Source organism: Mycoplasmopsis citelli, from assembly GCF_900660645.1.
In the GTDB taxonomy this organism is placed as follows: Bacteria; Bacillota_I; Bacilli_A; order Mycoplasmatales; family Metamycoplasmataceae; genus Mycoplasmopsis; species Mycoplasmopsis citelli.
The window spans coordinates 57,672-115,342 of record NZ_LR215036.1 but is presented as its reverse complement, the minus strand read 5'-3'; the positions used below and the strand labels follow the sequence as shown (position 1 = coordinate 115,342).

The 57,671-nt window shown below is 28.4% G+C and carries 46 protein-coding genes, 3 tRNA genes, 2 rRNA genes and 1 pseudogene (3 of these 52 running past the window's edge); 16 read left to right on the top strand and 36 right to left on the bottom strand.

What is annotated here, in order from left to right; all coding sequences use genetic code 4:
* Positions 1-325 carry the 5' end (the start) of a hypothetical protein gene (locus tag EXC58_RS00460; protein WP_129725104.1) on the bottom strand. 8,177 nt of this gene lie to the left of the window's left edge, so only the first 325 of its 8,502 coding nucleotides appear in the window; its start codon is at positions 323-325; the stop codon falls past the left edge of the window.
* Positions 326-963: 638 nt separating this feature from the next.
* Between EXC58_RS00460 and EXC58_RS00455 the strand changes: the two genes are divergently transcribed.
* From EXC58_RS00455 to EXC58_RS00450, 3 genes are all read left to right on the top strand, one after another.
* A complete protein-coding gene (locus EXC58_RS00455; protein WP_129725103.1) occupies positions 964-4,062 on the top strand; it encodes a coiled-coil domain-containing protein in 3,099 nt (1,032 codons plus the stop codon).
* A 181-nt stretch (positions 4,063-4,243) separates the two neighbouring features.
* Entirely contained in the window at positions 4,244-4,390 is a 147-nt protein-coding gene (locus tag EXC58_RS04660) for a hypothetical protein (protein WP_165177501.1), read from the top strand.
* Between the two features lie 60 nt (positions 4,391-4,450).
* Positions 4,451-5,116 carry a hypothetical protein gene (locus EXC58_RS00450; protein ID WP_129725102.1) on the top strand — a complete coding sequence of 222 codons (666 nt, stop codon included), beginning with the start codon at positions 4,451-4,453 and terminating at the stop codon, positions 5,114-5,116.
* A gap of 42 nt (positions 5,117-5,158) precedes the next feature.
* Here the strand turns inward: EXC58_RS00450 and EXC58_RS00445 are convergent, their stop codons facing one another.
* The 9 genes from EXC58_RS00445 to EXC58_RS00405 form a co-directional block, all read right to left on the bottom strand.
* Entirely contained in the window at positions 5,159-5,914 is a 756-nt protein-coding gene (locus tag EXC58_RS00445; protein WP_129725101.1) for a CYTH domain-containing protein, read from the bottom strand.
* Positions 5,915-6,056: 142 nt separating this feature from the next.
* The gene (locus EXC58_RS00440; RefSeq protein ID WP_129725100.1) at positions 6,057-7,061 is read right to left on the bottom strand and encodes an MAG0770 family lipoprotein; all 1,005 of its coding nucleotides are present in this window, start codon (positions 7,059-7,061) and stop codon (positions 6,057-6,059) included.
* Complete coding sequence (locus tag EXC58_RS00435) at positions 7,051-7,776, bottom strand: pseudouridine synthase (RefSeq protein ID WP_129725099.1); 726 nt, start codon at positions 7,774-7,776, stop codon at positions 7,051-7,053. Before EXC58_RS00435 ends, EXC58_RS00440 begins: the two co-directional genes overlap by 11 nt.
* Before the next feature lies 1 nt (position 7,777).
* Positions 7,778-8,872 carry a nicotinate-nucleotide adenylyltransferase gene (locus EXC58_RS00430; protein WP_129725098.1) on the bottom strand — a complete coding sequence of 365 codons (1,095 nt, stop codon included), beginning with the start codon at positions 8,870-8,872 and terminating at the stop codon, positions 7,778-7,780.
* 12 nt (positions 8,873-8,884) lie between these two features.
* A complete protein-coding gene (locus EXC58_RS00425; RefSeq protein ID WP_129725097.1) occupies positions 8,885-10,126 on the bottom strand; it encodes a Y-family DNA polymerase in 1,242 nt (413 codons plus the stop codon).
* Positions 10,126-10,542 carry an iron-sulfur cluster assembly scaffold protein gene (locus EXC58_RS00420; RefSeq protein WP_129725096.1) on the bottom strand — a complete coding sequence of 139 codons (417 nt, stop codon included), beginning with the start codon at positions 10,540-10,542 and terminating at the stop codon, positions 10,126-10,128. Before EXC58_RS00420 ends, EXC58_RS00425 begins: the two co-directional genes overlap by 1 nt.
* A complete protein-coding gene (locus tag EXC58_RS00415; protein WP_129725095.1) occupies positions 10,532-11,677 on the bottom strand; it encodes an aminotransferase class V-fold PLP-dependent enzyme in 1,146 nt (381 codons plus the stop codon). Before EXC58_RS00415 ends, EXC58_RS00420 begins: the two co-directional genes overlap by 11 nt.
* A gap of 15 nt (positions 11,678-11,692) precedes the next feature.
* Positions 11,693-12,052 (bottom strand): hypothetical protein, encoded by a 360-nt coding sequence (locus EXC58_RS00410; RefSeq protein ID WP_129725094.1) that lies wholly within the window; start codon positions 12,050-12,052, stop codon positions 11,693-11,695.
* A gap of 103 nt (positions 12,053-12,155) precedes the next feature.
* Positions 12,156-12,629 carry a transcription antitermination factor NusB gene (locus tag EXC58_RS00405; RefSeq protein WP_129725093.1) on the bottom strand — a complete coding sequence of 158 codons (474 nt, stop codon included), beginning with the start codon at positions 12,627-12,629 and terminating at the stop codon, positions 12,156-12,158.
* Positions 12,630-12,915: 286 nt separating this feature from the next.
* Here EXC58_RS00405 and rpsD point away from each other — a divergent pair, with 286 nt between their 5' ends.
* From rpsD to EXC58_RS04880, 3 genes and pseudogenes are all read left to right on the top strand, one after another.
* Positions 12,916-13,515, top strand: coding sequence for a 30S ribosomal protein S4 (gene rpsD / locus EXC58_RS00400; RefSeq protein ID WP_129725092.1), 600 nt, complete (start codon positions 12,916-12,918; stop codon positions 13,513-13,515).
* 18 nt (positions 13,516-13,533) lie between these two features.
* Entirely contained in the window at positions 13,534-13,743 is a 210-nt protein-coding gene (gene rpmE / locus EXC58_RS00395; protein ID WP_129725091.1) for a 50S ribosomal protein L31, read from the top strand.
* Positions 13,744-14,098: 355 nt separating this feature from the next.
* Positions 14,099-15,664: pseudogene (locus tag EXC58_RS04880) on the top strand (nucleotidyl transferase AbiEii/AbiGii toxin family protein).
* A 171-nt stretch (positions 15,665-15,835) separates the two neighbouring features.
* Here EXC58_RS04880 and der read toward each other — a convergent pair.
* The 4 genes from der to EXC58_RS00365 form a co-directional block, all read right to left on the bottom strand.
* Entirely contained in the window at positions 15,836-17,143 is a 1,308-nt protein-coding gene (der, locus tag EXC58_RS00380; RefSeq protein WP_129725090.1) for a ribosome biogenesis GTPase Der, read from the bottom strand.
* A complete protein-coding gene (gene cmk / locus EXC58_RS00375; RefSeq protein ID WP_129725089.1) occupies positions 17,136-17,810 on the bottom strand; it encodes a (d)CMP kinase in 675 nt (224 codons plus the stop codon). Before cmk ends, der begins: the two co-directional genes overlap by 8 nt.
* A 14-nt stretch (positions 17,811-17,824) precedes the next feature.
* Complete coding sequence (locus EXC58_RS00370; protein ID WP_129725088.1) at positions 17,825-18,241, bottom strand: hypothetical protein; 417 nt, start codon at positions 18,239-18,241, stop codon at positions 17,825-17,827.
* 82 nt (positions 18,242-18,323) lie between these two features.
* Positions 18,324-19,313 carry a hypothetical protein gene (locus EXC58_RS00365; protein ID WP_129725087.1) on the bottom strand — a complete coding sequence of 330 codons (990 nt, stop codon included), beginning with the start codon at positions 19,311-19,313 and terminating at the stop codon, positions 18,324-18,326.
* Between the two features lie 217 nt (positions 19,314-19,530).
* Here EXC58_RS00365 and EXC58_RS00360 point away from each other — a divergent pair, with 217 nt between their 5' ends.
* Positions 19,531-21,426 carry a ribonuclease J gene (locus tag EXC58_RS00360; protein ID WP_129725086.1) on the top strand — a complete coding sequence of 632 codons (1,896 nt, stop codon included), beginning with the start codon at positions 19,531-19,533 and terminating at the stop codon, positions 21,424-21,426.
* Positions 21,427-21,446: 20 nt separating this feature from the next.
* On the opposite strand, the gene EXC58_RS00355 is transcribed toward EXC58_RS00360, so the two are convergent.
* Positions 21,447-24,185 carry a coiled-coil domain-containing protein gene (locus EXC58_RS00355; protein ID WP_129725085.1) on the bottom strand — a complete coding sequence of 913 codons (2,739 nt, stop codon included), beginning with the start codon at positions 24,183-24,185 and terminating at the stop codon, positions 21,447-21,449.
* 128 nt (positions 24,186-24,313) lie between these two features.
* On the opposite strand from EXC58_RS00355, the gene EXC58_RS00350 reads away from it, so the two are divergent.
* Positions 24,314-25,153 (top strand): DegV family protein, encoded by an 840-nt coding sequence (locus EXC58_RS00350; protein WP_129725084.1) that lies wholly within the window; start codon positions 24,314-24,316, stop codon positions 25,151-25,153.
* A gap of 2 nt (positions 25,154-25,155) precedes the next feature.
* Positions 25,156-25,623: a PTS sugar transporter subunit IIA gene (locus EXC58_RS00345; RefSeq protein WP_129725083.1), complete on the top strand. Its 468-nt coding sequence runs from the start codon at positions 25,156-25,158 to the stop codon at positions 25,621-25,623.
* A 16-nt stretch (positions 25,624-25,639) separates the two neighbouring features.
* On the opposite strand, the gene EXC58_RS04845 is transcribed toward EXC58_RS00345, so the two are convergent.
* From EXC58_RS04845 to EXC58_RS00305, 9 genes are all read right to left on the bottom strand, one after another.
* On the bottom strand, positions 25,640-25,846 hold the full coding sequence (locus tag EXC58_RS04845; protein WP_165177498.1) for an IS3 family transposase: 207 nt from the start codon (positions 25,844-25,846) through the stop codon (positions 25,640-25,642).
* Positions 25,847-26,026: 180 nt separating this feature from the next.
* The gene (locus EXC58_RS00335; RefSeq protein WP_129725082.1) at positions 26,027-27,400 is read right to left on the bottom strand and encodes a hypothetical protein; all 1,374 of its coding nucleotides are present in this window, start codon (positions 27,398-27,400) and stop codon (positions 26,027-26,029) included.
* Entirely contained in the window at positions 27,384-27,548 is a 165-nt protein-coding gene (locus EXC58_RS04655) for a hypothetical protein (RefSeq protein ID WP_165177495.1), read from the bottom strand. The genes EXC58_RS00335 and EXC58_RS04655 overlap by 17 nt, the downstream gene beginning before the upstream one ends.
* Positions 27,549-27,650: 102 nt before the next feature.
* A complete protein-coding gene (locus EXC58_RS00330; protein WP_129725081.1) occupies positions 27,651-28,418 on the bottom strand; it encodes a phosphoheptose isomerase family protein in 768 nt (255 codons plus the stop codon).
* 87 nt (positions 28,419-28,505) lie between these two features.
* Entirely contained in the window at positions 28,506-30,887 is a 2,382-nt protein-coding gene (locus EXC58_RS00325; protein WP_129725080.1) for a phosphoketolase family protein, read from the bottom strand.
* Between the two features lie 149 nt (positions 30,888-31,036).
* Positions 31,037-31,816 carry a Nif3-like dinuclear metal center hexameric protein gene (locus EXC58_RS00320; protein ID WP_129725079.1) on the bottom strand — a complete coding sequence of 260 codons (780 nt, stop codon included), beginning with the start codon at positions 31,814-31,816 and terminating at the stop codon, positions 31,037-31,039.
* Positions 31,817-31,820: 4 nt separating this feature from the next.
* Complete coding sequence (locus tag EXC58_RS00315) at positions 31,821-33,341, bottom strand: RNA polymerase sigma factor (RefSeq protein ID WP_129725078.1); 1,521 nt, start codon at positions 33,339-33,341, stop codon at positions 31,821-31,823.
* Positions 33,342-33,352: 11 nt separating this feature from the next.
* Complete coding sequence (gene dnaG, locus EXC58_RS00310) at positions 33,353-35,257, bottom strand: DNA primase (RefSeq protein WP_129725077.1); 1,905 nt, start codon at positions 35,255-35,257, stop codon at positions 33,353-33,355.
* An 18-nt stretch (positions 35,258-35,275) separates the two neighbouring features.
* Positions 35,276-36,613, bottom strand: a complete 1,338-nt coding sequence (locus EXC58_RS00305) for a glycine--tRNA ligase (protein WP_129725928.1) — start codon at positions 36,611-36,613, stop codon at positions 35,276-35,278.
* A gap of 135 nt (positions 36,614-36,748) precedes the next feature.
* Between EXC58_RS00305 and EXC58_RS00300 the strand changes: the two genes are divergently transcribed.
* Positions 36,749-38,100, top strand: a protein-coding gene (locus EXC58_RS00300) for an IS3 family transposase (protein ID WP_129725076.1) whose coding sequence is annotated in 2 segments (ribosomal slippage) — positions 36,749-37,190 and positions 37,190-38,100 — 1,353 coding nt in all. Because the reading frame shifts where the segments join, the coding sequence is not laid out codon by codon here.
* A 51-nt stretch (positions 38,101-38,151) separates the two neighbouring features.
* On the opposite strand, the gene EXC58_RS00295 is transcribed toward EXC58_RS00300, so the two are convergent.
* Positions 38,152-39,510, bottom strand: a complete 1,359-nt coding sequence (locus tag EXC58_RS00295; protein WP_129725075.1) for an MAG3090 family protein — start codon at positions 39,508-39,510, stop codon at positions 38,152-38,154.
* A gap of 218 nt (positions 39,511-39,728) precedes the next feature.
* On the opposite strand from EXC58_RS00295, the gene EXC58_RS00290 reads away from it, so the two are divergent.
* Together EXC58_RS00290 and EXC58_RS00285 are read left to right on the top strand one after the other, a co-directional pair.
* Positions 39,729-40,067, top strand: a complete 339-nt coding sequence (locus EXC58_RS00290) for a hypothetical protein (RefSeq protein WP_129725074.1) — start codon at positions 39,729-39,731, stop codon at positions 40,065-40,067.
* Positions 40,054-41,313: a hypothetical protein gene (locus tag EXC58_RS00285; RefSeq protein WP_129725073.1), complete on the top strand. Its 1,260-nt coding sequence runs from the start codon at positions 40,054-40,056 to the stop codon at positions 41,311-41,313. Before EXC58_RS00290 ends, EXC58_RS00285 begins: the two co-directional genes overlap by 14 nt.
* Positions 41,314-41,413: 100 nt before the next feature.
* On the opposite strand, the gene EXC58_RS00280 is transcribed toward EXC58_RS00285, so the two are convergent.
* The 4 genes from EXC58_RS00280 to EXC58_RS00265 all read right to left on the bottom strand — a co-directional run bounded on the left by EXC58_RS00280 (position 41,414) and on the right by EXC58_RS00265 (position 49,045).
* Positions 41,414-41,998 (bottom strand): hypothetical protein, encoded by a 585-nt coding sequence (locus EXC58_RS00280; protein ID WP_129725072.1) that lies wholly within the window; start codon positions 41,996-41,998, stop codon positions 41,414-41,416.
* A gap of 160 nt (positions 41,999-42,158) precedes the next feature.
* Positions 42,159-43,997, bottom strand: a complete 1,839-nt coding sequence (locus tag EXC58_RS00275) for a midas domain-containing protein (protein ID WP_129725071.1) — start codon at positions 43,995-43,997, stop codon at positions 42,159-42,161.
* 354 nt (positions 43,998-44,351) lie between these two features.
* A 23S ribosomal RNA gene (locus tag EXC58_RS00270) occupies positions 44,352-47,242 on the bottom strand.
* A 296-nt stretch (positions 47,243-47,538) separates the two neighbouring features.
* A 16S ribosomal RNA gene (locus tag EXC58_RS00265) occupies positions 47,539-49,045 on the bottom strand.
* Together the 16S and 23S rRNA genes form the textbook arrangement of a ribosomal RNA operon.
* A gap of 204 nt (positions 49,046-49,249) precedes the next feature.
* Here EXC58_RS00265 and EXC58_RS00260 point away from each other — a divergent pair.
* From EXC58_RS00260 to EXC58_RS00250, 3 genes are all read left to right on the top strand, one after another.
* Positions 49,250-49,334 (top strand) — tRNA-Leu (locus EXC58_RS00260).
* 65 nt (positions 49,335-49,399) lie between these two features.
* Positions 49,400-49,744, top strand: coding sequence for a hypothetical protein (locus tag EXC58_RS00255; RefSeq protein ID WP_129725070.1), 345 nt, complete (start codon positions 49,400-49,402; stop codon positions 49,742-49,744).
* 3 nt (positions 49,745-49,747) lie between these two features.
* On the top strand, positions 49,748-50,275 hold the full coding sequence (locus tag EXC58_RS00250) for an MAGa3780 family membrane protein (protein WP_129725069.1): 528 nt from the start codon (positions 49,748-49,750) through the stop codon (positions 50,273-50,275).
* 62 nt (positions 50,276-50,337) lie between these two features.
* Here the strand turns inward: EXC58_RS00250 and EXC58_RS00245 are convergent.
* The 3 genes from EXC58_RS00245 to EXC58_RS00235 all read right to left on the bottom strand — a co-directional run bounded on the left by EXC58_RS00245 (position 50,338) and on the right by EXC58_RS00235 (position 52,924).
* A tRNA-Arg gene (locus tag EXC58_RS00245) sits at positions 50,338-50,414 on the bottom strand.
* A 7-nt stretch (positions 50,415-50,421) separates the two neighbouring features.
* Positions 50,422-50,496, bottom strand: a tRNA-Cys gene (locus EXC58_RS00240).
* A gap of 121 nt (positions 50,497-50,617) precedes the next feature.
* Positions 50,618-52,924, bottom strand: coding sequence for a hypothetical protein (locus tag EXC58_RS00235; protein WP_129725068.1), 2,307 nt, complete (start codon positions 52,922-52,924; stop codon positions 50,618-50,620).
* A gap of 1,849 nt (positions 52,925-54,773) precedes the next feature.
* On the opposite strand from EXC58_RS00235, the gene EXC58_RS00230 reads away from it, so the two are divergent.
* On the top strand, positions 54,774-55,637 hold the full coding sequence (locus tag EXC58_RS00230; RefSeq protein WP_129725067.1) for a hypothetical protein: 864 nt from the start codon (positions 54,774-54,776) through the stop codon (positions 55,635-55,637).
* 122 nt (positions 55,638-55,759) lie between these two features.
* Here EXC58_RS00230 and EXC58_RS00225 read toward each other — a convergent pair whose 3' ends face one another.
* Positions 55,760-56,431 carry a hypothetical protein gene (locus tag EXC58_RS00225; protein ID WP_165177489.1) on the bottom strand — a complete coding sequence of 224 codons (672 nt, stop codon included), beginning with the start codon at positions 56,429-56,431 and terminating at the stop codon, positions 55,760-55,762.
* A gap of 8 nt (positions 56,432-56,439) precedes the next feature.
* On the bottom strand, positions 56,440-56,586 hold the full coding sequence (locus tag EXC58_RS04650) for a hypothetical protein (RefSeq protein ID WP_165177486.1): 147 nt from the start codon (positions 56,584-56,586) through the stop codon (positions 56,440-56,442).
* Between the two features lie 62 nt (positions 56,587-56,648).
* Positions 56,649-57,671, bottom strand: the 3' portion of a protein-coding gene (locus tag EXC58_RS00220) for a nucleotidyl transferase AbiEii/AbiGii toxin family protein (RefSeq protein WP_129725065.1). It continues 12 nt past the right edge of the window; 1,023 of the gene's 1,035 nt are visible here — the last part of the coding sequence; its start codon lies off the right edge, out of view; it ends in the stop codon at positions 56,649-56,651.
* Positions 57,670-57,671: a 2-nt sliver of a DUF6088 family protein gene (locus EXC58_RS00215; RefSeq protein WP_129725064.1), read on the bottom strand. Its footprint extends 610 nt past the window's final position; a 2-nt sliver of its 612-nt coding sequence is all that appears in the window; its start codon lies beyond the right edge, outside the window; the stop codon is cut by the window's right edge — 2 of its three bases fall inside, at positions 57,670-57,671. The genes EXC58_RS00220 and EXC58_RS00215 overlap by 14 nt, the downstream gene beginning before the upstream one ends.

Here is a 57,671-nt window from a genome sequence, read left to right as displayed (position 1 = left end):
GCTTTAGTTTGTTTCTTTGCTCTAACATCAATGCAACGCTTGAATTTTCGTTTGAAAGAAGTTGATTGGCGTGATCAATTTCACTAAAAAGGTTTTTGATTTCGTTGGTATTATTTTTTGAATTTTCAGAAATAGAAAATGATTTTAGTTGTTCTTGAGTTTTTTGAACTTCATTTTTTAATTCTAAAAAGAAATAAGTTTGATTATGTGGAACTTTATAATTGCTATGAAGTGATAATGCTAGTCCAGCCGATACTAAAGCAGAAGCAGCAGTCACTCCAGCAGTAATTCCTAAACCAATGATTGCTTTCCTTTGGTTTTTCATGTTAATCTCCCAAAATTTAATTTTTATTTACTATATTTGTTATTAAAATATACACTATATATATATATATATATATATAGAAAAACATAAAAAATTTCCCCAATAAAAATTTCTTTATAACTTTTCTATATCTATTAGTGAAAATTACTTTCTTTATTTTTTCTAATATCCACATTTATAGTATGTATATGGATTTTCTAAAATTTTAAAAATTAAATGATTATTTTAAGAAAAACTGGAAAAATTTCCACAAATTTATTATTCTTGGATTTTAAAAATTAATTTTTAAAGGTCAATAAATTTAAAATTCCTAATTAAGTAATAAGTAATTTTTACTATTAATTATTAATATATGTAAATTTTTAATTTATATTAAATAATTTTACAACTTTCTGAATAATCCCAAATTAATAAGCTCTTTATAAAAATTAATAAATTTAAACTTATATAAATTTACGTTCTATAAACTGTTTTAATTGAGATTTTTATAGTAATTTTCTTTTTTATTATATTTTTAAGATTTTGATTATTAAATAAGTAGACAAAACTTATGAGAAAAATAATTTTTGCTTTTTAATTTTTATATTTTACCCTTTCAGCAAAGATTGTTAAAACTCAAATTATCAAAAGGAATATATATGAATAAAAGAAAATTAACATTAACTTTATCTACAGCACTTCCTATAACTTTTGTATTAGGGGTTGCTCTTGGAGCTATTCCAACTGGAGTTGTACTTCAAAAACAAAATAACGCCTTAAAAGCACAAAATAATTCGTTACTTGTGCAAATTAAGCAACTTCGTGAGCAAAATAAATTAGATCAAGATAATCAAAAATCTTTAAATGCTCAAAATCAAAGATTGCAAATTATGATTAAAGATTTGCAAGAAACTAACTTATCTAATAAGGATTTTTCAGCTTCTTTGGATGCTCTTGCAAATGAATTAAACAGCGGAAAAAATACTGAAGAAATTATTAAAAATGTTGGATATAAGCAACTTAAAACACCACTATTGAGTTTTAAAAATTCATTAAAAGAAAAAATCAATATGCTCAGCGATTCGCTTAATGATCAATTGCAAAACAATAATGTTTTAAAACAAGATACTAAAAACATTATCAAAGATTCAATCAACAAAGGAAAAGATCTACTAAAATCAATAAATGAAAACACTTTTAGCGATATTGAAAGCACTAAAGAATCTCTGGAAAAAATTATTAAATCACAAAATATTTTCCTTATACAAATTACTAATGCTTTAGAATTAATGAGTTCTCAATTAAATAAAAATTTAGAGCAAGTCAAAGAAAATACTCAAAACATCAAAACTCGTAACAAACAAATTCGTTCATTAATTGAGCAAGGAAATTCAACTCTTAATTTCTATTTAGAAAAAATCGTTGAACTTAAAAATGCTCTAATTAACTTTAAAAATTCAAATTTTGATAACTTACAAAATCTCCCGAGTATTAAATCAATTAAAGATTCAATAGCCCAAGTTTCTAGTTTCTTTGATACTAAACAAGTAATTATTTCTGAGCTACTAAAAACTTCACAAAATAAACTTGCTTCAATAAATTTAGAAAATGATTTTGAGTCTCCTTTATCGACATACAATCTTGAAAATGTTAATCAAATCTTTGAGCAAATTTTGTCTAAATACGAACAAATTAGAAATAATATTATTAAGCTTTATAATGATGAAAACACTAAACAATCAAATGAATTATTTACTCAAAATCAGTTAGTAAAAAACCTTCAATCTCAAAAACAACAAACCGATGAGCAAATTGCTACTTTATCACAAAGTAAAAGTGAGCTTGAAGCTAATATTGCCGCAATTAAAAATGATTTAATGACTAATTTAGGAACAATGTTAGATAACCAAATTAGCTCACTAAGTGGAATTGAAGACACCATTAGAAGCTCTAGTGTAAATGAAGCAGAAAGTTTAGCAAATCGCTTAAAAACTCGAATTAATGCTCTGATGGATTTAAAAAATAAATACACTGCTGAAAACTACACGCAAACTTTTGCTCCAACAGTACAACAAGCACTTTCTTCGGCTCAAGAAGTAATCGAAGAGTACAAAAAGAATATTTTAGACCCGCTTAAAGCCGAATATCAAAAAACTTTAGCTAATTTAAATTCTACTAAAGAGCAACTTTCTTCAACTCAATTTCAACTTAATGTAAAGCATCAAGAACTTGCTACTGTTCAAAGTAATTTAACAAGCATTCAAAACGAATTATCGCAAAGTAAAAATTTTTTAGAAACTACTAAAGCAAGCTTAAAAAGTGCTCAATCTGAACTTAAACAAATTAATTCTGAAGTTTCTAATAATAAAAATCAAGTTAAAAGTGCTTATGATGCTATTAAATCAGTTTTAGATAACCTTAAAACAAAAGCACGAACTTTCTTAGCTGAAGTAGATCAAAATCTTGATGTTTCACTTCTTAATAATGCTCTTAGAGAAGAAGTACCAGCTTTTAACTCCAAAAATTCACTTGGACAAATGCAACTAAGTGTTAAAAAAGTAATTGATCTTTCAGAAAAATTAAATAATGCTTTTGTTTTAGCTGTTGAGCAAAATTATGTCTTAAAAGCACAAAATCAGCAACAAAACATCAATTCATTACAAAAATCTAAAGATCAATTAGAAAATAATATCAAAACACTAAACCAAACAAAATACTTATTTACTAATAATTTAAGTACTGATGTTGCTTCTGTAAGCAGAGAATATCAATTAAGAAAAACTGCCGCAATTAAAATTAAAGATAGTGCTCAAGCTAAAGGCTTAAATGTAGCAAATATGAATACTTTATTATCTTTAAATGAACTATCAAATCCTGGGAGTAATTTTGAAAAACAAATTGATTTTGTTAAAAAATATAGTCAAAGAATAGCTGATTTAACCAATGAAAGTGTTAAGTTACAAAATTTAATTATTGATAAGAGCAAAACTGAACTTAATTTTTCAAGTGAAAACTTAAAGCAAAAAAATAGAAAAATTGAGCAATTAAAACAACAAATTAAAAATGATGTTTCAAAAGATTTAATTAAATCCTTAGAAAAGCAAAAAAATCAATATTTAAAACAATATCAAGAAGAAGCTCAAAAACTAAAAGATTTAACAACTAAATATACTAAATTTAAAAATATAATTTTAAATTCTAATATCTATAAAAACGCTAGAAAAAAAGTTAGTGACTCTGAAGGTGAACATTTTGGTTCAAATACTCCAGCAACAGGATACACGGATTTTGTAAATGACAAAGAAGAATACGGAAAATACTTTAACCAATTTAATTCAGGTGAAGTACCTCAACGAGTTTTTGTTATTAATAAAATTAATGTTTTACCAGTTAATAAATATGGCTTTGAATTTAAATTTAAAATTTATTATATCGACGATAAAGAACAAGATGAATTTGAAAAAGTCAAAGAAAAAGAAATTACAATTTCTGCAGATGATTTTAAATTCAAAAAAGAGCGTGTGTTTAAATTGTCTAATCGAGTTAACCAAGTTGAAGGTGGTTCACAAGTTTCTGAGGAACTTGTTGTTATAAAGCGTATTGATAACGGAAAATTTGAATTCACCAATGTTTTAGGAACTTCATTTAGATCGCATTCTCAGGGATTAGAGACTTTTGATCCATATTCTTCAAAAGCCTTCTATAATATACCTGTGTATGCACAAAATCCAATGATTAATGTTCAAGAAGTTAAATAAAAGTAAAAATAAATATTTTCTTATTGCATAAAACTAATCTGGTAGCAAATTAATTTATGCTTTATTCAAAAAACAATATTAATATAAAATCTTTCTAAAAATGTTTAAAATTTTAAAAAATTTAAACATTAAATAAATGTATAATTTTAATACAATCAAGCTGGTAAAGGGGTAGTTTTAAATGAGACAAAAAAAGAAAATCGAAAAACTTCCGAAATTAACTTATAAAATGTTTATGGAAAACGTCAAACGACAAGATGCAGCCTTTGAAAAACATCCAGCCAAAGAAGTTTACGCTAAAGTATTAAATGAATTAGCTAAAATGTAGACAGAATTCTTAAGCAAAGTATAATCTTTGCTTTTTTCTTAAAATTAGGATAAAAGTAATATGAACATAAGATGAAAAAATTTAGTTATTTGTTTAGATGAAAAGGCTTTAAAAAAGCAAAAGAGTTTCTATTTAAATGGCCAATTTGAAACAAGAAAAATAAAATTATATGATGCAAGTAATTTTAAAACTTTATATTTTGTCTTAAACGAAAAAGCTATAATTCAAATGAGTTTTGCATACATTGAGACAGAAATTATAAAAACACTTATTAAAAAGGTTGTTGAAAAATCTTTTAAATTTGCTGAAAAATTATCTACCGAAGAAATTGATGAAAGAAGAATAGAGGAATTTAACGCAAAAATAAATTTATTATTTGAAAATTACATTAAGTACAAAGAAGAACCCGAAAATCAAAATACAATTGATTTACTAGTACATATAGTCTCTCGCTTAGTTGGACAGCATATTTTATTAAACGGTAATAAAAGAGCTATTTTTTCATTTATGGTTATTTTCTTGAGATATTTTTGTGGGCTTTATTTAAAATGAAGTGATGAAAAATATTTATATAGCTACGGATACGAAATTCAAAAATTTAACTGAAATCAATATACAAAAACATTTGAAGATTGAGTAATAAATGCTAAAGAAAAAGATATTGAAGAAAAAATTAAAAAATTTATCTTAGAAAATAGCATAATTTCTATTAACGAAGAAGTTTAAAAAACACCATGATTTAGATATCATGGTGTTTTTTGAGTTTTTTTAATTACCTAAAAGATAATTTAATAGTAAAGTAAATATATCTAATCTTTTGCTTAAGAAAAATATTAAAGCTGTTTTAATTTTTGTTAAATATTTTTTTAATGTTATTAGTGAAAAACTAGGTGTTTTTAGACCTTTTAAAAAAGATAATTTATCAAAAATTTTCTGAAGTGGTGAGCGTCTAAAAAATTCATTAACAGTATATGTTTTGGTATTTTTTTGACGAATAGTTTGAGAATTTTTACCTTTAGAATTTGGTTTATCAACTGTTAAATTAATAGTAACTTTTAAATTATCATCATAATTTTTTGAATCAACATAATTTAAGATATTAGCTATTTCTTTGATAAATTCTTCTTTAGATCCTCTTCCTTTTTTTGGTTTGTTAACTTGATCTAAATAAAGATTTAATACAAGATGATTATCACTTTCTTCCTTAATATTTTGGCTTTTGATAAAATCATGCTTTTCTTTTTCAGAATTTAATGTTTCTTTATTTAAAAAATCATTAAGTTCCTTTTCTTCATCTTCTAATTGTTTTGGTGGAATATTTGGATTATTTAAAAGAGGTGGATTGGTAATAGTATTTTTATTTAAAATTCCTGAATCTTGTGATGATTGTTGAGATTCTGGTAATTTTTGTTTTTTAGCATCAGCTGCTGGTTTATAGTAATTAAAATAGTAAAAAATACCAGCTCCTCCACCAATTACAGGCACTACTGTTAGCAATGATCCTACTAATCATTTCCTTTTCATAAAAATTTCCTTTCTATTTTTACTTCAAAAAATAGAAAAGGAAATGTTAATTTTAAATGTAAAAATAAAATGTTATATAAATTAATTTTAAAGTAATTTTTTATTTTGTAAAGTAAAAAGTTCAAAAAGTTAAGAAATTTGCTTAACTTTTTAAGTTAGTATATAGTTCATTGGTTTTTTCTCAAATATTAAATAATTTTTGAAAATTTGAATTTTCATCAAAAAATCCTACTAATTTGCTTGATGGATAAGAATCAGCAAATTGATTAGTTATTTGATGTGAAGCGTTTTTATACTGTTCAAAAGTTCCATTAATTATTTTTAAAATATTTGATATTTGTAAGTTATTAATTTCTTTTTCGTGAACATTTAAATAAGCAATTAAATTACTAATTTGTTGTAATGCAGTTGAATTTTTAACATCTCCAACAATCACACTTCATTCTTTAACAACATTACCAATTGCGTGAGTGTGTTCAACAACTGATTTTCCATCAACTTGAATTTTTTTACCAAGTTGAGCATAATTAATAGTTTTGAAATTTGGGTTATACCATTTGTTTTTATACTCTTCTTGAGCTTCTGATAGTTTATTTTTCGAAAATCATTCATCATAAAGTGGTGAATTTTTAGGATCAGCAGCAAAAAAACCTAAGTATTTCTTAAAGTTCAAAAAAATATTAGTTTCAACATTAAAAACTCTATCTAAAGCAAGTAAATTCAACTCTTCATTAATAGCATTAAATCTAAAAAAGGCATCATTATAAGATTTGATTTCATTTTCTTGAAGGTTTAACTGTTTAAAAAACTGTTCTGAAATTTCTTTTTTAAGCTTAAAATTAACGTTTTGGTTTTTTATTAAATTATTAAATTCACTTAGAGCATTGACAAATTGTTGAGCTTTAGCTTGAATATTTTTATAATAAAAGGCAAAATTTTCGCTTTCTTGAGGATTTTTATTTTCAAAAAAGTTATTAATAGCATCAAAATAGCGATTATATTCTTGCAAATTACCTTGAGCTTGAATCTTAATATTGGCTAAATTATCATTACTTGCATTATCAAAATCACTAGTGCATGCAATATTAAAAGATACAGAACCAACAATAATTGTGGGAATTAGTCAAAATTTAAACTTATTTTTCATTTTGTTCTCCTTTGATACGAACTAGGTTTTTTAAATTCTTAATTTCTTTTAAAGTTAATTTACGATAATGTCCAACTGGTAGTTTTTCAACGGTAATTCCTGCATATTCAACTCTTTTTAAATTAATAACAAGTTTATTGACACTTTCAAAAATTTTCTTAACATGATGATAAGTTCCAGCATGCAAAATAACAAAATAACTTTTAGTATCAGCTTGAATAATTTGTTGTTTAGAAAGAGTTTTATTAATCATTAAAGGTCGATTGAGTCTTTTGAATTCCTCTTTACTAAGCGGTTCATTTAGTCTTGCTCGATAAACTCGCAAAATTTCAAAACTAGGATGAGTTAATTTATTAGATAAATCTCCATCATTTGTAAGTAAAAGAACTCCAGTAGTGTCATAATCTAATCTTCCAACAGGAAATATTTTATAAGGAGTATCAATTAAATCAGTCACAATGGTGCGATTAAAATTATCTTTAAGAGTACATACTGTTTTTGGAGGCTTATTTAAAACAAAATAAACATGTTCTTCAGGAGCAATTGGTTTTTTATCAACTAAAATTTCATCTTTAAAAGTTGCTTTATCTCCAAGTTGAGCCACTTTTCCATTAATTGTCACTCTTCCTGCTTTGATAAAACTTTCAGCTTCTCGACGAGAAGCTATTCCTGCTTGAGAAAGTAATTTTTGAATTCTTTGTAAATTTACTGACATTTTATTTAAGGTACTTTCTGTATATTTCCTGTTGTCTTTGAGAAAATTTTACTCCTTTTTGAATGTTATATTCATAAACATACTGAATAACTTTTTCAAATGTTGCATCCAAATCTTCAAAAGCAAGTTGACGAAGTTTTTGAATTCCTGGAAAGCGTCTTCCTGGAGAAATTTTATCGCTAATAAAAATAATTTTATCTAAATTACTTATTTTACGTTCATTAGTTCCATCATCTAAAGTTGTATGCACTAAAATTGCATGTAAAATGTCATGATCTTTTAATTTATAAGCATGCTTAACTCAAGTATATCCACACACTTGATGCAATTCATGTTTTAAAACATTTGCATATTGTGGTTCGTATTGAGCTAAAAAAGCTCGTGATTGATCTTCGTCTCATTCTTTAGCAATGTCATGTAAAATTCCGGCTACATATGCTTTTTTTGCACTAATGTTAAATTTTTTAGCCATTTCAGCTGCAAAGTTCCCAGTACTAATGCAGTGTTTTGCACGTAAAGCACTCAACATTGAATGAATAATTTTTTCTAAATAAAGTCCGTTTTCTTGAATATAATCCATAATCACATCTTCAACACTATCTAAGTATCCTTTTTTAAATTCTGTGGATGAAAAATCTCACAATGGATTTTTCAAAATAATGGCTTGATATTTTTTAGCATTAATTTTATTAATGTTTTTGCTTCTGCGTAAAACCACAATTTTAGATAGCTGAGCAATTTTTTGAATATCTTTTCATTTATCTAATTTAGGTAAATGATCACTTCCGATAATTAAAAATAACTGGTCTTGAGGAAATTTTTTAGCAAAATATTTAACCGTGTCAATAGTATAACTAGTTCCTCCTCGCTTAATTTCAAAATCACTCACAAACATTTTTTCTTCAGTTACTAGCCTTAACATATTAACACGATGTAAAGCATTATTATTTTTTGATTTTGTTTTAAAAGGGGAATTATTTGCCGGTACAAAATAAAGTTCATCTAATTGAAGTTCTTCGATGACATATCTAGCAGCTGCAATATGACCTTTATGAATCGGGTCAAAACTACCACCATAAATTGCGATTTTTTTCATTTTCGGTTCTCCTTATCTTTTTTTGAATGTAAATCCTTCTAAATCAAATTTATTAGTTTTATTTTCTAAACTCTTAAGTTCATTATACTCTTTCATAGTATATAAAATTGGTTTATTTAATTTTCGATTAACTTGAGAAATAAGTTGATTTAACTTAGTAAAATTTTTATTGCTAGCAATTTCGAATAAATTAAAGTTTTTTTCTTGCTCAAATTCAAAGATTAAATTATTAATCCTAATTCCAATTCCAATAATTTTTGTCTCTGAAAAATGTGCTAAATATAATTCTTTAGCTTTAGTAAAAATAAAATTAAAATCATTGGTAAATTGAGAAAGTTTTTGTTGCTTATTTTGTCATTTTTTATTTTGATGGCGCACCACTAAAGTTAGTACATTTCCAACTAACATTTGTCGCTTGCAGCGTAAAATCACCAGTGAAACAACTTTTTGTAAATTTTCTAAAATTTGTTCATAATCTAAATTTTTACTAGTAAAAGTGATTTCGTTACCAATGCCTTTAGGAAGTGAGTTTTTTAAAACAATTCGATCATAATGATTAGGATTTAAATTAGCGATTCATTGACGATATATAATTCCAAAAACACTTTTTAATTGATAATGATTAAGATCTTCTTTAACTAAATCTTTAATATAATTTATTCCTAATTTCCTTAATTTTTGTGCAGATGCTTTTCCAATTCCATAATAATTTTCAATCTCTAAATTAAAAAAATTACTTTGATAATTATCTTTAGTGGTCATTCCAATTCCAAAGGGTTTGGAAATATTAGTGGTCATTTTAGCAAAAAAGCAATTATATGATATCCCAATTGTTACTGGAATATCAAAAAGCTCTAAAATTTCATTTTGCATTTTTTGAGCTAATTTATAAGCCTGCTCAAAACTAAAAACTAAATCAGTGACATCTAAATAGCATTCATCAATTGATACAACGCTAATTAATGAAGAATAATTTTTGCTTAAATGTTTAAAAATATTTGTGGAAATAGTTGTAAAAATATCAAAGTGACCTTCAACAAAAATGGTTTTAGGCTCAATTTTTAATATTTCATAATTAATCATGCCTGTTTTAACACCTTTTGCCCGAAGTTCATAACTCACTGAAGTTACAAGAAATTCAGGACCATTTTTTCCAACTGCAACCGGTTTTCCTTTTAATTCCGGTCTAATTGAGCGCAACGCACTAACAAAATAAGAATCAAAATCAATATGAAAAATAAAAGATTTTTGCATTAGTTTTTTAAAATCTTTTCAGCAGTTAGCAGTGCACAAGTGGTTCGATTTAAGTGTGTTTTAACATTGTAAAAGACTCATAAATCCCCTAGTAAATTAATTTGCTCATTTGAAAGTTCTTCTTGCATAATAAATTTTTGATAAATCAAAAGAACTTGCTCAATTTCATCGATGTTTTTGTTTTTTAAAAGGGATAATAAAATATCGCTAGCAGCAATAAAAATCGCACATCCATGTCCATCAAAAGAAGCTTCAATTAGTTTTTTGTCCTTAAATTTTGTGTGTAAAATTAATTTATCTGAACAAGTAGAGCTAAAAAAAACCTCTCCATCATCAACACTTAAAGGTTTTTTATTTTCAGGATCTAGATAATGATTCATAATAATTTCTCGAGCTTTATTAGCATTAAAATCCATAAAAATCACCTCCATTTTTTAGATGATAAATCAATTTATCGATGTCTTCTTTAGTATTGTAAATCCCTAAACTAATGCGTAAATATGAATAATTTGGTTTAATGTTTCTTAAATAATGAGCACAAAAAATTCCTGCAATAGTGTAAATTCCTTTAGATCCTAAATAAGTAGCTACATCTTGAGCATTGATATTTTTTACATTAATTAAGGCAATATAATCACCTTCTTGCGAAAAAACTTCAACGTTGTTTAACTGCTTTAATTGTGCATGCAAGTATTTACTAAGCTCATTTAAAATTACTTGTGTTTGCTTATAACCGATACTATTAAAATAATCCAGTGATTTATCAAACATAAAAAAACCAGCTAAATTTGGAGTCCCAGGCTCAAATTTGTAAATAGTATCTTTAATGGTCCAACTTTGTGCTGAAGAGATTTCATTAACAGATCCTCCACCGAATTTTGTGGGTTTAAGTATTTTTAATAACTTTTCTTGAATTGCTAAAACACCCATTCCAGTTGGCCCGTAAAACTTATTGCAACTAAAAGCAATAACATGAGAATTTTTTAAAGAATTTTTTTGATGCGAAATACTTTGAGCACAATCATTAATCACATAAGCACCAACTTCATTTGCTTTTGCATAAATATTTTCCACATCTAAAGGAACATTAAAAGTATTATTCTCTTGAGCAAAAGCAATAATTTTAGTTTTTAAAGTAATTGAATTAAGTAAATCTTCACTAATAATGACTTTTGCCCCTATTTTGTTAGCAAGTTCAATTCAAGGAACCATATTTGAAGAATGATTATAAGGACTAAGTAAAATTTCATCTTCTTGAGTAAGAATTTGTTCAAACATATTAGCAATTAAATTCAATGACTCAGTAGTTCCGCTGGTAAAAATTACTTCTTGAGGGGTTGCGTCAATTAAATGAGCAACTTTTTGGCGTACTGAATTAATGGTACTATTAACCAAATTCCCTAAAGGGGTATCAGCTGTGCGGGATGAAATGGAGATATTTTGGTAATAATTATTTACTGCATCAATTGCTACTTTAGGTTTAAGTACTAAAGCCGCTGAATCAAAATATGTAATATTTCATGCAGCTGGAAAATCTTTTTTATAATCCATAATTGCCTGTTTCTCCTATAAAATTTTTCTAAGAATTTCCCTTAAAATGACATTGTAATCTTCAATTTGCTTAAACTGATCTAAAAATTTATAATAATGCAAACGTTTAAAATGATTTACACTAGTTTTATCCTTTTTTAAATATGGCTGTTTTTTCAAAAAAACAATTTTAATTTTTTTATGATTAGTTTTATATGCAAGTTGATAAAAAAAGAACACATAAAAATTTTTAATCATCTCTTGTTGATCATTATTAATAAACTCTGGGAAGGACAAATTCAAGTTAAATTTTAAAATAAAATCATCCAAAGTTTCCCATTTATGTCCATCAAATGTGATTTGATCTTCAGGCAGGGTTTTATTAATTAGTCCCATTTGTGTAAATTTGTTAATGGTAAAATTGAGGCGATTTTTTCAAAAATAAAAATACGCTCTTTGCTTACGAATTTTTAAGTATCGCTTAAAAAGTTTAAATAAATTAAGCATTTTCATGAGAGCTTTTAGCTTCCATATTTACCAATAACTTGTAAAAGTTTTGTAAAATAGCATTAACAAATTTATATTGCTTACTATCGTGTTTGTTGATAATTTCGCCATTTTCATCTTTAATTTCAGTAGGTTCAAAAAACAATTTAGCGATTTCAACTGCTTCATTAAAAACAATTCGAGGTTGTAAGTAAAAACACTCACTAGCTCCATTGATAATAATTGCTCGAGTTAGTGGCGAAATTCTGTCTCATGATCAACTTTGGTTGACTAAACTAACTAAACTGGTTTTGAGAAAATTATAATTTTTGGAAATAGATTCAATTTTTTTAATTTGAATTTGATCTAAAAAATCATAATTATCAAACACTTCTACTAAATTAATCGGCTCATTAAAAAGCTCAAATTTATATAAAACTTGAATAATTTCAATACGAGTTCTTCTTCTTGATTTAATTTTTCCCATTAGGTTCCTTAAAAATAGCAAAGTGATAAATCATGCTATATATACTTTTAATATATTACCATTTTTAGACTTTTTTTAATCATAAAGTATTGATTAAAATGATTTTATTTAAAAAAATATTCTGGTAAAATTAAAAAGCATAAATTACAGCAGTTTATTATAATTAGCTCCAATTTTGATATGTTTTAAATTTGATAGTAGGGATGCTGAAACACCAAAATCATTAAAGCAAAATTAACTAATTAGAAATAAACTTTCTCTTTTATGCAGAAAAGAGGAAAATTACATGTCAAGATATACAGGACCTGTGTTTAAAATTTCTCGTCGTTTAGGATTTTCAATTCTAGAAACTGGAAAAGAGTTTGCTAAAGGTAAAAAAAGAACTTACGCCCCAGGTCAACACGGGAACAAAAGAACTAAGCTTTCAGATTATGGATTACACCTTTACGAAAAACAAAAAGTAAAACACACCTTTGGAATTAGTGAAAAACAACTTCGTAAAGCATACCAAAAAGCTATGAAATTAAAAGGAGTTACTGGGACTAACTTACTTCAACTCCTTGAATCAAGATTAGATAATGTTGTTTATCGTGCTGGATTTGCTTCAACTAGAAGACAAGCACGCCAATTAGTTAACCATGGACACTTTACTTTAAATGGTAAAAAAGCTGATATTCCTTCAATGGTAATTCTTCCAGGTGATGTAATTCAATTAAAAGATAAATTAACTAAAAACGAACAAGTTCTTGCCGCTCTTGAAGCTAAGGCTCCAGCAGCATGATTAACTCGTAAAGAATTTAGCGTAACATTAGACCGTTTACCAGAAAGAACCGAAATGCACTCAGAAATTAAAGATGCTTTAATTGTTGAGTTCTATTCAAAATAATAAAGGAGATTGTAGCATATGAAAAAAGATATTCATCCACAATACCACTTTGTTGAAGTTACTTGTTCAACTTGCCAAAAATCTTTCAAATTCGGTTCAGTTAAAAAACAATTTAGCGTTGATGTTTGTTCAGGGTGCCACCCTGTTTACACTGGAAATCGTTCACAAGCTAAAGCTACTGGTAGAATTGATAAATTCAATAAACGTCTTGAAAAAAAGGCTAAATAATTTCCATAAACGCACATTAGTGCGTTTTTTATTAAAAATTTCTTAAATTAAAAAGGAAATAGAAGCAAAAGTTTTTGCTTTTATTTTAGAATTTAAAAAAATTTTTTGAGTTTTGAGCAAAAATCTTATTACTATAATGGGGAAGATGTTTGATTTTTAAATAACATTTATTCAAAACCTCAATTTTATAACTTAATAAAAAAGTCCACAAAGTGGCTAGATGATATAATTTTTATCATTGAAATTTAATTAAACATTCTCAAAATTTAAAAAATAATTATTTTGTTGCGTCAATTAAAAAACTTTAAACTTATTTTTCTTGAAGTATTGTAATTTTTATAAACAGGAAATAAAAATGCAAAAAGCTAAACAAAAAATCCAAGAAATTATAAGCAAAACACCTTGCAAAATCTTTAGTGCAAAAGATTTTGATCATATTGCTAATATAAATGTTGTAAGATCGATTTTGCATAAACTCACAAAAAAGGGTGAAATAAGCAGAATCATGCATGGCTTATATACCAAACCGTATTACATTGACATTGTTGATGAATATTCTTATCCTTCTGTAGATGAAGTTGTTCAAAAGTTAGCACAAAAATTTAATTGAACAATTGCACCAGGCGGTGAGGCAACTCTAAATTACACTGGAGTATCTAATCAAGTTTCCAATGTTTATATCTATGTTTCAGATGGACCATCACGAGAATATATTTATAGAGGTCGAAAAATTTCCTTTAAGCACACAAATAAAAAATATATTAAACAACGTTCATCAAAATTTGCAGTTTTAATCGAAGCAATTCAAAGAATAGGAAAAAGAGATTTAAACGACAAAAGAATTAAAAAGTTAACTTTCTTTGCTCAAAATATTGAAGAAGATTTACTTAAAGATACAAGTAACATAATTTTTTGAATTAGAAATGCTTTATTAAAAATAAAGGAAATTAATGAAATAAATAAATTTTTCAATCTTCCTGAAGAAAAAAGAAAAAGAATTATTTTAAACACAGAAGAGAAGTTAAAAATTTCTCCCTCAATTACCGAAAAAGATTTATGAGTTTGTATTATTTTAAAATATCTTTTTAACGATTTTAAATATAAAGATTACCTTGTATTTAAAGGTGGAACTAGCCTTTCTAAAGCATATAATCTGATTGAACGATTTTCAGAAGATATTGATTTATCACTAGATTGAAGAGTTTTAGGTTATCCAGAAAAAGATCCTTATAAACCTAGAAGCAACACAAAACAAGATAAATATAATGAAGAACTTTATCAAAAAACTTCAAATTTTTTGAAAAATTAAGTTATTCCATTGCTTAAAAAAGATCTATACAAAATCTTAAAAAATAAAAAATTTAAGTTTTTTATCAATAAAGACGAGCCATTGAATATATATTTTGATTATCCAAAAGATTATGATGTAGTTTCTTATATTTTAAGTTTTATTAAACTTGAAATTGGTAAAATTTCCGAATTGATTCCATCCTCTAAAACAATAATTCAACCTTATATATCTCAAGTTTTTCCTGATGTTTTTTCAGAAAAAATAATTGTAAAAATTGTCGATCCGATTAGAACCTTTTATGATAAATTGATAATTTTACACGCAGAAGCAAAAAGAACTAATGGTAATTACAAAAAAAGATATTCACGACATTATTATGATGTTTATAAAATGCTCGAAAGCGACATAAAAAATAAAAGTTTAGAGAATTTTGAATTGTTAAAATCAGTTATTGAATTTAAAAAGAAATTTTACAGAAGTTCTTTTCCTCAGTACGATGAAATTTATCAGGGAAAATTAAAACTTGTTCCTTCAACTGAAGTCATTAATTTTTATAAAGAAGATTATAAAAAATGAAAGAAATGATTTTTGGAGAGATTGTTAGTTTTGATCAAATCCTTAAAAAATTAAAATCCCACGAAAAGGCTTTAAATGAAGCAATTAAATCTTTTGATAAATGAAAAAATAATGAAAATAAATAACCTATTTAAAATATGAAGAAGTAATTTTTAATTAAAACAAAGCAATCTATTTAACATTAAATAGATTGCTTTAGTATTTCTTGAAAATAACTTTGATTGGTTAATCAAGACCATTTTTATTTTTGAAATTTAATTTCAAAGGACATCCTTTAAAATTAAAATTTGCACGTAGTTGATTTTCTAAAAAACGCTGATAGGAAAAATGTAAATACTTCTTATTATTTACAAAAAATGTAAATGTTGGGATTTTTGCAAACTCTTTGCGAACATAATAAATATTTAAACGCCCTCCATTATATGGTTGAGCTTTTTGGATCATTTGAGTTTCTAAGATTAAATTTGAAAGAAGAGAAGGTTTAATATCTCGTTGAAGATTTTCTCTAACTTCAGTTAAAGTTTTAATTAATTTTTCAATTCTTTGATTGTATTTTGCGGAAATAAATACAAACGGAACTCAGGGTACAAAATGAAATTTATTGCGGAGTTTTTTTTCATATTCTGCCATTGTATTAGTTTCTTTTTGGATTAAATCTCATTTGTTAATGACAATAATAATTGGTTTTTCGTTTTCAAGAGCATACCCAATAATTCGTGAATCAAAATGCGAAATTTCTTTTTGTGTTGCGTCAATAACAATTAAAGATAAATCAGCTTCTGAAAGAGAATTCATTGCACGCATTAACGCATAATGATCTACACTTTCGACAAGTTTGCTTTTTTTAGTAATTCCAGCTGTGTCAATGATATTGTATTTTTGTTCATTAATTTCAACAATTGATTTAACACTATCACGAGTTGTTCCAGCTATCTCTGAAACTATTGAACGATTTTCCTTACATAAGTTATTTAAAAGCGAGCTTTTTCCTGCATTTGGTTTACCAATAATAGCTAAATTAAAGAGATCTTCAACTTCTATATCAGTAAAATCAAGCAATTGGACTGCTTTGTCCATAACATTTCCAAGTCCTTCACCATGCAACGCAGAGACTGGAAAAATATCTTCAACTCCAAGTTTATATCAACTATAATCAAATTCTTGATTGCTTTCTAATTTATTCGCAACAGCAAGAATTGGTTTATTGGATTTGCGTAAGATATTCATAATGAATAAATCATCATTAGTAATTTCACTTAATCCATCAAATAAAAATAAAATTACATCCGCTTCTTCAATTGCGATTTTTGCTTGAATTTGGATTTGATCTTGAAAAGGACGATTTTCAATTTCAATTCCTCCGGTATCAATGATTTTAATTTCCTTACCAGTTCAATAAATTTTTTCATATAAACGATCACGAGTTACCCCTGGTTGATCATGTACAATTGATACTTTTTTTCCAATTAAACGATTAAAAAGTGTGCTTTTACCTACATTGGGTTTTCCGATAATTGCAATAGTATTACGCATTTATTTCCTTAATTTTATTATTGACTAAATTAATGATTGATTGAATAACTTCCTCAATTTCCATATAAGTGCAATCAATTAAAATTGAATCTTCGGTTTTATGAAGTGGATCAACTTCACGATTCATATCTTGAGCATCTCGCTGCTTAATTTCGTAAAGCACTTCGTCATAACTTGATTGATAACCCATTTCATGATTTTGTAAATTGCGACGAAATGCTCGCTCTTTTGGATCGGCTCACAAGAAGATTTTCACTTCAGCATGAGGCATAATTTTAAAAGTAGTATCTCTTCCGTCAATAATAAAACCTTTTTCTTTTTTGGTCATTTCTTGGATAAATTCAACTACAAAATCACGAACTTGCTGAATTTTTGCAATAATTGGAGCAGCTAAAGATACATTCTCATTACGAATTATTTTAGTAATATTTTCACCTTTTAAAATTACATCTTCATCAGCAGATAATTTAATCATTCCCTTTTCTAAAGTTGCTAAAACTTCATCTTTATTCTTAAGATTAGCTCCTTGTTTTAAAGCATTATAAGCAATAGCCCGATAAACACTTCCGCTATTGATAAATGTGTATTTTAATCTCTGAGCAATTTCTTTAGATACGGTCGATTTTCCAGCTCCTGCTGGACCATCAATTGCAATATTAACCTTCATAAAATACCCTCCAATTAAATTCGCAATTTATTAATAACAATTAAATTTTGATCATCTTCAGTAACATGATTTTTCTTAGGATTATAATTATCCACTAGATATTTTTTTAATATATCATTAAATTCGCTTAGAGAAAAATTGCTTTTTTCAAACCAAAACAATTCTTTTTGATGTAAAGCTAAGTTGATATGGTTTAATTGTTTTTCAATTAACTTACTTTCTTTTAAAATAAACGATTGATTGATATTAATTGGAACAGAGACTTTAAAATTATTATCGATAATATCAGAATTTTTTAATTTAAATTTTTTGTGTAACCACTTTAAATCTTCCTTCAATTGAACATTTTCATTTAAAGCAAGAGTTTTGAGCATATTAAACTCAATTTCATCTTCATCTAAAAATGCTTGATTTTGTGGTACCTTTTTCATAATTAAAAATTATATCTTAAAGATGAAAAAATCAAATTTAAATATACAAAAATTGAACCTAAAGTTCAATTTTTATGCTTAATTAATTTAAATTAATTTTAACTTCTTGAGAACCGCCATCTTTTTTCTTAACAAAAAGAGTAAGAATTCCAGTTTTCATGTTGTATTGCGCTAGAATATATTTATTTTCTTTTGTTTTTGAATCAACTTGCCCGTTTTTATTAACTAATTGAATAGTATCATAAAATTCTTTTTTAAGATTAAAAATATGATTATCTGCACTATCACTGTATCTTGAAAATCCAAAAGCAAATTCAATAACTTCATGTTTTTCGTTTTTAAGATCATGTTTTTTATAATACTGAACTGACACAATTGGCAATCTTGAAGTTTTTCCAGAATTATTATTTGCATTTTCATTTAAATATTTATTAATCTCTGCAAGTGATTTAGTAATTACAACTTTATATTCTTCAGTTTCTTTAACTGGTAAAAGCGATTCTAAATCAACTAATTGGGTGTGATATGATTCTTCTTTTAAACCTTCGACTAATTTAAAAGTCATTGAGCTTTCTTGCATTTTATCATCACGATATGTAGCATACACAGCAATAACTGCTTTTCCGCTATCTGCATGATCATTAACAAATTTAACCATGTTTTTGTTTGTTAATGTAGTTTTAAAATTTTTGCTACTTAGTAAATCGTAACTAACACTAACATTTGTTGCATTTAAAACTTCTAAATTTGAAAATGAATAGCTCATTTTTAAATCACTTTTAGAAAGTTGTGAAGCATTTTTGCTTTGTTTAACTTTTTGATTAGAAACTTCAAATTTAACATTTTCTAGTAATTTTAAAAGTTCTTGTTGGACTTTTGGAAGCGAAACAACATTTGGATTGTTCACTTTTGCTGCTGGAGCTACAGCATTTTCGCTTGTTTCGCTTGCAGCAGTTGTTACAACTTTTTGTTGATTATTTGGTGTTTTAGCTACTAAAAATGAAGCTGATGCTGTAAAAGGAATTGCAACTCCTAATAACGCCGCTGAAATTTTAATAGTTCTTTTTTTCATTTGATTTCCCTTAATTATGATGAATATTTTACTTAACATAATAAGTATAACAAAAACGACCTAATTTTCACAAAATACTTTAAGTATTTTGCAAAAAAAGTTAATTTTTAGTATCTAATTTTTCAGGTTGTTTTATAATTAAAACTGTTATTAAACATTTACATAGGGCGTTTAATTTAATTTACATTCAAATTAATAATACAAATTTAGGAGTTTTATGAACCCAACAAGAATAATTCCTCTTGGTGGTGTTGAAGAAATTGGTAAATCAACATTACTCATTGAGCAGGATGATAATATTTTTATCATCGATGCGGGAATTAAATTTGCAGATACATACAATACTGGAGTTAAAGGAATTATTCCAGATTATTCTTATTTAAATTTACCAAATAAAAAAATTCAAGGTCTTTTTATCACTCATGGTCATGAAGACCACATCGGAGGGGTTATTTATTTAGTTCAGCAAACTAAATTAAATAAAATTTTTGCTCCTCGAATTGCTATTCAATACTTAAAATTAAAATTTGATGAACACAAAATTCAAAAAGCTGTTCAATTTATCGAAATTCAAAAAGCAGATGTACATCAATTTGAAGGAGGAGTAAGCGTTGATTTTTGAACTGCCCAGCATTCAATTCCGGATGCTTTTGGAGTTCGAATTACCACTCCTCATGGTTCATTAATGTGTACTGGAGATTTTCGTTTTGACTATACTCCAATTGGAAACTTAACTGATTTTGCTCGGCTTAAAGAAATTGGAGATCAAAATCTAACAGCACTATTAAGTGATTCAACAAATGCAATGCGTCCAAATCACTCTCCAAGTGAAAGTGATATTTTAATCGATATTGAAAATCACCTTAAAGAGGCTAAAAGAAAAATTATTGTGACAACTTTTGCCTCAAATTTAACTAGAGTTAAAGTTATTATTGAACTAGCAGCTAAATTAAATAAAAAAGTTATCACTTTTGGCCGTTCAATGATTCAAGGAGTTCGAATTGGGCGTAAATTAGGATATATCAATGTTCCAAATGATGTTTTTGTTGATAAAAAGCAACTTCCCAACACCAAAGATTCAGATTTACTGATTTTAACTACCGGTTCTCAAGGTGAGCAGCTAGCCGCTCTTTCGCGAATGAGTTATGGAAAGCACGCTTCAGTTAAAATAACTAAAGGTGATTTAGTGTTATTTTCTTCAAGTCCCATTCCAGGAAACCGGATGGTTATTGAGCTGCTTATCAATCGTTTATATAAGCTTGGAGCCATTATTAAAGAAAATGGAACTGATGGTTACTTGCACACCTCTGGACATGCTTATAAATGAGAACATGATAAAATTTTTCAACTCACTAAACCTAAATACTTTCTTCCTTATCATGGTGAGTACCGCATGAGCATTGTCCATGGACAAACCGCAATTGAAAATGGCGTTAAACCTGAAAATGTCATCGTGATTGAAAAAGGTGTCATTTATGAGATGAAAGACCAAAAAATCACTAAAACCAATAAAAAAATTAATTACGGTCCCTTATATATTGACGGAAATTCTATTTTAAGTGTTACTGGAAAAATGCTTAGTGAACGTCAACAACTTAAAGATAGTGGGTTTTTAAATATTACTTTTTTAATTGATAAAAAGAAAAATCAAATTTTAACTCGACCACAAATCATTACTCGAGGAAGTTTTTTTGTTAAAAATTCCAAAGATTTAGTTGAGGAGGCAAAGCGAATAGCACATGGAGCGATTTTATTCATTATCAAAAACAACTCCAATTGAACCACCGAAGATCTTCACCAAATTGTTATTGAGCGTTTAACAGGATTATTTTACAAAGAAAAACGTCGTAATCCTATTATTGTTCCAACTATTATTTATACTGATTCAAAAAGCAATTCGGAACTTAATAAACTTAAAATTAAGTTTTTATCTTCAAAGGAAAAACGCAATTTATCCAAACCAGCTGAAGAAAAACCAAACAACACACCAGAAGAATTAACTAAATCAAAGAAAACTCAAGCTAAACTTAAAAAACAACTCAATCAATTCAAAAAGATGCTTTTTGAAAGTGTTGATGAACAACTTGATATTGATGAAGAAGATGAAAAATAATTTTTTAAAACTTAAAAAAATTAATCATCTAAAGCAATTGCACTTACAAAAAATAAACTTGATTTAGCTGTTCCTCCATCATAGCTATATGGACTTTCTGATGAACCACCTAAGCTAGTACCAGTTGAAGCATAAAGATATTTCCCTGCTTTGGTTTTAATGCTTGCTTTAGTTAACACATTAATATACCCATCTTCATAAGAAACTTCAAAAAATGATCCTGAATCATCATTATCCCCTTCATAGGTGCTAGTGGTATTTTCATAATAATAACCCGTTGTTACTAAATCGATAAGATTAGAAGATACTGAATTAAACTTTACTTTAAGATCTTGAAGTTTGTTATAGAGCTTTTTGACAGAATTTTGAATTGTTAAAATAAAATTTTCCATTTTTTTAGTGTTTTTGTTAAAATAATAAACCTGAATTCTTTGTGCTGGTTTAATTTTAAACCTTTGAGTATATGAATCAGTATCTACAAACGAATTATGAAACTGATTTGAACTAATTGCTTCTCGTTTTTGAAAATGAAATTCTCTTAAATAATCTTGATTTAAATTAGTATTTGTAACGGTTTTATTTGCGTTTAAACCTGATTTATTAATTTTTTCTTGTAGCTCCTTAATTGTTTGATCAGATTGAGCAAGTTGCTCTTTTTGTTGGTCAATTTTACTTTGTAATTGCAATTGATCAAGAGTGAGTTTATCAATTCAGGCTTTGTTTTGATTAATGGTTAATTTGTAAGAACTAATATCATCTTCTTGGCCGGTAATTACAAGGTTTTGGTTATGAACTTGTTTTTCTAAAACTTTCTTATGTAAGCGAATCATTTCCTCAAATAAATTCAAATAGTGTGCTAAATATTCTTTTGATAAGTTATTCATTTGAATAAAGTTTTGCGGATCTTTAGGAGCAAAACTTTTACTAATTAGCAATCTTAAATTATCAACATTTAGTTTTTGTTTAATTGCCTCATCAATAATAGTATTAGCAGTATTTTTTAATTGATTGTATTTAAGGACATAACGATCAATTGTTGCAGACATTTCAGAAAGTGAGCTATTTTTTTCAACTTTTAATTGAGCCAATGAATCTCTGGTTTGTTCTAATTGCTTAGTTATTTGCATAAATTCATTTTCTTTATTAACAAGATCGGCTTTAGCTTTTTTAAGTTGTGCATTTACAACATTAATTTCATCACTTTTTGAATTTAGTAGATTTTTTGCTTCGATTAAAGCTTTGTTACTTTCATCTAATTGTCTTTTAGTGATTTTATATTCTTCTTTGAGCTTGTTTAAAATATTGTCTTTATACTCTTGAATTACTTGATCAGCAGTTTTTAGAGCAGATTCAACAAATGGTTCATATCGATTGATAAACTCATCACTTGAATATTCATTTCTTAGTGCTTCTAAATTAATAATTTGCTCATTTAAACGTTGAGAAAGTTGTTGTTTTTGGGTAGCATCTGAGCTCTGAATAGCTAAATCAATATTTCGTAATGATGTAATAATGCTATTTAAAGAATTTTTAAAAGAAGTAGTTAAACTTTCTTTGAGTTTTTTTAAACTAGCTAATGCTTTGGTTTTTTGGCGATTAGCTTCATTTATTTGATTATTTAATTGTTCTTTTTCTTTAGAAATTTTATCAATTTGCTCATCTTTTTCCGCAATTGATCTAAGAGATTCTTCGTAAAAGTTTAAGTAAATATTAATAGCTAAATTACTATAATTTGAGCTTAATTGAGTAAAATATTTTACTTTTGAAGCAAAAACATCAGTATCTAAAATAACCAAATTCGAATAATCGTTATTTTCATTAGCTTTTTTTAGTGATTCATGTGTTAATTTAATCTGTTCTTGCAAAAATTGTTGATATTCTGCAAGTGATTTAGATAATTGTTCTAAATTACCCTTGAAGTTATCACTTGTACTTTTTGAGCCTAAATTCAGTGATTTTTCTAATAATAAATCAGTGTATTTTTTCAAGACTGTGATGGTTTCGTTTAAATTAATTGTTGTTTGAATGCTTTTTGAAATACTTTCTTTAAGCTTTTTAGATGTATCTGAAATTTTAGAATTTAATTCATTAATGCTATTTTTATTTTGATTTATTAAAGTATTTAAATTCTCAATTAATTCTAGATTAAAATCATGATATCTTTTTTGATAAGTATTAAGAAATTGCGAATTTTCGCTAAAATTATTGGTATTAGATAAATCTAATTCGTTAATATTTTTAACTAATTCATTTAATTGAGTAATTTTGGTATTTAAAAAGGCGTTTTGAAATTTTTCAGAATTTAGTTCTGATAAATTCTTAAGTTTATCAAGCAATACATTTACACTCACAATTAATGAGTTTTTTAGTTTATTTAAGTGCGTTTGTAAATATTTTTGATACTCTTGATTTTTACTAATTTGCAACGAAGATTCTTCGGTGGTATTAATTAATTTATTTAACAATTCATTTGTTTCTCCATTTTGAGAATCATTAGCTGCATTAACAATTTTTAGCACTCCCTCAAGTGCTGATATTTGATTTTTAAGTTGAGTATTTTCAGCTTGCATATCTGATATTTGTATTTTTAGTAATTTGATTTCGGAATTTAAAGATACAATCGTATGTTCTTTATCTTTTAATTGTGAGTTTTTGTATCTTAAAATTCCAAGAGCAGTTCCTAAAATACTACCACCAAAAACACTTGTTACTCCACTTGCTAACAACACATTTTTTAAAATTTTTTTATTTTTAAGCATAATTCTCCTTACAAACATAAAATAATATTTATTGACATTTTTTTGAAAATAAAATTTTTTAAGCTTTTTTCCACAAAAATTAGCTTTTTTATAATTGTTGTTCGGAGCTTTTAAAGTATAATAATCCTATGAAAAAATTAGGGATTATTATTGATTCTTTTGCATGTTTAACCGAAGAGCAAGCAAAAGAATTAGAATATCATTTATTACCCTTACAAGTTGAAATTAACGGTGAATTAGTAAAGGAAAACACTATAAATAATGTTAATTTGCTTGAGCAAATTGCAAGCTCAAAATCTTGTAAAACTTCATTACCAAATTTAGCTTTAATTCAAGAAACAGTTAGTTATTGTTCTCAAAATTATGATGATAGTATTTTCATTGGTGTTAGTGAGCATTTATCTTCAACCCCTAAATATATCAACACATTAGCTCAAGAATATAAAAATATTCATGTTATTAAAAATAACTTAGTTGGTTCACAAATTAGATTATTAATTAAAATTGCTCAAAAAGTTTATCAAAAAACTCAAAATATTTCAGAGGTTAAAAATAAGCTCGAAAAATTTATTTCGCAATGTTCTACATACATTTTACCAGCTAATTTGGATCACTTAATTAAAGGCGGACGACTAAAAGGATTTAAAAAAATATTACTAAACACTATAAAAATGTTTCCGCTTTTAAAATACGATCTTGACGGAACTGTTTCACTCGCGACACTAAAGCGTACTCAAAAAGGAGCTTTAGATAAATTAGTTGAAAAAGTCACTGAAGAAGCTAAAAATCTCAAAAATCCTTCATTTCAAATTATTTGAGGAATTGATCAATCAATTAATCAAAAACTTGCAAAAGCAACTGAAAAATTGCCTATTTTCAATAAAGAAATAACTCCAGCTGCTATTGCAATTCACACAGGTCCTGACGCTATTTGTTTAACATCGATGCCAAGCCCAGAGGAGAATTAACAATGGAATTTCAAATCAAAAATCTTATTTCAGAAAAAAGTATTTTTCTTGATATTGTTGCTAAAGATCATGATGAATCGCTTTTAAAAGTTTCGCAATTACTTGAAAAAAATGGATTTGTTTTAGATGCTCAAAAATTTTATGAAGCACTTTTATACCGCGAAAATTCAATGCCTACTGCTTTAAATGGAGGAATTGCACTTCCGCACGGAGTTTCTTCAACAGTTGTTAAACCTTTTATTTCAATTGCTCGAATTAAAGAAGGGGTTGATTGGCACGCTGAAGATAAACAAGATGTAAAATTATTATTAATTTTAGGAACCTCAAGGCAAGAACGCGACTATCAAATTGATGTACTACAAAATATTAGTTTATGATCTTTAGATAATGAATTAATTAGATTGCTTCAAAACGAGACTGATCCAAAAGTCATTAAGCAAACTCTTGATCAAAGACAAATAGATATTTAAAAATGATATGAACCCCTTAATTTTGGATTTTAATGTCCAACTTTTGGGGTTCATATCATTTGTATGATTTATATTTTTTACGCTTACAATTTCCACCAATTAAATTTAGTAAATTCATGAGCCATTTTACTTTTTTATAATTTACCAAATATCCACTATTTTTGGACTCTAAAGTAATACGAAGATATCCATATCTGCCTCTATGTTCATTATATATTAACAAAAATACCGAGTTAAAACTGCAAAAATTAAAAAGAACAATTAAATTGTCTCTTTGTTTTGTTTAACTAATTTTAGTATAACTAAATATATTGAAATTTTTGACTTAAAATCTAAAAAATTAAGTTTCAAAAAATGAAATTATAAATTTCTTTTGATAATTACTTTAAAATTGTTTTTTCTGTTATTCAGTAACTTCCTTATCTTTATATAATGATTTGTTATGTATCAAAAAGTCATTAGCTTCTTTAAAATTTAATTGACCTTTAATTTCAACCTTAGAGTTCTTCGGAACCAAAAGACCTTGATATAAAATTCTTGGTTTTTCAATGAAAGGATCTTCTCATTCATTGTCTAGAAAATTAGAACTAAAATTCAGTTCGTTATCATTAATAATAGCTAAATTGATTTTTGATGAACTAGAATTTGGTAATTTAACAAATCTATATTGTTTATTAAATGACGTATTTTCTTTTTGGATTGTTCGTTGCACTACAAGATTATTTTCTTCTAGTAATTCTGATAAGTTTTTACCATTTAAATAATTTTTTTCAAAATCATTAACAACTTTTATATAACTTAAAGCACTATCTTTTTCTGAATCATTTGTTTGAAAGGGAGACATAATATATGTAATAAAATCTTTAAAGTTTTTGATAACTTTAATTCCAGAATCTGAGTCCAAATTTAAAGGTTCTTTACTTATATAAGCACCGGCTTTATTTTTTAAAATTAAATTTTTTGTATTAAAAATTCCTTGTTTTCTTTGTATATTATCAATCCAATCCAAAATTCATTTTCTTGGATAATATCAATTAAAAAAGTCTTTTTCTTTATAATTATAGTGGTTGTATAATTCGCTTAATAATTTAATATTTTCATCCTTAGTTGTTTTTTTAAAATTTAGCATTTTTTCCTTAGGGAATACAAGAATATTAAAAACCTTTCTTGCAGGTAAAAGACTTGTTGGCAGAATACTTAAATAATCTTGGTCAATTTCATTTGGTCTTATTATTTTAACATTTATATAATCTTTATCTTCTTCTTTTAGAATATAATCAACAAAAACAGATGAATGGTAAAAAATTGATTGTGAAATTCAAATGTTATTTTTTGCTAGGACCTCATTAAGATTTTGACCATTCAAAAAATCATTTTCAAAGATTCTTTGAATTTCTTCGTCTGAAAGAGTTTTAGGAATTTCTAGTTCTTTATATAATGAGTTAATTTTATTAGTAATATAATGAGAAAAATCTTTTACCGAAGTTATTGTCACTTGAGAATCTTCTAAAAAGTCAGAAAAATATTTATTTTTTTTATCTTCATCTTCAATAATACTAAATTGATCAAATAAAATACTATTATTAACTTTTATTCCTTGTTCTTGTTGTTTGAGTCTAATTAAATTTGCAAAATAAGGCACTTTATATTCTACGGTTTCTAAATAATTTTTTTTATTTAATAATTCTAGTGTTGAACAAGATGAAGTTATTATTGGTAGTAAAGATACACAAGAACCAAACAAAATATTTCTAAATAATTTAATTGTTAACGACATATGTAAATGCTCCTATATCTGGAACTGAATTATTAAATAAAGCTGATTTATATTTTTTAACAATAATTCTATATTCACCATTTTCAGGGACTTTATATTCTAATAATTCGTCATTTAAATTTACTGAAGTTGAACTTTCGACATTCACTCAACCTGATATGAACCCCTTAATTTTGGATTTTATTGTCCAATTTTATTGTTTCATATCATATCTTATCATTTTTTATTCTGTTTTTTGTGGATAAAAGCATTATCCACGATATGAACTTTTGGTTAAAAATTCAAGATTAACTGGGTTGTTTCGAAGCTCTTTTAAAACATAATTGTAAAATTGCAGGCTTTTTTCACGGGCTTCACTAGTAAAAACTCTGAGTCCATCTTGACGTTCTTTAACATTAATTTTATAAAAGACATTAATTTTTTCTTTTAAATGTTCAGGAATTCAAGTACTAATTAAGACAATTTTAGCTCTAGTATTTTCCATAATATCTAGCATTCATTTGTGTTTTAATGAAACAGAATTAACAATTAAAAGATCATCAGGTGTTAAAATTTTACTTAATCCAATTTGTTCATATTTTCCTGGAAGATGAATGGCAAATTTATTCATTCTGAGCAGTTGAATTGAAAAGTCCATATTCATTCAAGTTGAACCTGAAATTCCAATGAATAAAATTTTATTGCATTGATCAATAAATTTAGCTACTTCTTGAGCTGCTGTAACTTTAGTTTTTTTAGTTTTTTCTTGATCATTTTCAATTAAAAAATTGTGAATATATAAGATTTCTCTAACATTATTTAACCTAATTTTTTTGGCAAAGAAAGTGAATGAACTTGGAGATACTCCAATTTCAGTGCAAAATTTATAAGCTTGTGGAATTAAAATTCCTTGCTTGTGTCTAGTTAAAATTTCATCAGCAATATAACTATTTATATCATCGGTAGAGTTTTTTAAATAAAGTAAATTAGAAATAAATTCTGCTTCTTTGGAAGTGTGCCGTTTTTTACTTTTGACCATATTTATCACCCAAATAATATATACAAAAAGTAAGGTTTTTAACTTGAGCAAAAAATGCTTATAGTTTAATAAACCTTACTAAAAGTATTATTTTTTATTAAGTCCCTCTCATTTTCAATTTCTTACTTCTGGCATATCAATTCCATGTTCAGCGATAAATCTTTTGTGTGCGTTAATTCTGGTTTTCATACGGCTAACAAAATTTACTGCTTGAGATTTTAAAGCTGCCTTAGCACCAGTAATAGCCATGTGGAAGCGATCCATTTCAGACATTAAACGAATATCAAATGAAGTGGTAATATCTCCATTTTCTCTATACCCGTGTGGATGTAAGTTTCGATTTTTTCTTAAAAAGAAAATATCTCTAAGTAATCCTTCAAAGCCATGGAAAGCAAAAACAACTGGTTTGTCCTTAGTAAAGACTGAATCAAATTCTGAATCCGAAAGACCTCGTGGATCAACACTTGGATGTCTTAATTTTAATAAATCAAGTACATACACAAAGCGAATTTTTAATTGAGGAAATGATTCGTGTAAATATGAAATAGCAGCAAGAGCTTCTAAATTTGGTTCTGTTCCTGAAGCTGCAAACACTAAGTCGGGTTCTTCGTTTCTTTTAGTTGTGGAAGCTCAATCAATAACTTTATATCCATTTTTAAGCATTTGTTCAACTTCAGAAATTGAATATCACTGCTCTCTTGGTTGTTTTGATGCAACAATTAAATTAATTACATCCCTTTGTTTAAACGAGTGTTCAAGCACTCCTAAAAGTGAGTTAGAATCAGCCGGAAGATACTCTCTAATTAATTCAGGTTTTTTATCAGCTAAGTGACCTAAAATACCAGGATCTTGGTGAGTGTATCCGTTATGATCTTGCTGAAATGCTGTTGAAGTAGCAATTACGTTTAATGAAGGATAATCCTTTCTTCAGCTAACTTTTTTAGTTTTTGCCACTCATTTCATGTGTTGGGTAAGCATTGAATCAACAACTCTTAAAAATGATTCATAACTTGCAAAAAATCCATGTCTCCCAGTTAGAACATACCCTTCAAGCATTCCTTCAGCTTGATGTTCTGAAAGTTGTGAATCAAGAATTCTTCCAGCAGGAGAAAGCGATTCATCAAGCTCAGGATCAATTTGTTCCATTCATTGGCGATTAGTTACTTTTAAAACATCATATAAACGATTTGATTTAGTTTCATCTGGTCCAAAAACCCTGAAATTTTGTGGGTTTTGTCTAATAACTTCAGCTAAATAAGCACTTGCAGTAACCATATCTTGAGCTTTAATTTCTCCAGGTTTGAAATTAAGAGCAAATTTACTTCAATCTGGTAATTTTAAAGGTTGTGGATCAACTCCACCATTAGCAATTGGGTGCATTGCCATTCTCTTGTTTCCTTGAGGGGCAATTTCGGCAAATTCAGCTTTAAAAGAACCATCACCATTAAATAATTCATGTGGCTTATATGAGAGCAATCACTCTTTTAACATAGGTAAATATTTTGGTTCTTCAGCACTAACAGCCAAAGGAACTTGATGAGCTCTAAAACTTCCTTCAATAGTTAAATCATTAATTTTATTTGGTGCGGTTCATCCTTTTGGAGTGCGAACTACTAAAGCAGGTCAAAGTGGACGAGTTGCACTTTCAGCACTTCCTCTGCGAGCTTTATTTTGGATTTTTAAGATTTTTTCAATGGCTTTATCAAATTTTGAAGCCATTAATGAATGGATTTTTTCTTCATCTCCGACATTACCTTCAACAAAAATTGCTTCTCAACCAAAACCAGCAAGAAGTTGAGCAATTTCTTTGTTACTTTTGCGAGCTAAAATAGTTGGATTTGAAATTTTTGCTCCATTAAGGTGCAAAATTGGCAACACAGCTCCATCATTAACTGGATTAATGAAACTTGAAGCATATCATCCAGCCATAAGTGGACCAGTTTCAGCTTCTCCATCTCCTATAACAGTTGCAGCAATAATATTTGGATTATCTAAAATAGCTCCAACAGCATGGCTAATTGAATATCCTAATTCTCCACCTTCATGAATTGAACCTGGAGTTTCAGGTGCTGCATGTGAAGCAGTTCCACCTGGAAAGCTAAAGTGTTTAAATAATTTTTGCATTCCTTTTAAATCTTTGGTAATTTCAGGAAATAATTCTGTGTATGAACCATCCAAATATGAATTTGAAATCATCACCTGTCCACCATGTCCTGGACCTTCAATGTAAAACATCTCTAAATCATATTTATTAATTAAACGATTTAAATGTGCATAAATTAAGTTTTGTCCTGGAATTGTTCCTCAGTGTCCAATTGGGTATAACTTAAGATCTTCAGCTTTTAATTCGTCAATGAGAAGGGGATTATTTTTTAAGTACATTTGACCTAAGCTTAAGTAATTAGCAGCTCTTCATCAAGCATGAACTTTATGTAAATATCTTTTTTTATTGTAAAATCTTCTGCTCATAGAACCTTTCTTTTTTTATTTTTGGGTATAAATATTTAAAATATATTTAAATTATAGCAGAAGAAAAAAACTATAAAGGCGTATTATAAACAAAAAATTAAATTTTTCAAGTTTTTTACCAAAATAAAAAATAACAATTGGAAAAATTGTTATTTAAGATTATAAAAAGGGGTTTTTAATTCAACAAAAGCAACTTGAAGGCGAGGAAATTCCTTGCTAAGTATTTCCTTTAAATGTCAAGCAAAAACTTGTTCATCTAGATGTGGAATTTCAAGAACTTTTGCATTAATTTCCTTAAAATTAATTCAATCGCTTCATTTAAAATCACTGCTAATAATTAAATCATACCCTTTAAAATGCAGTTCATTAATTGTTCCAATATAACCACTTCCACTTAAAAAAGCAACTCTACTCAAGGGTTTGTGAAAACTTTCTTTGTCAAAATTTGTTCGAAAATGACTTAGTTTCAATTTTGTGGTAATTTGATTAACTAGCTCTTGAAAAGAAATTTTAACACTAGCACTAGCACTATAAGTTTGTGAGCCATATTCAAAGTAATTTTCTAACCCTAAATATCTGAGAATTTGATAAGAAGTTCCATATAAATCACAATCATAATTAGTATGTATTGAGTAAACAAAAATTTTGTGTTTTTTGAGTTGCTTAAGTATTGAGATTTTATAAGGAGCCTTAATTGCTTCAAGTTCTTTAGTTTTTTCAAATAAAAATGGATGGTGAGTAATAATTAAATTGCTACTAGTTTCAATTGCTTTTTGTAAAACTTTATTTGTTAAATCTAAAGCTAAAATCACTCCCTTTAATTTAGTTGCTTGATTAAATTTAACCGAAAAACCGCTTGGATCTCATTCCTCTTTATTTGAATTAGGATACTTTGAGTTTAAATAGTTAATAAAATCTTTAATTTTCATTTTTCTAGTTTTTGAGGAAATCTTTAAGATTTTTCCCGTGTTTTGAGTTTGATTTAATTTTTCGTAAGATTTTATTTTCAATTTGACGAATTCTTTCTTTTGAAACTCCATTGCGTTCTCTAGCTAATTCTTCTAAAGAATGAATTCGATAGCTTTTCCCACTTGGTGTTTTTCCAACTCCATAGCGTTTACAAATGAGTTCTTTTTCGTCAAATTCTAAAGTTTCGTCAATAATTTGTTGCAACACTTCAGCAAGCTCTTCTTGAGCTACATAATCAATTGGATTAACAACATTTTCATCTTTAACAAAGTCGCTAAAACTTGAATCATTTTCTTTTCCTACTTGTTTATCAAGTGAAATTGGATCAATATTAATTTTACGAATATAACGAACTTTATCTGGAGTATATCCTTGACCAAATTTTTGTGCAATTTGTTCATCACTAGGTTCAGTCCCTAATTCTTGTTGTAATTCACGTTCAATTTTAGAGATTTTGTTAATAGTTTCGACCATGTGTACTGGAATTCTGATGGTACGGGCCTGATCAGCTACAGCTCGAGTAATTGCTTGACGAATTCATCAAGTTGCGTATGTAGAAAACTTAAATCCTTTATGAACGTTATATTTTTGAACTGCTTTTAAAATTCCTGCATTTCCTTCAGAAATTAAATCAATAAACGAAAGGCCACGATTTTTGTACTTTTTAGCATTATTAATAACTAAACGCAAGTTGCTTTGAATAAGTTTATCACGTGCTTTTTTTCCTCTAAATCCGCCTTTTTCAATTAAATTAGCTAAGCGTTTTTCTTCTTCAGGAGTTAAAAGTTCTCCATATTTTCCAATTCAACGCATGTATCATTTGACAATATCATTAGTTTCTGTTAATTTATTATGAAGTGATTTGCGTTTTTTGGATAAATCATCTTCATTAAAATCAATTTCAGCATCAAAATCACTTAAACTTAAGCTACTTAAATCAATTTCTTCATCATCAATATTATCAGCATCATAATCATTGTCAAGATCTTCGTTTTCAAGTTCATCATCATCTTCTTCATCATCAAGAATGTCATCAGAAGAACCAAAATCATCATCTAAATTTTCTAAATCTAAAAACTCTTCATCATCTAAAATTCCATCAAAATCTTCATCATCATCAAGAATGTCACTATCAAAATCAATTTTGTCATCTAAATCATCAATTCCTTCAAATGGTAAATCTGATTTTTTTGATTTTGTTTTTTTCTTAGTTGACTTTTTTGTTTGTTTTTTAGGGGTTTTATCGCTTTTAATTTCTGCTTTAATATCATTTAAAGAGGCAAAATCTTCATCTCCAAAATCTACTTGATCTTTAATGTATTTCTTCTCTCTTAATAAATCAAATAGTTCATCTGAGCTATCTTCATCAATGAAAATATTCTTTTTAAGCAAAAAATCAAAAACTTCTTCTTGAGTGAAGTTTTTCTTTTTTTTGTTTTTAAGTTCATTATCTAATGCTTTTAATACTGTTTTAAATTTTTCCATAATACTCCAGATTATTTTTGGGACGCTTTTATTTTAGTTAGAAAATCTAAAATAAAAGCAGGTACGTTTCCGTTATTACTATTTCTTTTGACTAAGTTAGTTAACTCTTTAGAAAGCTTTAGTTCTAATTTTTTAGTTAACATTTTTACATAAAAATTATGCGAAAATGTTTCAGGGGAAATTGAATTAATTGATTCTTGATGGGTATTTAAATATTCTTTTATCTCTTTAGTAACTTCTTCAGGATTTAAATTTCGATAAAAAAAGACAATTTGCTCTTTTATTTTATTTATAAACTGCTCTTTAATATCTTCTTGATTTGAAACATCATTTAGTTGATAATTTAAATTCAAAGCTAAAATTTCTTTAAAAGTTTGTTCTAAATTTGGTTCATTATCATTTTGAAAATACATAAAATTAGCAAAAATTGAAAACTTATTTAAAACTTTATTAATTTGTCTTTGATTATATAAATTCACATCATGATTAATTAAATCACGCAAGTGATAATTAACTAAACATGCAAGCAATACTTCCATTTTAACATTTCCATATATTATTGATTTTTCAAGGGAAAAAGAATTTTTTTTAGGTTCTTTAATATTAACATGATCTTGAATATTTGTATTTTGGATAAATGAATCATTATTATATAAAGGAATTTGGATATTAAATTCTTTTTTAAAACGTTCTTGAATAATTTTTTGAGTGTTTGCTGATGAACGGGCAAATAGTGTTGTTAAATTTTGTTTAAATAAGTCAAAATTTACTGAATTTACATCAAAACTAATTTCGCTAATACGGTATTGTTTTTTAAGGTTTTCATAAACGATATGTTCCCCTTTTTTTCTTGAATTTTCAAGGATATCTAATAAAACTTCTTTTCCGTGAGCATGGAAAATTTCATCAGGATCTTTGTTAAAATCATTTATTACTACTTCAACATCAAAGCGATTTTCAATTAGTTTTAAAAGTGATTTATATGTTGCACTTTGTCCAGCATTATCATTATCTAAAAACAAAATAATTTTTAAATCTTTTAATAAACGTAAATGATCTTTGGTTAAAGCAGTTCCCATTAAAGCAATTGTATTATGAGCACCAGCTTGATCTAATGCAATAACATCCATAAATCCTTCAACAATAATGACTTGTCTTTTTTCTAAAGCAGTTTCTTTAGCATTGTGAAAATTATAAAGAATTTGAGACTTTTTAAAAAGTTGTGATTCAGGAGAATTTAAATACTTAGCATAATTTTTATCATTATTTAATGATCGACCACTAAAGCCAACAATTTCTCCATATTGATTTTTAATTCCAAAAGTGACTCGATTTTTAAAAATTAAATTTAAATCATCATTAATTAATCCTACTTTATTTAAATCTAAATCCGAATATAAATTATTAGTTTTTAAAATCTCTGCGTAATTTGTGAGCGGAGCAAAACCTAAATCAAATTTTTGGATAATCTCAGAATGATTAATTTTACGTAAATCTAAAAATTTTTGGGCTAATTCATTTGTAACATTGAGCTTAAAAAAGGAATTGGCAATATCAAGAAGATCATAAATTTTTTGTTTTTGTGGATCTCTGGATACTTGCTCAACTTTTTTAAACTGCTCAAAGTTAATCGGTAAATTAGCTTCATGAGCAAGAAATTCTAGTGCTTGCATATATGGAATTTTTTTAAACTCTTTAACAAAATGAATTACATTTCCTGAGTGTCCACAAGAAAAGCACTTATAAATATTTTTACTCTCTGAAACAGTTAAACTTGGAGAAGTATCAGCATGAAAAGGACAAACTCCAACGTAGTTATTTCCTTTTTTAGTTAAGGGAATAAATTGGGAAATAACATTAACAATATTTGAAGATCTAATAATTAAATCGATAGTATCACTTGAAATGTTTTTCATTATTAGACCTCCGTTTGTTTATAAATAATCTTTTAATTGAGTAATTAAAACTCTAATTTGCTCCATTGTATCACGGTTTCTAAGAGTGATCATTTGATCATTTAAAGTCTCATAATCAACAGTTAAGCATCAATATGTTCCAATAGCATCTTGTCGACGGTATCTTTTTCCAATTGAACCACTTTCATCATAAGTTGTTGAAATACCTCAGCTAATTAATTGTTGATAAATATTTTTTGCTTCTTGATCAAGTTTTTTAACCAAAGGTAAAACTGCAACTTGATAGGGTGCAATTTGCTTATTTAATTTTAAAACAACTCGAGAATCATTTTCAAGTTGTTCAACTTCATAAGCATCACTTAAAACTGCAAGCATTAAACGATCAAGTCCAATTGAAGGTTCAATTACATAAGGAATAATTTTTAAATTGCTTTGTGGATCTAAATATTCAAGCGATTCTCCACTAGCTTGCATATGCGATTTTAAATCAAAATCACCTCTATTTGCAACCCCGAGCAATTCACCTCAACCAAAAGGAAAATTAAACTCAATATCACTAGTAGCACTTGAATAATGAGCCAATTCTTCGCTTTCATGTGGGCGAATTCGAACCGAAGTTTCCTTAATTCCTAATAATTTCACAAAATCATAAGCTTTTTGAACATAATAATTAAATCACTGAGTTGCTTGTTCAGGATGAGTAAAAAATTCTAGCTCCATTTGCTCAAATTCGCGAGTACGAAAAATAAAATTTCCTGGAGTTACTTCATTACGAAAGCTTTTCCCAACTTGTCCAATTCCAAAGGGAAGCTTTGCTCGCATGCTTCGTTGAACATTTTTAAAATTCACAAAAATTCCTTGAGCTGTTTCTGGGCGTAGATATACTTTTGCTTTGGAATTCGCAATAACACCTTGAGAAGTTTCAAACATTAAGTTAAACTGACGAATTTCTGATCAAGTCGCTAAAGATCCTTCATATGTGGGCAAATTTTCTTGCAAAAATTGTTCCATTTGCTCAAAAGTCATTTTTTCAGGAACTAAATTAGGATTAATTTCGCTAATTAACTTATCAGCACGGTAACGTTTTCCGTTTTGTTTATTTTCAATTAATGGGTCACTAAAATTTGAAACATGTCCAGATGTAACTCATACTTGAGGATTCATTAAAATCTTACTATCAATTAAAAAGTTATTTGGCTCTTTGAAAATAAATTCTTGCTTTCAAAGTTTTGCTAAATTATCCTTAAGTAAAGATCCAATTGGTCCATAATCTCAGGTATTTGCTAAACCTCCGTAAATCTCACTTCCTTGATATACAAAACCGGTGGTTTTTAGGTGGTTTACCAAATCTTGCATCTTGTCTTTAAGCATAACTTATATTTTACCATTTTTAGTAAAAATACAGTGGCTAAAAAGGAACAAAAAACACCTTAAAATGATATGAACCCCTAAAGTTGGACAATAAAATCCAAAATTAAGGGGTTCATTTTTATGAAATTAAGTTACGAAGACAAAATCAAAATATATCAATTACGTAAAAAAGAATTTACTGAAAAATCTTTAACAATAAAATTTAGAGTAAATCGTGCAATTATAAATTATATTGTCGCACTGATAAATCTTCACGGGATTGAAATTGTTAAAAAGACTAAAAATCAATATTATTCTCCACAACTAAAATTAGAAATGATTAATCAAGTTCTTCTTAGAGGACATTCTACAAGAGAAATTTCACTTCAATGTGGATTACCTAATTGAGGGATTCTTTCAAATTGAATTATTCAATACAAGAAAAATGGGTATACTATTGTTGAAAAGAAAAAAGGAAGGCCATCAAAAATGGGACGTAAACCAAAGAAAACTTGAGAAAAATTAACACCACTTGAACGACTTGAAAAAGAGAACGAATATCTTAGAACTGAGGTGATTTTCCTAAAAAAGTTAAAAGGGATCCCGTTGGATCAAAAAGACTTACAGAATATAAAAGCCAAAAAGTTAAAGAAATGGTCGACGAAGGATTCTCATTAAAAATTTTATTAAAAATTGCTCAACTATCACGTTCAACTTATTATTATCATCTTAAAAAAATCAATTCAGCTGATAAAAATAAAAATTTTAAAGACGAAATTATATCTATATATAATGAACATAGAGGCAGTTATGGATATCGTCGTATTACTTTAGAACTCAAAAATCGTGGATATTTGGTAAATCATAAAAAAGTAAAAAGACTTATGAATTTGCTAAATTTAATTGGCGGAAATCGTAAGCGTAAAAAATATAAATCATACAAAGGCGAAGTGGGCAAAAAAGCTCCAAACCTTATTAATCGAGATTTTTATTCTAAAAAACCATTGCAAAAATGTTACACTGACATTACTGAATTTGCTTTACCTAGTCATTCTCAAAAACTTTATTTGTCAGCTATTTTAGATGGTTATAATAGCGAAATTATCAGTTTTACTATATCTCGCTCCCCAAATTTATTGCAAGTTGAAAAAATGCTTAAAAAGGCTTTCACAAAAGCTAAATATAGTGGAACAATTTTACACAGTGATCAAGGTTGACAATATCAACATAATAGTTATCACAAATTTTTAAATTCTAAAGAGATAAAAGCTTCAATGTCCCGAAAAGGTAATAGTCCAGATAATGGGATGATGGAATCATTTTTTGGAGTTTTAAAAACAGAAATGTTTTATGGCAAGGAACATACTTTTAAATCGCTTGAACAATTAGAAAAAGCTATTATCAATTACATTGATTACTACAATAACAAAAGAATTAAAGTTAGATTAAAAGGACTTAGCCCTGTCCAATACAGAACTAAGTTCCTTCAATAATTTTTTGTCTAACTTTTGGGGTTCATATCAAAATTTGGTGTTTTTTGGATATTATTGTGATGCCACAAGTGCAAGAATAAGTAAGATAACAAATAATGAAACGTATCCTAAAACCATTAAAGCAAGACCAAATTTGTTAATTGATCTTACTTGAGCTCCAGGTCCTTTTTTACCTTCTTTAAAGGTTTCTAAAAGTACAAGTCATTTATCATGTTCATAACTTTCATGCACAAGTACTGCATGTTTATAATCTTCTTTTGAAACAAAGGCAACTTGCATATCTTTAAATTCAACAAATGAAAGTGATTGTTGTAAAGTAAGAGTTGTTTTTTCATCAAAATCATGAACATAAATTGCGTTTTCTAAAGAATATTCAACATCTTTATTTGGTTTAAGGTTTGCAAGTAAAACATCAATTTCTTTATTAATGATTTCAGAAGCAATTTTAAACATTAATTTAGTGTTTCTTGATTGGTCAATTAATTTTTCTTCTAAATCTAGAGCGTATGTAATGACAGGAACATAGTTAGCTTTAATTTCGTAAAATTCATGCTCAGAAATTTGTTGTACTTCTTTAATTTGATCATTAATTAATTGTAATTTGTGAGCATATAGAGCCAAAACTTCAACTTGTCTTCTTAATTCAAGGGTTTCAATGTGTGCAAATCTAACAGTTTTTTGCATTCCATCGCATTGAGCTTCTTTGTAAATGATTTTTTCAACTTCAACAGGGACTTCTTTAATGATTTCTTTAACCACAACTTTTTCTGTTTCAACTACTGGAGTTTCGACAGTTTCACTACGTTGTTTTAAATCTTGGATTTCTCTAAGTAATTGTGATTTATCTGATTTTTCATCGTTTAATCTAAGCATCAATGCTTCAATTTCGTGTGAATATCTATCGCTTTTTCTTGAAATTTCAAGTAATAATTCTTCAATTTGTTTACGTAATGATTCAATTTCTAAGTCTTTTTTAGATTTTTTAGGAGCTACAAAATCATCATCTTTAGGAAAGTAGGGTTCAATGTTTTCCATATCTTTATAAACTGGTTTAAAATCAGTTAAATATCTAAGTTGAGCAACAGCAGTTCGTTTATCTCTAAGACCTGATGTTGTAAAAATATTTAATTCATCAGCGGTTTTTTCATAATCTAATCCACCGTCAAATTTATCTACATTAAGCTCATATTCAAAATCATTTCCTACTTTTTCTGCTAAAACAAGTCCACCTCAAATTTTTTCTTCAGTTTGGAATCAAGTAGCACATTCCAATTCTTTAGCTAAAAATCAATTCATTGCATCTTTACGAGTTTTAAAAAGTGCAAGTGGTTGTGATACTTTAGGGTGTTTTAATGCTCAAGGGTATTCTCTATTATTTGTTGGTTTATATAAACATTGTAAACGTTTCATATATTAAATCTCCTTTACACTCCTTGAATGTTTAGTAGTGTATCTTTTGTTAAATTGGTTAAATAAGTATAAGTAAATTATAAATTATTTTTTAATTTTCGTGCCTAATTATATAGAGAAAAATTTTAACTTTTAAGCAGATTTTTTATGTCAATAAACAAAAAAGATGCTTAAAAAGAATTTTAAAATGCTCCCGAAAAACAAAATATAATTAAGATATGAACAAACGAAATTACTTAATTGGAAAAGGGCGAGTTATTAAAGTAACTGATTTAATAATTAAAGTTTCAACTGCAAAAGGTGAAATTTACACAATTAAAGCAGATCAAATTACCAATCATCCAAATGTAAAAATTAAAAATATCTTTAAGGTAAATGATTTTATTAATTTTTACATTACTTTTTATAATCATAAAACTAAAAATGGAACTGGTTCATTTATAATGAATCACCCTAATTATTGTGTTAATCCGTTTAGTTTTGCTTTGGAGGAAACTAAAAATGGATTTGATAATTTATTAAATTATACTTTAGAGGATATTAATGGAAATACCTAAACTTAGGCGTTCTAATGTTACTTTTGTAAGCAAAAATAAAGAAAGTATTAATTTTGCTAACAATGAACTATATCAAAAAATTTTAAAACAAATCAATTCGTTAAAATTTGAAAATTCTGAGTATTTATCTTTCTCAGATATTGCTGAAAACTTTCATATTTCGGGAGTAGAAAAAATAATTAAATTGGTTAATTATTTTTATAACAAAGAATATAACTCTTTGGTTATTTTTACAAATACTCAAGTAGAGCTAGAATTTTTAGCTATCAAAAATTTTGTTTTAAGTGCTTTTGATCCATATGAGGAATATAAAATTAAGTGCATTTTTATTAACTCTAGCGATGTAGGTAGCTTGCTAATTGAAAAACTTAAGTATTTACAGAGTCTCAAAGATAATAAAAGTGCTTTTATTTTTACTGATTATTTTGGAAATAGCAATCAAATTAATAATTATTTTCAAATTACAAGAAGCTTTTTAAGTAAAAATATTGATGAAAAGATTCTTAAAAATAATCTTTTTTATATTGGAAAATTTAAATTATCTTTAAATGATTTTTATACTCAATTAAATGAGAAAAATATTTTCTTTACAGCTGATGATATTCACGATAAATTTGTTGCTTTTTCAGATTTAACGCTCTTTTTAATTGCAACTCAAGGAATAAATATTAAAAAATTTGTTCGTGGATATTGTAAAATTTTAAAACGCTTTATTGGAAATAATTGACAAACTAATGATGCATTTAAATTTGCTTCTTTTGTTCATTTTGGTCAATTTAAAACTATTACTTTTATTTCAAATTTTAAAGAAACTGAAATTTTTTCGAAGCTTTTTGCTTATGAGTTTAATACTATTAATTTAGGTTTAAACTGTTGATTTGACTATTTAAATTTTACTGATGATTGTGCTTTTATTGCTCAATGTATTATTAATGGAAATATCAATAATACTAAGGCACTAATAAATTTTGAAATTAGTTATCCTAATTATGATTTCCAATTTACTTCTGATATTAATAATATTGATAATTTAAGTGATTTTGATTTATTAACTTTAAACGATATTCAAAAAACATCACAAAAAACACTTTTTAACTACAGCGAATCGATGAATCCAGATATTTTTTGAATGAATTTACAAATTGAAAATACCAAAGAAGAATCATGTGCTATGGTTATTGCATTTTTATATTGAAGCAAAATCTTTTTAAGTTTAATTAATAACCAAAGTCCTTTCAAAAATTAACTTTTTATTTTAAATACAAAAAACAGAAAAATTCTTAAAAATTTTTCTGTTTTTAAATTTTAAAAATGTACATTTTTGAGAATCTTTAAACAAAGATTAATTATTGTTTTTCTGAAGTAGTTGAGGTAGCATCAAAATCATCGAAATTAAAAGATGATCAAGGAAGTTGTGGGAATAGATGGTCAAATCCAGCTACAGAATTTGGGTCTCCAAGTTCTTTTTGTTCTTTCTCTTTTTTTTCTATTTCAGCTTTAACTTTATCAAAATTTGAAGGAATAGCTCCAAATCCTGGGAAATATGCTGCAGAAAAGTTTGGAATTGAATTATCTGCTGTTTTTTTAGGAGCAGGGGTCGAAGGAATTAAACTAATTATGCCTGAAAAAGATTTTAAATTAGATTTTTCAGGAGCTGGAGTTGGTTGTTCATCAGGTTTAGGAGTAGGATTTTCTGGATTTGTTGCAGGTGGATTTCCTTCTCCTTCTTTTGGACCTTCTGAATCTGAAAGACTTTCCTTAATAGTTTTATCGCTAGTAACTTTTACATCTTCATTTAGCTGATTTTCTTTAGCTGATAAAGAACTTCCATATCCATAGCTTAAACCACTTGAGCATGATGCTGCCATTCCAAAAACACCAAGAGGTGTTAATAAAATAAGTAATTTTTTAAATAATGCATTCTTTTTCATATATTTAAATATTATACAGATTTTTTATATTTTTATTGATTATAGTTAAATAAAAAAATTAATTAATATAACTAAATTAAAGTATAAAAATGTAATAATAAAGCAATACTAAAACAAAAAAATCATCAATAATTTTGATGATTTTGAATTTTATTAAATATTATTTTGGAGTACTTGGTCTTTGATTTAAATTAATAGTTAAAGTTTCACTTTTTCCTTCTTTAAGAGTAACTGTTAAAGTTAAAATTCCGCTACTTAAATCGTATGTCGCTGGAATTAATTCAGTTTGTTTGTCCATTTCGTATTGAATTTTTTCTGCATATTCTTTTTTTAGAAAGAAAATTTTATTTTTATTTCCGTTTGAGCCATAGCCAGCAAATCCAAATCCTCAATCATCGTTTTTGTTTTTAAACCCTTTGTAATGTTGAACTTTTTCGATTGGTAAACGTTTTTTAGAATTAGAAGGATTATTCTTTCCTTTTTTACCTTTTTTAGGTTTATTAACATTATTGTATTCTGTTTCTAAGAATTTTTTTAGTTCTTCTATACTACTTGTTAAGGCAACTTCATAATTGGAATTTTGTTCTTGGGTTTGGTTTAAATTATCAGATGTATCTGCAGATTTTGTTTTTGGAGTTTTTGAAGCAGGACTATCTCCTTCAGAATCTGTGTGTTGATCTTGACTTGGAGGAGTCAATGGTGTTCTTTGAGCTGAAGAATCTTCATTTTGAACAGTAACAGAAGTTGATTTATTTTCTACACTATTTGAAGTTTTTGCTCTTGGAGATTCAGAATTTCCTTCAGATTCACTTTGTGGTTGAGAAACTAAAGTTGTTTGATCTGGATGCTCACCACTTTGTGAAGATGGTGTTTCTGAATCTGATGAATTTTGAACAATTGTTTTACCAGATTCAGGTTTAGAACTACCTTCTTGAGTTTTAGTTGATTCTTCTTCGGTATTTTGCTGATCTGTTTGAGTTTCTAATGGTGCTTTAGCAACTTCATTAGTTTGATGTTGATTATCTCCTAATTGATTTTCTGAATGTTCTTGTTCTAAAGTGCTAGATTGAGAATCTCCTTTTTGTGGCAAAGCTTGAGGGGTGTCTTGAGCTTGAATGCTTTGTTGTCTAGTTGAAGCACTTTGACCATCTTTTGATGTTTGTTGAGTATCATCTTGTGTATGTGATTGAGCAGAAGCTTCCTGTTTTGGAGCTTTAGTTGATTCATCTTGTTTCTTTTGTTTTTGCTCACTTTCTCCAAGAGTTACTGTTTCTGTTTTAGATTTATTATTATCTTTATCAGTTTGGTGCTGTTCTGTGCTTGATTCCTGTTGAGAAATACCACTTTGCTGTTGATTATCTTTAGCTGATGGAGAAACATGAGCAGATTCTTCTTTATCACTATTCTCATCTTGAGATTCTGAATTTTGTGTAATAGTGTCTAAATTACTTTGATCAGATTGATCTGAATTGTTTGTAATTTCATTTTTTTGATCTTGTTTTTTAGTTTCTTCACCACTCTTATCAGATTGATCTTCTTGATCAGGATTATTTTCTGATTTTTCTCCAGAAGTTTCTTCTTGCTTTGGATCATCTGATGTCTCTTTCGAAGTTTGTTGTGAACTACCAGTATTTTTATTATCTTCTATTTGTGGTTGTGGGTTTTCATTACCTTCAGGTGATTGAGTAGAAGATTCATTTTCTTTTGATTGCTGTGGATCTTGCTGTGGATCTTGCTGTGGATCTTGCTGTGGATCTTGCTGTGGATCTATATTTTGACCCGATAAAGATTCTTTATTGGGTTCAGATGATGAAGATGTACCTGAAGGATTATTAACTTCAGAATTTTTTGGTGGTTGTTGATTAGTTTTATTTTCTAGTTGGTGGATATCAGGGTTGGTGGATTTAATATTTTCACATGAAGCTGAAGTTGATACTAAAGCAACAGGTGAACTTAAAATCAATAAATTTTTTAACAATTTATTTCGTTTGATCTTCATAGTTTTATATTATAAAGCATTAGCAAAGATGTTTTTTAAGCCAAAAAAATATTAAAAAGATTGCTTTTAAACTAAATAAATGAATAAAAAATTCTAAAAGCTACTAAAATTGTGCTTATTAATTATTTTGATTTTTGGAATTTTGGTTTTTTAGGTTAAAAATTCATAAAATATTTTTTAATTATTAAAAAATTTTATAATTGCTTGGTTTTTGATTAAAAATATGATAATAAGAGCTAGAAAATAGCTTACAAAAGCATAAAAAAAGTACCTTAGCGGTACTACTACGCTCTCTGAAAACTGAATAGTAATTTCTAAAATAATAATTTATTAAAATGTTTTGAATACATCTTAACTTTTAAACCGATCAATTTATTAGTAATGGTCAGCTGAATGTATTACTACACTTACACTTCCATCCTATCAACCTCATAGTCTATAAGGAATTTCAAGGGAATACTTATCTTTGAGGAGGCTTCCCACTTAGATGCTTTCAGCGGTTATCCTTTCCGTACTTAGCTACCCAGCTATGCTTTTGGCAAAACAACTGGAACACCAGCGGTACGTCCACTCCGGTCCTCTCGTACTAAGAGCAGCTCTCATCAATATTCCAACGCCCACATCAGATAGGGACCGAACTGTCTCACGACGTTCTGAACCCAGCTCGCGTACCGCTTTAATTGGCGAACAGCCAAACCCTTGGAACCAACTCCAGCTCCAGGATGCGATGAGCCGACATCGAGGTGCCAAACCTTGCCGTCGATGTGATCTCTTGGGCAAGATAAGCCTGTTATCCCCAGGGTAACTTTTATCCGTTGAGCGACTGCTGTTCCATAACATACAGCCGGATCACTAAGTCCTGCTTTCGCACCTGCTCGACTTGTAGGTCTCGCAGTCAAGCACACTTCTACCTTTGCGCTCTACATATGGTTTCTGACCATATTGAGTGTACCTTTGAACGCCTCCGTTACCTTTTAGGAGGCGACCGCCCCAGTCAAACTACCCACCACGCACTGTCCCCCTACCTGATAAAGGTAGCAGGTTAGAAACTCAACATACCAAGGGTGGTATTTCAAGGATGACTCCATCAAGGCTAGCGCCTTAATCTCACCGTCTCCCACCTATCCTACACATGTTAGGCCAAGTTCCAATACGAAGTTGTAGTAAAGCTCCATGGGGTCTTTTCGTCTTGATGCGGGTACCCAGCGTTTTCACTGGGACCATAATTTCACCGAGTCTAGTGTTGAGACAGTTGAGAGATCATTGCGCCTTTCGTGCAGGTCAGTATTTAGCCGACAAGGAATTTCGCTACCTTAGGACCGTTATAGTTACGGCCGCCGTTCACCCGGGCTTCACTTCAACGCTTCGCTAATAAGCTAACGCATCCGCTTAACCTTCGGGCACTGGGCAGGCTTCACCCCCTATACTTCACCTTGCGGTTTAGCAGAGAGCTGTGTTTTTGATAAACAGTTGCCCCTCACAATTTACTGTGGCCTATGAATATAGGCACCCCTTCTTGCGAACTTACGGGGTCATTTTGCAGAGTTCCTTAACACTAGTTTTCTCGCTCGCCTTAGAATACTCATCTTGGGAACGTGTGTCCGTTCTTGGTACAGGTACCAATAATGTTATAACGCTTAGAAGCTTTTCTTGGAAGCATGAAATCACACAATTTGACATTAAAGCCTATGCATCGCTTCTCCCAGTTATAGAACACGCATTTAACTATGTTCACCAGTAAAAGCTTACCCCTAAATCCATTAATAGGTAGTGCTATCCTTCTCCGTTACTCCATCACTTATTATTGATAGTACAGGAATATTAACCTGTTGTCCATCGGATACGCTTTTCAGCCTCTCCTTAGGTCCTGACTAACCCTGGGTGGACGAACCTTGCCCAGGAAACCTTTCCCAATAGGCGTTGTAGATTCTCACTACAAATCGTTACTCATACCGGCATTCTCACTTCTAAATGCTCCACCAGTTCTCACGATCTGACTTCACTGCGTTTAGAACGCTCCTCTAACGTACATAAATGTACCCGTGGCTTCGGTATTGTGTTTACTCCCGTTACATTATTGGCGCAGGGTCTCTTGACTAGTGAGCTATTACGCACTCTTTAAAGGATGGCTGCTTCTAAGCCAACCTCCTAGTTGTTTATGAAACCCCACAACCTTTCTGACTTAACACAATTTTGGGACCTTAGCCGACGATCTGGGTTGTTGCCCTCGCGAGCCGGGACGTTAGCACCCCGGTTCCGACTGCATGATAATACACAATGGTATTCGGAGTTTGATTATAGTCAGTACCGCTAGGCGCGGCCATTCCATATTCAGTGCTCTACCACCAAAGTTTAACATCACACGCTAGCCCTAAAGCTATTTCGAGGAGAACCAGCTATCTCCAAGTTCGATTGGAATTTCTCCGCTATTCACAAGTCATCCGGGCACTTTTCAGCGTACTACGGTTCGACCCTCCACTTGGGATTAACCAAGCTTCAGTCTGCTCATGAATAGATCACCTGGTTTCGGGTATATGTCATCATACTAATGTCGCCCTATTTAGACTCGATTTCTCTACGGCTCCGCTTTTTTCCACTTAACCTCGCATGATAACATAACTCGCCGGTCCATACTGCAAGATGTACGCCATCACCCATTAACGGGCTCTGACTAATTGTAAGTAAGTGGTTTCAGAATCTCTTTCACTCCCCTCCCGGGGTTCTTTTCACCTTTCCCTCACGGTACTAGTTCACTATCGGTGTCTGGTTAGTATTTAGCCTTACCGGATGGTCCCGGCTGGTTCAGACAGGGTTTCACGTGCCCCGCCCTACTCAGGATGCTATCAGAAGATTTTGCCATTTCGCATACGGGAGTATCACCCTCTATGCTTTAGTTTCCCAACTAATTTTGCTATAACAAAATTTTGTAACTTCATGTAGATAGTCCTACAACCCCAACATATGTTGGTTTGGGCTGTTCCACTTTCGCTCGCCGCTACTGATGGAATCATTATTTATTTTCTTTTCCTGTTGCTACTAAGATGTTTCAGTTCACAACGTCTCTCGTCTATAGCGACTATAGATTCATCGCTAAGCAGTTAGACTTTCCTCTAACTAGGTTTCCCCATTCGGACATCCCCGTATCGTAGCGTATATCCAGCTCCACGAGGCTTTTCGCAGGTAATCACGTCCTTCATCGACTTCCAGACCCAAGGCATCCACCACAAACTCTTACTTATTTAAAAGTTATGTATTTTCCTATTGTTGATGTATTCAAAGACATTTTAATAAACTATTATTACTAATAATTTATAACTCGGTATCACAAAACAAATTGACTAATTGTTTTATTTGATGTCGTTGTTATATTAATTAAATATCTTTACTATTCAGTTTTCAAAGAACATATTTGAGAGATTAAAGTTCTCTCAAAACTAGATATATATCACTTGGACTATTCAACAAGCTACATAACTGATTTTTAAAATAGTCTTTAAGGTAAATTAAACATCTAATTTAGATGTTTTTATGTACTCCGTAGAAAGGAGGTGATCCATCCCCACGTTCTCGTAGGGATACCTTGTTACGACTTAACCCCAGTCACCAGTCCTGCCTTAGGCGGTTGTTTCCGTAGTTAACAAAACCGACTTCGGGCATTACCAGCTCCCGTGGTTTGACGGGCGGTGTGTACAAGACCCGAGAACGTATTCACCGTAGCGTAGCTGATCTACGATTACTAGCGATTCCGACTTCATGAAGTCGAGTTGCAGACTTCAATCCGAACTGAGAATAGTTTTTTGAGATTTGCTCCATGTTGCCATCTTGCTTCTCTTTGTACTATCCATTGTAGCACGTGTGTTGCCCCACTCGTAAGAGGCATGATGATTTGACGTCGTCCCCACCTTCCTCCCAGTTACCTAGGCAGTCTCCTTAGAACATTTAACTAAGGACAAGGGTTGCGCTCGTTGCAGGACTTAACCGAACATCTCACGACACGAGCTGACGACAACCATGCACCATCTGTCATTCTGTTAACCTCCACTATATCTCTATAGCTTTGCAGAAGATGTCAAGAGTGGGTAAGGTTCTACGCGTATCTTCAAATTAAACCACATGCTCCACCGCTTGTGCGGATCCCCGTCAATTCCTTTAAGTTTCACTCTTGCGAGCATACTACTCAGGCGGATGATTTAATGCGTTAGCTGCGCCGATGGTGTCCATCAGCTAATCATCATCGTTTACGGCGTGGACTACCAGGGTATCTAATCCTGTTTGCTCCCCACGCTTTCGTCTCTCAGTGTCAGTGTATTCCCAGTTAATTGCCTTCGCCATGTTGGTGTTCTTCCTTATATCTACGCATTCCACCGCTTCACAAGGAATTCCATTAACCTCTAAATAACTCTAGTTTATCAGTATCCAACGCGATTTGGGGTTGAGCCCCAAGTTTTGACGCCAGACTTAATAAACAACCTACAGACGCTTTACGCCCAATAATTCCGGATAACGCTTGCAACCTATGTATTACCGCGGCTGCTGGCACATAGTTAGCCGTTGCTTTCTGACAAGGTACCGTCAAGGTAATGTCATTTCCTACACTACTTTTTCTTCCCTTATAACAGCAGTTTACAACCCGAAGGCCGTCCTCCTGCACGCTGTGTCGCTCCATCAAGCTTTCGCTCATTGTGGAAAATTCCCTACTGCTGCCTCCCGTAGGAGTCTGGGCCGTATCTCAGTCCCAGTGTGGCGGTTCAGTCTCTCAACCCCGCTAAACATCATCGCCTTGGTAAGCTTTTACCTTACCAACTAGCTAATGTTCCGCACCCCGATCCTTTAGTGAAGCAAACGCTTCTTTGATATTACCAACATGCGTTGGTAATAAATATCCGGCATTAGCGCTAATTTCTCAGCGTTATTCCAATCTAAAGGGTACGTTAAGTACGTGTTACTCACCCATTCGCCGCTAAGTTTATAAATAAACTCCGCTCGACATGCATGTATTAGGCACACAGCCAGCGTTCATCCTGAGCCAGGATCAAACTCTCGAAAAAATTGACTGTCATGTATTGTTATATATCTAGTTTTCAAAGAACTTTTTGCTATTGTAGCTTTTTAATTATACATAGAAAAATTTTTTTCGAAAATATTTTTTGGATTTTTTTAAAGTGCAAATATTAAATAATTACAGGATCATTATTATTTTAAGAAATTGATTGTTCTTTGACAAATTTGTAATATAATTAGTAAGCAACAACGCCCGAGTGGTGAAATTGGCAGACACGCTAGACTAAGGATCTAGTGGAGCAATCCGTGCAGGTTCAAATCCTGTCTTGGGCACCATTTCAAAATATTCTTGATCATTTAAAAAACGCTTGAGCGTTTTTTTATATAATTTTTATATTACTATGCATAAAAGTGTTGAAGAAATTATTAATAAATATCGAAAATTTAATGTGCTTGATTGGATTGTTTACACCATTGGAGTAATGCTGATTTTAACTATTTTAAGTTTAACCTTGGTTGAATGGCATTATGTTTCAATTACCAATTTAGAAATTTTTTCTAAAGTTAAACAAGTTTTAGATGGGTATAATAACATTTTAACTCCTGAACAAGAAAATTTAATTTATCCAAATGCAGTTAAAGACTTTTGAGGGGGATCAACATATTGATTCACCTTTATGACTAATAGCTATTTAGCTATTTCATTGGCGGTGTACCCCTTTTATAAAGATTCAAAAAAAGCTTAAATTATGTTTTTTGCTGCTATTGTATATATTACAGTAACTTTTTCAATGTATTGACTAAGTGTTGCAGTTAATCCAGAACAATTTACTAAATTAAGTATTTTTTACATTATTAAATCAATTATTTATCATGCAGTTACTCCTCTAATAGGAATGGTACTAATTACTTTAGTACGTCAAGAGCTTAAAATTGATACCATTCACATTTGAGCATTATTTATTTTACCGATTTTATATTATTTCTTTACAATGGCTATTTATTTTATTGGATATAAATATTATGCAGCTTTTAGTAAAGCTGATGAGCCTGAGATAAATCGAGGAATTGTAATTTATTCCCAAGTATCCTTTTATCGTCCGTTAGGGTATGAAGGACAAAACACTTATTTAGTAGTTATTTTTAACCTTATTTTATTTTTGATGGCCTTTTTAATAGCTCCAATTATTGGATTTATCTATCGTCGGGTATTACGAATTAAAACCAGCTCTCAAGATTCGCTTCCAAAACTAGTGTATCGTCGGGTAATAAAATAAATAAAAGAAAAATCGCACTTAATTAAAATGCGATTTTTTAATTTCATTTTTTTCAAATGATATGGCGCGCCCGGCAGGAGTCGAACCCGCAACCTTTAGGGCCGTAACCTAACACTCTGTCCAGTTGAGCTACGGACGCATAACTATGGAGGCACCAACGGGACTCGAACCCGTAATCAGAGTTTTGCAGACTCGTGCCTTGGCCGTTTGGCTATGGTGCCAAAAAGAACCACTTTTTGCTTGCTAGATTATTATACTAGAAATTTAAAATTTTCCACTAAAAAGTTTAAATAAAAAATCAGAATAAATCTGATTTTTTAGCTTGAATTTTGTGAAAATAAACTAATTTTGTGAATTTGCTGCCACTGAGTCTTTATAAGCTTTAAGAGCATTTTGATATGCAGTGTAAGCTTGAGTTCATCTTACTCTTAATGTTTCTGAGTAAAATCAAATTCGGTCAATATCAGTTTTTAAAGTAATAAGGAGATCATATCCTAATTTATCTTTAGGTTGTAATTCTGTAGAAAGTGCAGGCCCAACAACATTAACGTATGCTCTAGCAAGAGTTTCTTGAGCTTTTCTATTGCTATCATCATCTGTATTGATATCTTTATTGTCATATAAAGCTTTAAGAACATATCTTAATACATTGGTTGCTTTTTGAGCTTTAACAACTTTAGGATCGCTAATTCCTGAATTTTCAGCTTCTAAATCAAGGAATTCTTCCGACTGTTGCTCAAAAGTATTTTTATTATTAATTACTACTTGTTTTCTAGCGTTTTGTTGTGAATCTTGCAAGTCTTTTAAGGCTTCATCGTATGCTTTTTTAGTTGCGTTAAACCCATTGGTTGCGTCATTAAAGCTAGTTTCAAAAGCAGTTAATTTTTCAAGTGAATCAGCTGCTTTTAACTGATTATATAATTCTTCCGATTTAGCATACAAGGTTTTAATATCGCTAAGATCTTTAGTTAATTTAGTTTGATCAAAAGGAGCAACAGTAAAGTTTTTACCAAATTCTTCATTTAATTTAGCGGCGTTTGTTTCTCCGTTGCGATCACTTACAAAAGGAAGAAGTTTTTCAGCTAATGTATTTAATGTATCGAGTTTCATAACTGTGTTTGAAAATGTTTGGTACAATTCGTCAAATCTCTTAAGGTTACTAATAATTAAGAAAGCCATTGTTTTTTGTAAACCGTCATTGTCGCCATAATATTCAGAATCGGCTGTAGAGCTTAATAATTCATATATTCCTGCTTCTGATGTAGAAGAAGTTAAGGTTTTAAGTTGATCATAGTAAACATCTAATTGGTGTTTTTTATTAGCAAGATCTTTCATTCCTAAATTAACGAATAAATCATTAAATCTATATTTATCATATTTATTGATATGTGTTGAAACTACAGATGTTAAATCCGATACAGTTTTTTTGTTTTCATATGATGACGAAAGAATATTAATGTTATAATTGAACACTAAATCATAAACTTTTTTAAGAGCTTCCTTATATGCATTTCATTTTTCAGAAAATTTACCCAATTGTGTAGCATTATATTCAGCGGTTGTTTTCACATTAATAGATGAAGCTTGAGAATTAATAAAGGTGTAAAAATCACTAACAGCTTTCATATCATTGTTTTCTTGTTCTACTGAATAATTTTGAGTATTTCTATCGGAATCTTTGTTAATAACTGTTGCAATTAAGCTTCTAAGTGAAGCGACTTTTTTAGTTCCATCTTGATCATTTTTAGTTAATTCTAAATAGAATTTTAGTGATATAATATTTCCTTTTTGATCATCGGTTAACTCACTGTGCTGAGCTTCAAAATCTGCTTGTTCCCTAACTTGATTGTACTGGTGAGCTAGGTCAATTAAGTTAATTATAAAAATTGATTTATCTGTAAATTTTTCGTTAGTATCTAAGCTTTTTTCTTCTTCGTCAGCTACTGTTTTTAATGATTTTGCATCATCTGAAAGATTTTTAAATTCTTCCGATTCTTTTTTAAGAGCTTCAACTTTTGCTTTTGTGCTTGCTAATTTTTCTGAATCAACAACAAAAATTGATGTTTCAGGAGAATCAAATTCTTCAAGTCCTGTAATTGCTTTAAGTGCTTTATTTAATTTTGCTTCTTCAGCAACAAAACGATCAAGTCCGTAATATTGATATTGTTCTTTAGTTAAAACAGCAACATTATTAAGTTTTTTTGATAAATCTGCTACATAAGTTCAAAATTCCATAAATGTATGGACATTTAACAAGTATGTCTCTAAATCTTCAGTTACTGATAAATAATCGCTTAAAAATTCTAAATATGCAAAAATATTACTATTTGGATTAGTGATAACGCTAGCATAACCTGCATATTTTTGAAATCTTTTTAAAACTGCTTTTTGTTCTTCGTCAAGTAAGTTAGTTGCTTGCACTTCATCGCCATCAGCAAGTGTTTTAACTTGCTTATTAGTTTCTCCATTTAAATTAACTGTTGAAGATACCATTTGTGGAGTTGGTGATGGTTTGGTTACTAAAGGTTTACCAGATGGAGGGGTTGGTCCTTCAAAATCGGTGTATTGTGCTGAATTACATGCAGCTGCAATTAAAGGAGCTGCACCTAAAGATAGTGACAATACAAATAGTCTCTTTTTTAATCTCATGTTGAATCTCCAAATTATAAAATGATATTATTGTATATAAATATGTAAGTTTGTTATTTTTATATGCTTTAAATTATAGCACTATTTTTAAAATATTCCCTTAGAGTATGTCAATAAAAGTAAAATTTACTCTTTTAAATCTGATAATGTTCAAAAATATTTTTAATTTTGAAATTAAATGTGAAAAAATTAATTCAGCATACAAAAATTTTAGTTGATAAAACACATATAAATACCTGATAGTTGAATGTAATTTGTTAGAAAGAAAAAATAAATCTCTTAAACAATCTAGTTATTTCAAAAGCAAAAAATAGTAACCTAAAAAATAGATGACGCATAATGATGCAAAGTCTCCTTCAAATCATTCGTGCGTGCACATGAGTATGCTTTAAAGCACGATAAGGGGATGCAAACTCTTCTAAACGAAGACATCTTTTAATCATGCTAATACATAGTATTGGAATTATGCGTCACAGTGACGCACTTTTGTCAGCAAAAATCTGCCATTTTGCAAAAAGCCTAAAAATTGGATAGATAAATATTTTCAGTTGGTAAGAGCGTACATACATCTCTTTAAGCAATCTAATTATACGACTTCAAAACAGAACAATCTAAAAAATTGTTCTTTTTTTCATAAAATTTTGTCTTGCATAAAATAATGGTTTGAGCCCCCTATGGCGTACGCGCGCGTGCACGCCACGCTTTAAAGCAGGAAAAGGTGCTTAAAAAGTGCTTACCGCACAGAGCAAATATAAATTCAATTACTTTAGTAATTGTTTTTGTCATAAAATCAAAATATTTTTTATGCAAAAAATTCAATGTGCATAAAATTGTTATGCAAAACGTAATTTTTAAAAAATCCAATATACTATGTATATTGAAACTGAAAAATCTTTTATTAAAAAAATGCCCACTTTTTATTTATAGATATTTTTTGACAATTAATAGTAAATTCAATGAAATTTCAAAAAATCGTTATTTTTGATTAATTTAATTTTAGAAAATAGCAATTTTAACATTTAAAATTTCCCAAAAATTAATTAAAGAAAAATCAAATTTTCATTATCTTTAAGGTTAGAAATTAAGATTGTTTTAAAAAAATTTATTCCATAAATAGAAAATTTTTTCGTTCCGTGTTTTTTAATTTGATGAGAAATAAATGCTTCTGTGTGAGAACCAATATGATATTTTTCTTCGTACTTTGTAATAAATTCACCGTTATTTTTAAGGTATTTTTTATAATCTTCAAAGAGTTTTTTCTTCTTAATTGATACTTTGTCCCAATTATTTTTGAACTCAATTTCCAGTAAATTTATCGCTTCCTTTGGTTGATTTTTAATTAAAATTTTTTAATAAACGAAATAAAATTTGGTGATATTTTTATCAAATTCGCAGATTACAAAGACCTTCCAAACTATATAAAATCAATCTAAAATATACTCTGTAATGAGTGCTTTAACAAGCTTTTTTGTAAATAGATCTTCGTCTCCACACATCACAATTTACTTAAAATTATTACTAATAGTGAGTAAAATATTCCTTTAATGTTATTTCATGGATACTATTTTTAAACTAACTAAATCAATTTTAACGCACTCTTTTATCAAAAATTTTATTATTTTTTTCTTTTAGTTTATGTAAAAATAAATTATAAAAACGGTTTTGATAAAGTGAAAAATAATACTTAAAATTGGTTTTTAATGTATAAAAATTACTATTTTAAAAATATTTTATTATCAGCGTTTTGATACTATTTTAAATAAAAATAAAATATCAGTACAATTTTATGAAAAAATAAAAGAGCAAATAAATGCCTTTCGAAAATGTTTATTTTATATAATTATTAAATATGATTACCAAAAAAGAACTAAAAATACCTAAAGGTTTTAAATGACATAAACCATTAGTACTTTTTAATGAAGAAACAAAAATTTATTTTCTAGATACTTACAACATTAAAAATACCCGCAAACAATTTCTCTATGAAAAAGAAATTTATGATTATCAACTTAAAAAGCAAGTTTGAGTTGATACCAAACACATTAAAATTATTTCCAATTCAGATTTTAATGAGTTATTTAAAAAAGATGAATACCTAAAAGTTGATGAACTCAATATTGAAGATTACGAAACACTTTCAGATGTATTTAACCAAACTCAAAGTAATGATTCAAAAAACAGAGATAATCAGCAGCAATTCCAAGAAAATGGTTCACCTGAAGATAATCCATTAAAATGAAGATTACAAGCACTTTTGCTTCTCTTTGTATACAAAGATGATGCTTATTATTTAAATCTTTTTGTTGAAAGAATTCCAAAGCCAGATGGTTCTATAGGTATTTGGATTGATACTCTTAATATTATGACAATGAACAAAAAAGATTTTATTTTTACAACTAAAGGAGAATTTGAAACTTTTAAAAGTTTAAAATGAAAGCTAATAGATGTTAAAAAAGCTTTTAAAGGTATTTACCGAAGTCATTTTGAAAATTTATCATTGAAAAAAACTTTCCAAAAAGTATTTTATAATCCTAAAATAAAAAAATGTACTAGTAAGATAATTGTAACTGACTATGATGATGCAGATGCTCCATATTTAGAAGAACCTCTCAGAACTCAGTATCTTAATAATTTAAGTGATAAATTAAAAATAATGATTAATAAAACTAACGAAGAACTTAGAAAGTATCAAAAAGATCCCTTTAACGATTAATAGCTTTTAAGATTAAAAAGCAAGCAACTTTTTTATAGTTGCTTGCTTTATTTTTAAAATTTAATTTTTTAGCTTATAAATTATTTGATTTGGTATTATCTAGACAATTTAAAAAATTAACTTTAACCCATTCAAATTATGCTGTTTTTTATAATAAATTCTTTAATTATTAAATCTAAATTTTCACTTTTACTTTTTTCAACTCATTCAGACATTGTATCTGCATATAATTGCTGAAAACTCTTTTGGATTTCTGGTTCTCAATCATCAAGATGCATGCTTTTTGTTCATTTTAAATAAAGTCCACAAAAATTTCTTAAAAACACAACAACAAAAGAAAAAATAGATCTTTTATTACCATTGATTAAAATATGTTTTTTCACCAAGCAAGAAACAATATAAACAAGTAAATCAAATGTATTTTGCTTACTTTCATCTTGTTCAATATAAGAGATATAGTTATTGTAATTTAACATAACTGAATCAAAAAATAAATCCAATTGTTCTCAATCAAAAGGTTCGTTAGATAAATTTTTAGCATAATCAAATGCTTGTTTTACTGTGTATTTGAATAATTGAGTAAGTGTATAATTATCAGAAGAGAAAAAAACTAATTCAATCAAAGGTTCCTTGCAATTAGCTAAATAATAGGATAATGAATTTTCATTAGTTGAATTTGCTAATTGAATATCACTTGTTTGAAAATTACCACTTAAGTAAAATTCTTTTTGAGTATTTAACGATTTAGGATTTAAATAAATCACAAAATTTCTTAGTATTTCAATATTATTCATATATAAAGTTATTTTTTGCCTAATAATCTGATAACTTCATCATACACTGCTTTGGCAGGATGTTTTTCAAAAGCTTCTTTTTGTCTTTTTGCATTTTCCACAAACATTTCATAAGTTATATAATTAATATTTTTGTCTTTATTTTTATTGTTCATAAAACTCCTTTTATTTAATTTTTTAAACTAATTATTCACTTGTTTAAATAAGCAAATAATTTTTATTTAGAACTTCATTTTGCATATGTTTTAATCGCTTTATTTAGCTTATCTTCGTGAATTTGTAGTGTTTTGATAATTTCATCAAAACTAACAATATCTTCAAAAAACATTTCGTTCATGTTCTTATAATCATTTTTAAAAAAATCAATTGCTTCTTGCGAAGGAACTAGTTTTAATTTAGCTTCATAGATAAGATCATATTTAGCTGTGTTTGTTGGATAATACTTTTTCTTAAACTCAATAACTGAATCAAGTAAATCTAAATTCTGCAAACTTTGTTCTTCTAAATCTGTTTGAAGCATTTTATATAAATCATAATAATGTCTAGCATATCTATCTGGATAAATTTGACTATATCGATTGGCTATTCGGTGTAATATGGTAGCTTTTTCATAAAAAATTCTAATTGGTTCAACAGTTTTAACAAATATTTTTTCTCAAGCAACATTTGGAAAAGTTTCAAAAATATAAGGTTTAATTTCTTTTTGAGAAGCGGGTTCAGGATCAGCTAAACGTCCCATTTCTAGTTTAATAATTTTTAAAATTAAAGATCTAACTGGAAATTTCTTTGGATAATCAAAACAAATAGTATATGGATCGCTTTCTTCAATATAAAGTTTTATTTCTTTATCTTTAAAAATTTTGCCTAAATCATGTTGTAAAATTGGTAAAACTTCTTCTTTTAAAAACTTGAAGTTCTCTTCTTTGATATTTTTATTAAATTTTTTCAATTGTGAATTGCTTTTGCTTTTATTTAGCTCTCCATCAGGGTATCCCAGCACCCTTATATCCATAGATAAATCAATATCTTCTGAAAACCTTTTAATAAGATTATGAGCTTTAGAAAGGCTTGTCCCACCTTTAAAAACCAAATAATCTTTGTATTTAAAATCATTAAAAAGATATTTTAAAACTATACAAACTCATAAATCTTTTTCAAGAATATATTCACCAAGATTTCATTTGCTTACCGCTTGTTCATAAGCTATATTTTGCTCTTGTTCAGATAATGTAAAAAATTT